Genomic DNA, 55491 nt, shown 5'->3' with positions numbered 1-55491 from the left:
AGCTGCCTTTCTTGATGGGCAGCACCTTGCCCTGTTCGCCGCCGGCGGACACGCGGGCACCGGTCACGAAGTAGGCGTGCAGGTCGTGGGCAAAGCTGTTGAGGCCGCCCAGGATGGACTTGTTGCCACGTACCAGGGCGTTGTAGCCGAGCACGGCGGGGATGGCCACGGCCAGGCCCAGGGCGGTCATGATCAGCGCTTCGCCGATGGGACCGGCCACCTTGTCGATGGTCGACTGGCCCGAGGTGCCGATGGCCAGCAGCGCGTGGTAGATGCCCCAGACGGTGCCGAACAGGCCGATGAAGGGGGCCGTGGAGCCGACCGAGGCCAGGATGGCCAGGCCCGATTGCAGGCGCGCGGTGAACTCGTCGATGCAGTTGCGCAGGCAGCGCGTGACCCAGTCGCTCACGTCCAGGCTGTCGTGCAGGTGGGCCTTGGTGTTGCGGTGGTGGGCCGTTGCTTCGCGGCCTTCCAGGGCCAGGTGGCGAAAGGGGTTGGTGTTGTCGTTGCCCAGCTTGGAGAGGCCGGCGGCGAAGTCCTCGCTGTGCCAGAAATCCTGCGCGGCACGGGTGTGCTTCTTGAACTTCACGATGTCCAGGGCCTTGATGATGATGACGATCCACGAGGCCAGGGACATGGCCAGCAGGATGACGGCCACTGCGCGGGTGACAAAGTCGCCCTGGATCCATACGTTGGCGATGCCGAATTGCGATTCCATGAGAACTCCTGATGATTATTCGAGAACAAAATTGACGGGCACCAGGTTCCACATGGTCTCCGGCACGCCATTGCGCTTTCCGGGCACGAAGCGCCAGCGCATGACGGCTTCCTGGGCCTGGCGGTCCAGGCGTTCGAAGCCGCTGGACTTGTTGATTTCGACCTTCTGCGGCGCGCCGTCGGTACCGATCAGCACGCGCAGGATGACCTTGCCCTGCTCGCCCTTGCGCTGGCTGGTGGGGGGGTCGCGGGGATGGGGGTTGGTCGGGAAGGCCGCGTCGGGGTACGGCCGCTCGATCTTGGGGGGGGCAGGTGGGGCGGGCGGAGCCGGGGGCGGCGCCTCCACGGCCACGGGTGCGGCGATGGGTGGGGCCGGGGGCTGCGGCGTGGTGACGCCCGTGGGAGCATTGGGGGCCGGTGTGGGGTCGGGAATGGCCACTGGCATGGGCGCTGGTTTCGGTGCCTTGACCTGGGGGGCCGGCCGTGGTGGCGGCGGCGCCGGCGGCTTGGGCGGCGGCGGTTCGACCTTGGGCGCCGGTGGCGCGATGAATTCGCTGAGCAGCTCGGCCGGCACGATGACTTCCGCCGCGCGGCGCAGCAGGCCCGACTGCAGCGCCCAGATCCCCGCCACATGCAGCAGCACGACGGAACCTACGATCACGGTATTGCGACTGACGCCCCCGGGAGGGGCAAAACGATCAGGGTGAGACATAAGTGTGATGGCGGCTGCCGCCGCTTGCGCAGCGCGACGCAGGCCTGTGAGACCTTGATTATTTGCGGAAGATCCACCAGGCCGAGCCTGCGACGAGGATCAGGCTGCCGGCGAGTGGTGAGAGGAGTTCCATGCCCTGCTTTCCATGATGGAGCTGGCAAGCTGGATCGTCTGGGGCGCTGCCTCGTTGTGCAGGGCGGCGACCGGACCCGTAGCGCTGCATTGGGCCACCACGTCGCGGGCGCAGCTTTCGCAGCATCCGCATTGCGTGGCAACGCCCAGTTCGAACTGGATTTCATCAAAGCTCATGCCCGCACGGGCGTGGCGGGCGATCTCGCGGTCAGAAATCCGGCGGCAAACACAGACGATCATGGCGGCAGGCAGTGGTGGCTGGCTGGTAGAAGATGGGTGATTATAAATGCGAATTTTTCGCATTTGCAATAAATCATTCAGCGTAAGAGGGGAAACCCGACAATTCGGTTCCCATCCATTGCACCGCCGGCATGTGGCAGCGCCGTGTCCCAGCCGGGCGGGAGCGGCAGGAGGACGCAAAATAGCCGGCACAGGGCCGGCTTGATTGCAGGAGCGCGGGCGCGTTCCGTGGGGGCGGTGGCAGGACTGCCTTGGCGCTTACTTGACGTGCTTGCCGATCAGGCCAGCCAGTTCAAACATCGACACCTGGGGCTTGCCGAACAGCTCCTTGAGCTTGGCGTCTGCATTGATGTTGCGCTTGTTGGCAGCATCCTGCAGGTTGTTGGCCTTGATGTAGACCCACAGCTTGCTGATGATCTCCGTGCGTGGCAGCGGTGCCGAGCCGACCACAGCCGCCAGGGCGGGGCTGGGGGTGAGGGCCTTCATGAACGCAGCATTGGGCGTGCGCTTCTTGGCAGGAGCGGCGGCCTTGGTGGCTGGCGCCTTGGCGGCGGGAGCTGTTTTTGCCGGAGCCTTTTTTGCAGTTGCAATGTTGGATTTTCCTTGTTGGAAGTAGATTGTCTGACCAGTGAGAGCCTAGCCTCTCTGCTGGCAGGCCGATGCTACTGGGAAAAAAACGCGTTTCCAAGGGAGAAAACGCTTTTTTTGCCTCGATTTGTTGCTTGGGTGCCCTGGGGAAGGTAAAGCTCCCTGTTTTGGTGCTTTCCCTAGGGGAAGAACGGGCTCCCGCAGTCTATTCGGGTGCGCGCTGCGCGGGGCCCGGCCGGGGCCGTGGGCGGCTGTGCACGACAATGGCAGGTGATCACCGCCCAGGCGGCATTCTTCCCATTTTTCGCACGAAAGGTCCATGCAACATGACAGCCCCATCCTCTCCGGCATTCAGCACCTGCGACTTCTGCGATGCGCACAAGGGCGACGACAGCGGCGCCTTCCGCGTGCTGCCCCCGGTGTTCCAGGACCTGGGCGGCGTGCCGGCCTTTTGCGGGCCGGTGAGCACCGTCAAGTGCTTCGAGGACAACACCCTGGTCAAGGCCGCGGTCGATTCGCCCGGCAACGGCCGCGTGCTGGTGGTGGACGGCGGCGGCTCGCTGCGCAAGGCCCTGGTCGGAGGAAACCTGGCCGCGGCCGCGGCACGCAACGGCTGGGCCGGCGTGGTGGTGGATGGCTGCGTGCGCGACATCGCCGAGCTGCGGGCCGCGGCCGTGGGCATCCGCGCCCTGGCGCTGATGCCGCTGCCCACCGAGAAGCGCGACGAGGGCCAGCGTGACGTGGCGGTGCAGATCCAGGGCGTGTGGGTGCGCCCCGGCGACTGGCTCTATGCCGATGCCGACGGCATCGTGGTCAGCGCGGCGTCACTGTCGGCCTGAGGCGTCTTTTCCGACCCGCCAGGCCAGGCGTGAGGGCAGGGTGGCCAGCAGCACGCTGGCCAGCGCGATGGCAAAGGCCACGAGCTGCAGGCCGCTGAGCGATTCGCCCAGCACCAGCACGCCCACCAGGGCTGCGCTCACCGGCAGCAGCACGGTGAACACGCCGCCCTGCGCGGCAGGCACCGCGCGCAGGCCGGTCATCCACAGCCACACGGTCCAGATGCTCGCGGCCAGCGCATAGAACACCAGCAGCAGCCAGGTGCCCCAGCCCACGGCCGCGAAGTCGAAGTGCCACGCGGCATACAGGCCCAGTGGCGCCGACAGGGCAAAACCCCAGAGGTTGATGATGGAGGTGATGCGCCGGGGGCCCAGCGCACCGGTGAGCTTCTTGCCGATCACGGAGTACGCCGCCTCGCACACCACGGCGCCCAACAGCAGCACCTGGCCGAGCCAGTCCGGGCCGGCCTTGCCGGTGGTCGCGCCAGGTTCGGGCCCATGGCCCCGGCTGGCGATGGCAAACATGGCAATGCCGGCGACGGCCAGGCCCACGGCCACCCAGGTGCGCGGTGACACCTTCTCGCGCAGAAAGGCCCAGCTCATCAGCGCCACGGCGGCTGGCATGCTGGCCATGGTGACCCCGGCCGTGACCGCATTGGTCAGGCTCACGCCGTAGATCATGCAGGCGGTGAACAGGAAGTTGCCGAGGAAGGATTCGAGGAACAGCAGGCGCCGGGTCTGGGCTGTCATCGGCGGCTCGTCGGCCGGCTTCTTCAGCCAGTGCAGCATGGCCAGGCCGCCGATGCCAAAACGCATCCAGGCGAGCAAAAACACCGGCAGCACCGCGGCGAGAGGCTTGGACAGGGCGACATAGCTGCCCACCAGGGACATGCTGAGGCCCAGGCACAGGTAGGCCAGGGGGCGGGAGGGCGGGGCGGAGCGGGACATGGGGGCTGGGGCGCACAGCGGCTTGCGGGCTGCGCAAAAGGAGGGCAGGGCTGCCTACACTGGCGGTCTGCAAAAGAAACGGACCCGCATGATGCCTGACGAAATCCCTTCTCCGAGCCCTGCGCGCTGTGTTTTTGTCTACGGGACGCTGCGCCGGGGCGGCTCCAACGACATCACGCGGCTGCTTCCCGCCCCACGCTTCGTGGGGCCCGCCCAGATCCAGGGCAAGCTGTACCACCTGGGGGGCTATCCGGGGCGGGGGCTGGGGGATGGCGGGGCCGTCGTGGGCGAGGTGTATGCGATCGAGCCCGGGCTCGAGTCGCGCCTGGACGGGATCGAGGAAATCCATGGGCGGCCTGACGACGAGTATTTCAAGCGCAAGGTCCGATTGCTGGTGGATGGAGACCCCGTCGACTGCCTCGTGTACGAGATCAATCCCGACCGGCTGACCGCGGCGCCTCGCATCGACAGCGGAGACTGGATCCTGCAAGCAGGCGGCAGCCCCGCCTGATGCGGCGTGCGCCCCGCGGCTTGCGCAACGGGCGCAAGCACTTGTGTCGGATCAACGTGTGGGTCCCTGGTTCTTCAGGGGTGAGGCACCTTATTTCATATTGCAAAAATTGCTTTTGCCGATGTGGAATGCAAGAATGTTGCGGTGCGGCAATTTCTCTCAATACGAGAAAATGGTTTTCATATTGAGGAATTTGAAGCATAAAGTCTTGTTTTATAAGGGAAAAATTTATCTCTTATATAAGACATAAGAGCTTGTGCAACTCTTATACAAGACTTAAAGTTCTCTCCATGGGCAGCAGACGCAGCCCGGTGTTTTCAACCAACCTCAGGAGTAGACCCCATGCCCCAATCCTTCAACGAACAACTGAGCCGCGAACAGCAGATTGCCGCCCTGGAAAAAGACTGGGCGACCAACCCCCGCTGGAAGGGCATCAAGCGCGGTTACACCGCTGCCGACGTGGTGCGTCTGCGCGGCTCCTTCCAGGTCGAACACACGCTGGCCCGCCGCGGTGCCGAGAAGCTGTGGGACCTGGTGAACAACGAGCCCTACGTGAACTGCCTGGGCGCGCTGACCGGTGGCCAGGCCATGCAGCAGGTGAAGGCCGGCATCAAGGCCATCTACCTGTCGGGCTGGCAGGTCGCTGCCGACAACAACGAATATTCGGCCATGTACCCCGACCAGTCGCTGTACCCCGTCGACTCGGTGCCAAAGGTCGTGGAGCGCATTAACAACTCCTTCACCCGTGCTGATGAAATCCAGTGGTCCAAGGGCATCAACCCCGGTGACAAGGGCTACATCGACTACCACGCCCCCATCGTGGCCGATGCCGAAGCCGGTTTCGGCGGCGTGCTCAACGCCTACGAACTGATGAAGGCCATGATCCGCGCCGGTGCCGGCGGCGTGCACTTCGAAGACCAACTGGCTTCCGTGAAGAAGTGCGGCCACATGGGCGGCAAGGTGCTGGTGCCCACCACCGAAGCGTGCCAGAAGCTGATCGCCGCCCGCATGGCTGCCGACGTGTACGGCGTGCCCACCCTGGTGATCGCCCGTACCGATGCCGAAGCCGCCGACCTTCTGACCAGCGACTACGACGAGAACGACAAGCCCTTCCTGACCGGTGAGCGCACCGCCGAGGGCTTCTACAAGACCAAGAAGGGCATGGACCAGGCCATCTCGCGCGCCGTGGCCTATGCCGAGTACGCCGACCTGGTGTGGTGCGAAACCGGCACGCCGGACCTGGAGTTCGCCCGCAAGTTCGCCGAAGCCGTGCACGCCAAGCACCCCGGCAAGCTGCTGGCCTACAACTGCTCGCCTTCGTTCAACTGGAAGAAGAACCTGGACGACGCCACCATCGCCAAGTTCCAGCGCGAGCTGGGCGCCATGGGCTACAAGTACCAGTTCATCACGCTGGCTGGCATCCACTCCATGTGGTACAACATGTTCGATCTGGCCCAGGACTATGTGGCCCGCGGCATGTCGGCATACGTCGAGAAGGTGCAGGAGCCAGAATTCGCTGCCCGCGACCGTGGCTACAGCTTCGTGTCGCACCAGCAGGAGGTGGGCACGGGTTACTTCGACGAAGTGACCACCGTGATCCAGGGCGGCAAGTCCAGCGTGACCGCGCTGACCGGCTCGACCGAAGAAGAGCAGTTCCACTGATCCGGAATCCCTCGCCAAGAGGGATGAGGAGACTGCAAGAGGCCACCTGCGGGTGGCTTTTTGCATGGCCGGGCCCCGGGGGCTGACGTTGCCACCGTGCGACGCCGGTGCTGCTGCGCTGCAGCAGGGGGGCGAACATGGTTAAAATGGCGCAATCAACTGTTTGATTTCCCACAAGGGCGAGAAAGGCAATCTGGTTATGACACCGCGAACTACCACGGAGTTCTCCACCGGCCACTAGTGGCTGGCCGTTCGCGCCTGCACGAGATTCACCTCTCACCAATCAAAAGCGCGGCCGGTTCCGCGCTTTTTTGTTTTTCGGTTTCGGCTGGCCTGCGCCCCGCAATCGACCCCCGATACCCACAATCCACCGACGATACCCATCATGATTCACATCACGCTCCCCGACGGCTCGCAGCGAGAGTTTCCCGGCCCGGTCACGGTCGCCGAAGTGGCGGCTTCCATCGGCACCGGCCTGGCCAAGGCCGCTCTGGCCGGCAAGATTGGCGACAAGGTGGTGGACACCAGCTACCAGATCACGGCCGACAGCCCTCTGTCCATCGTGACGGCCAAGGATGCCGATGGCCTGGACGTGATCCGCCACTCCACGGCCCACTTGCTGGCCTATGCCGTCAAGGAGTTGTTCCCCGAAGCGCAGGTGACCATCGGCCCGGTGATCGAGAACGGTTTCTTCTACGACTTTGCGTACAAGCGCCCCTTCACGCCCGAAGACCTGGTGGCCATCGAAAAGCGCATGGCCGAGCTGGCTGCCAGGGACGAGCCCGTGGTGCGCCGCGTGCTGCCGCGCGACGAGGCTGTGGCCTACTTCAAGGGCCTGGGCGAGCATTACAAGGCCGAGATCATTGCCAGCATCCCGAGCAACGAGGACGTGAGCCTGTACCGCGAAGGAGCGTTCGAGGACCTGTGCCGCGGCCCCCACGTGCCCAGCACGGGCAAGCTCAAATTCTTCAAGCTCATGAAGGTGGCCGGCGCATACTGGCGCGGCGACCACCGCAATGAGATGCTGCAGCGCATCTACGGCACGGCCTGGTCCACCAAGGACGAGCTGCAGCAGTACCTCACCATGCTGGAAGAGGCGGAAAAGCGCGACCACCGCAAGCTCGGCCGCGAGCTCGACCTGTTCCACATGGACGAGCACTCGCCCGGCACCGTGTTCTGGCACCCCAAGGGCTGGGCCCTGTGGCAGGAGGTGGAGCAGTACATGCGGCGTGTGTACCGCAACAACGGCTACCAGGAGGTCAAGGGCCCGCAGATCCTGGACAAGCAGCTGTGGGAGAAGACCGGCCACTGGGACAAGTACCACGAGAACCTGTTCACGACCGAGTCGGAAAAGCGCGAGTACGCGCTCAAGCCGATGAACTGCCCGGGCCACATCCTGATCTATAAGCAGGGCATCAAGAGCTACCGCGACCTGCCGCTGCGCTACGGCGAATTCGGTGCCTGCCACCGCAACGAGCCGACGGGCGGCCTGCACGGCATCATGCGCGTGCGCGGCTTCACGCAGGACGATGGCCACATCTTCTGCACCGAAGAGCAGGTGCTGGAGGAGTGCGCCAATTACACGGCGCTGGTGCAGAAGGTCTACAAGGACTTCGGTTTCACCAACATCATCTACAAGGTGGCGACGCGGCCCGAGGCGCGCATCGGCACCGATGAGTCGTGGGACCGCGCCGAGCAGGCGCTGATGGCCGGCCTGCGCCATTCGGGCTGCGAGTTCGAGATCGCCGAAGGCGAGGGCGCCTTCTACGGCCCCAAGATCGAGTACACGCTCAAGGACGCGCTGGGTCGCCAGTGGCAGTGCGGCACGATGCAGATCGACCCGAACCTGCCCGAGCGCCTGGACGCCGAATACGTGGCCGAGGACGGCAGCCGCAAGCGCCCGCTGATGCTGCACCGCGCCACGGTGGGCAGCATGGAACGTTTCATCGGCATGCTGATCGAACACTACGCCGGTGCCTTCCCCGTGTGGCTGGCCCCAGTGCAGGTCTCGGTGCTCAATATCACCGACGCGCAGGCCGACTACTGTCGCGAAATTGTTGAACGGCTGCAAAAAGCACTGCCGAATCAAGACCTTAGGGTGGCCCTGGATCTGCGCAACGAGAAGATTACGTATAAAATACGCGAGCATTCGTTGCAAAAGCTGCCGTACATCCTTGTCGCGGGCGACAAGGAGAAGGCGGCCGGCGCCGTTGCAGTGCGCGGCCGGGGCAATCGTGACCTCGGAGTGATGTCCATCGAAGCGTTCGCTGAGCTGATCGCGAAGGACATCGCCACCAAAGCCTGATGTTTGAGTCAAAACCTGCTTTGTTGCACGCCAGCTGTGCGGCTGTTGCTACACATTTTGTAGTATTTTGATTGAAGGAAAATAGCCATCGCTACTGAATTTCGTGATCGTCGCCACCGTGAAGAGCGCAAGCACCGCCTGAACCGTGAAATCATGGCCCCCGAAGTCCGCCTGTCCGGCCCGGACAACGAGCCTTTGGGCGTGGTCAGCCTCATGGAAGCCCTGCGCATGGCGGGCGAGCTGGACGTGGACCTGGTGGAAATTGCCGCCACGGCCAATCCTCCGGTGTGTCGCCTGATGGACTACGGCAAGTTCAAGTACCAGGAGCAAAAGCGTGCTGCCGAGGCGAAAGCCAAGCAGACGGTGATCGAGATCAAGGAAGTCAAATTCCGTCCGGGTACGGACGATGGTGACTACAACATCAAGATGCGCAACATTCGCCGCTTCCTGGCCGAAGGTGACAAGTGCAAGATCACGCTGCGGTTCCGCGGCCGTGAAATCACCCACCAGGAGCTGGGGCTGGCGCTGCTCAACCGCATTCGCGACGAGCTGGCCGACTCCATCATCATCGAGCAGTTTCCCAAGCTGGAAGGCCGCCAGATGATCATGATGATTGCGCCGGGCAAGAAGAAGCCTGCCGCAGCCAAGCCGGCCGCCACCGAAGGCACGCCTTCGGGCAGCGCCGCCTGAGACGGCAGCAGTACAGAGACAGGATTTGCCAGGCGATCCCCGCAAGGGATTGCCGGGCGATAGGCAGCGCGAAAGCACTGCCGCACAGCCGGTGAAAACAGGCTGAAAAAGTGGCTCGGGGCCAACAAGTTTGCAGATCGGTTTCTGCAAACGCCTCACGAGCACAAAGAAAAGGAGCATTCACATGCCCAAAATGAAGACCAAGAGCAGCGCGAAAAAGCGTTTCCGCGTCCGTCCAGGTGGTACCGTCAAGCGCGGTCAAGCCTTCAAGCGTCACATCTTGACCAAGAAGACCACCAAGAACAAGCGCCACCTGCGTGGTGCAGTGAATGTGCATGAGACCAACATGGGCTCGATCGCACAAATGCTGCCCAGCGCTGGCCTGTAAATAACGACGAACAAGGAGTACTCACATGCCTCGCGTCAAACGTGGTGTAACGGCCCGTGCCCGTCACAAGAAAGTTCTCGCCCTCGCAAAGGGCTTCCGTGGTCGCCGCGGTAACGTCTTCCGCATCGCCAAACAGGCGGTGATGAAGGCTGGGCAATATGCCTACCGTGACCGCCGCACCAAGAAGCGCGTGTTCCGCCAGTTGTGGATCGCCCGTATCAACGCCGCTGCGCGTGAACTGGGCCTGACCTACAGCCAGTTCGCCAACGGCCTGAAGAAGGCATCCATCGAGATCGACCGCAAGATGCTGGCCGACCTCGCAGTGCACGACAAGGCTGCCTTTGGCAGCATCGTGGAGCAAGTCAAGGCCAAGCTGGCTGCTTGAGTTCACGACAGGCGGCCGTCTCTCACCGGACGGCTGCTTGCGCAATAACAGCAAGGGCTAGGGCTTGTGAAGGCACTAGCCCTTGTTCATTTTCAAGAGTCGATATGAACGAGTTGGATACCCTGGTCGAGAGCGCGACGCAACTGTTTGCCCAAAGCGCCACCCCTGCTGATCTGGAAAACGCCAAGGCGCAGTTCCTGGGCAAGTCGGGCCGCGTGACCGAGCTCATGAAGGGCATGGCCCAGCTGTCGGTGGACGAGAAGAAGTCCCGCGGCGCCGCCATCAACGTCGCCAAGCAGGCCATCGAGGCCGCGCTGACCGCGCGCCGCCAGGCGCTGGCCGATGCCGAACTGCAGGTCCAGCTCAAGGCCGAGGCCCTGGACGTGAGCCTGCCAGGGCGCCAGCGCGGCAATGGCGGCCTGCACCCGGTGTCGCTCACGCTCGAGCGCATCGAGGGCATCTTCGGCTCCATGGGTTTCGACGTGGCCCAGGGCCCCGAGATCGAGACCGACTGGTTCAACTTCACCGCGCTGAACACGCCGGAAGACCATCCCGCGCGTTCCATGCACGACACCTTCTACGTCGAAGGCGGCACGCCCGAGGCGCCCAACCTGCTGCGCACGCACACCAGCCCGATGCAGATCCGCCACGCGGTGCAGCATGTGAAGCAGCACCGCGCCGCGCTCGATGCCGGCCTGCCCATGCCCGAGATCCGCGTCATCGCGCCGGGCCGCACCTACCGCGTGGACAGCGATGCCACGCACTCACCCATGTTCCACCAGTGCGAAGGCCTGTGGATCGGCGAGAACGTGAGCTTCAAGGACCTGAAGGTGGTCTTCACGGCCTTCTGCCGCACCTTCTTCGAAAGCGATGATCTGGTGCTGCGCTTTCGCCCGAGCTTCTTTCCGTTCACCGAGCCCAGCGCCGAGATCGACATCCAGTTCCAGACCGGCCCGCTGGCCGGCCGCTGGCTGGAGGTGGCGGGCTCCGGCCAGGTGCACCCCAACGTGGTGCGTAACATGGGCCTGGACCCCGAAAAGTACATCGGCTTTGCCTTTGGCATGGGCCCCGACCGCCTGACCATGCTGCGCTATGGCGTGAACGACCTGCGCCTGTTCTTCGACGGCGACATCCGCTTTTTGTCGCAGTTCCAGTAAAGGCTGGCCGCAAGGCTGGGCCGCCGAGCCGTTTTCGCCCTGGCGCGCGCTGCATTGAGGCTGCGCAGGGCACCTTCCGTACAAGAGTTCGACTATGCAATTCCCTGAATCCTGGTTGCGTGAGTTCTGCAACCCACCCCTTTCGACCGGCGAGCTGGCCGAGACGCTGACCATGGCCGGCCTGGAGGTGGAAGAGCTGCGCCCTGTGGCGCCGCCGTTCTCCAAGATCGTCGTGGGCGAGATCAAGGAAGCCGTGCAGCACCCCGATGCCGACCGCCTGCGCGTGTGCCAGGTGGATGTGGGCCAGGGGGCCCTGCTCAACATCGTCTGCGGTGCGCCCAATGCGCGCGTGGGCATCAAGGTGCCCTGCGCCCTGGTGGGCGCCGAGCTGCCGCCCGGCGACGACGGCAAGCCCTTTCTCATCAAGGTGGGCAAGCTGCGCGGCGTGGAAAGCCAGGGCATGCTGTGCTCGGCACGCGAACTCAAGCTGTCGGAAGACCATGGCGGCCTGCTCGAGCTGGATGCCAGCGCCCCCGTGGGCCAGGACATCCGCGAGCACCTGAACCTGGACGACACGCTGTTCACGCTCAAGCTCACGCCCAACCTGGCGCACTGCCTGAGCGTGTACGGCATCGCCCGCGAAGTCTCGGCGCTGACGGGCGTGCCGCTGTCGCAGCCGGCCTTCCCGGCCGTGGCGGCCAAGGCCGCCGACAAGCTGGCCGTGAAGATCAGCGCGCCCGACCTGTGCGGCCGCTTCTCCGGCCGCGTGGTGCGCAACGTGAACACGCGCGCCACCACGCCGCAGTGGATGCTGGACCGCCTGGCGCGCTGCGGTCAGCGTGGCGTGTCGCCGCTGGTGGACATCTCCAACTACGTGATGTTCGAGCTGGGCCGCCCCTCGCATATCTTCGACCTGGACAAGATCCATGGCGGGCTGGATGTGCGCTGGGGCAAGGCGGGCGAGTCGCTCAAGCTGCTCAACGGCAACACCATCACGGTGGACGACAAGGTCGGAGTGATCGCCGACGGCCAGCAGGTCGAGTCGCTGGCCGGCATCATGGGCGGCGATGCCACCGCCGTGTCCGACGACACGAAGCACATCTACATCGAGGCCGCCTTCTGGTGGCCCAAGGCCGTGGCCGGCCGTTCGCGCCGCTACAACTTCTCGACCGATGCCGGCCACCGCTTCGAGCGCGGCGTGGATCCCGAACTGACGGTGGAGCACATCGAGCGCATCACCCAACTGGTGATCGACATCTGCGGCACGCCCGAGACGGCCTGCGGCCCCTTGGACGACCAGCGCGTGAATGTGCCCGTGCCCGCACCCGTCACGCTGCGCGTGGCGCGTGCGGCCAAGGTCATCGGCATGCCGATCACGCAGGCGCAGTGCGCTGACGTGTTCAAGCGCCTGGGCCTGCCGTTCAGCGAAGGCGAAGGCACCGTGACCGTGACCCCGCCGGCCTACCGCTTCGACATCACCATCGAGGAAGACCTGATCGAAGAGGTCGCGCGCATGGTGGGCTACAACAACCTGCCCACCACGCCGCCGCTGGCCCCCATCACGCCCAAGCTGCCGGCCGAAGCCACGCGCAGCCCGTTCGCCGTGCGCCGCACGCTGGCCGGCCTGGGCTACCAGGAGACGATCAACTTCAGCTTCGTGGAAGAGCGCTGGGAGAACGAGCTGGCGGGCAACGCCCAGCCGATCAAGCTGCTCAACCCCATCGCCAGCCAGATGAGCGTGATGCGCTCCAGCCTGCTGGGCTCGCTGCTGCAGGTGCTCAAGTTCAACCTGGACCGCCGCGCCGAGCGCGTGCGTGTGTTCGAGCTGGGCCGCGTGTTCCTGCGCGATGCCAGCATGAAGAACACCGACACCACGGTGGAGGGCTTCCACCAGCCCATGCGCGTGGCCGGTGTGGCCTATGGCGCCAACGACATGCTGCAGTGGGGCCGCAAGGAGCAGGGCATCGACTTCTTCGACGTGAAGGGTGATGTCGAGGCCCTGCTGGCACCGCTCAAGGCCACCTTCGAGCCCGGCGAGCACCCGGCCATGCACCCCGGCCGCTGCGCTCGCGTGCTGGTGCAGGGCCAGCCCATCGGTTTCGTGGGCGAGCTGCACCCGCAGTGGCGCCAGTCGTGGGAGCTGCCGCTGGCGCCCGTGATGTTCGAGCTGGAGCTCGATGCCGTGCTGCAGCGTGTGGTGCCGCAGTTCAAGCCGGTGGCCAAGCACCAGGCGGTGGAGCGCGATCTGGCCGTGGTGGTGGCCGAGCGCGTGACGCATGCCGAGGTGGTGGCGGCCGTGCAGGCGGCCATTCCTGGTGGCATGCTGCGCTCTGCCGTGCTGTTCGACGTCTACCGCCCCAAGCCGCTCAAGGCTGGGGAGGAAGCGCCGGCCGGTGGCCTTGCCCCGGGCGAGAAGAGCCTGGCTGTGCGCCTGACCCTGGGCAGCGATGAAGCCACGCTGACCGAGGCCGAGATCGAGTCCGCCGTGCAGGCGGCTGTGACGCAGCTCACACAGCGTGTGGGCGCGCGGCTGCGCGGCTGACCATCGCGGCGACAATAGCCCAAGCGAACGAACACAACAACATGACGATGCTGACGGGGAGAGATGCCGTGATCGAATTTGCAGTCGAAAGCCTGGAAACCCCTGCGCTCACCAAGGCGCAGCTGGCCGATCTCTTGTTCGACCAGATCGGGCTGAACAAGCGCGAGTCCAAGGACATGATCGACGCCTTCTTCGACCTCGTCTCGCAGAGCTTGGTGGAGGGCAACGACGTGAAGTTGTCGGGCTTCGGCAACTTCCAGATCCGCACCAAGGCGCCGCGTCCCGGGCGCAACCCGCGCACCGGCGAGGCCATCCCGATCCAGGCGCGCCGGGTGGTGACCTTCCACGCCAGCAGCAAGCTCAAGGAACAGATCCAGGCCGCAGCCGGATTGTGAATTTTTGCCTGATGGTGGCTGAATCGGGGCTGGCGGTCTGGCGGTTCCTGCCGGCCTGCAGTACCCTTGCAGGCTTTCCCGTTTGATTGCTGAATCACCCATGGGTACTGTGCTTCCCGCCATTCCTGCCAAGCGCTACTTCACCATCGGTGAGGTCGCGGAGCTGTGCGGCGTGAAGCCGCATGTGCTGCGCTATTGGGAACAGGAATTCACCCAGCTGCGCCCGATGAAACGGCGCGGAAACCGGCGCTACTACCAGCACCACGAGGTGCTCATGATCCGCCGTATCCGCGACCTGCTGTATGAACAGGGTTTCACCATCAGCGGTGCCCGCAACAAGCTGCAGGAGCTGGCCCTGCCGGCGCGCAGCGAAGTGGGGCAGGGCGATCCCGATGCGCCGTACATCGAACCGCCGAGCATGCTGATCGATGATGCGATTGCGCTGTCCATCGGTTCGTCGGCCTTTGTTTTCGACTCGAATGCAGTGCGCCAGGAATTATTTGAGATTCGAGCCCTACTTTCTCCGAACTAGCCAAATTTGTGCATATAATCTAAGTCTTGTCGGCGTGTAGCGCAGCCTGGTAGCGCACTTGCATGGGGTGCAAGGGGTCGCGAGTTCGAATCCCGCCACGCCGACCATTTTTTTCCGATGAACAACGGGCTATCGCCACAAGCGGTAGCCCGTTTTTCTTTGTGCGCTCGCCTGCGGCAGCCTGGCGATCGGCACACCGGGTGTTGCCGGCCAGCGGCCTTGCCATCGCGTTCTGGTGGTCATGCTTTCCTTCATCCCGGTACCTGCACGGAGCCCTTGGGCAGCCTTGGCCTCGCATGGGTGCTCGCCGCCGGCAGCGCAACCCATTTTTGTTTATGTATCCATGTGTTTCTGGTAAGTTCTGCGACCGCAAGGTCGAAGACTTCTCTTGGCCAGATCACCGTCAAGGTCAACAAGACCACGGCCTTCCATCCCGCGCCGACACCCGAACTCGTGAACGACAGGCTGCGCGAGAATGCTGCTGCCATGGGTGCTGACGCCGTGGTGCTGGTGCGCTATGGCGACGTGGGCATTTCGATGATGAGCTGGGGTAGCCTGGAGGGCAAGGGCCGTGCAGTCAAGTTCCTACCTTAAGGTGCTGGGCGGCGCGGCCGCATTGGTCCTCGTGGCGGGTTGTGCCACCCGGGCGCCTGCGCTGCCGCTGGGTGCGGCCATTGGTTCGGCCACGGACCGCAGGCCGCAGTCGCGCTACCAGTTCCGCTACACCGTGCGGCTGGGTGATGGCGAGATGCGCTACGTGGACGAATACACAACCACCCCGTTCCGGCACTCGCCGGGCCTGTGTGTGCGCGTGCCTGAGCTCGTGCGGGTGGGGCAGCACGTCTGCAGCCAGACGCCGGACTCGGTGCGCCAGCGCTACCTGGCGATGGAGTGGACGCCGCCCGCCGCCGTGGTGGCGCCGGTTGGCGGCCCGCCTGCCGCATCGACAGCCGATGTAGTGCCCGCGCCGGCGACCCCCGCAGACGCTGCTGTACCCGGTTCTGCCAACAATCCCCCTGCCAAGCCGGTGTTGTAGCCGGCGCTGCAGCCGGTGGTTTCGCCCGCGCACCCGAGGAGCGTGGGGTGCCCTGGAGCGGGCCTTTAGCGCCCCAGCCGGGCCAGCGACTGCTGGATGTTGGCAAAAGCCTGGGTGAGCTTGTGGGTGGCGCGCTGCAGCTGCTCGGGCTGGACCTCACTGGTGCGGCGGCACCGCGGGCAGGTGATGCGCGGGTTCAGCTTGAGCCTGCCCAGCCGTTCCTTGACGGTCTGCTGGCAGTGCGGACAGGGCAGTTCGATGCTGGCGTCGTCCAGAACAGTCATGGTAGCCCCTCTCGAAAGATGGTGGGTGTGAACTGGTGGAGGTTGCAGGGCCATTGTGACCGGTTTGTGGGGTGGCTTCAAATCCCGGTGGACCGCGCTGCCCTGCACCGCGGGGAGCCGCACCCGCCCGGGCCGTGCTGGTCAGCTGTCGCGCCGCCGCCGCACCTGCCCGGCGAAAGCCCCTTGCATCCAGGCCGATGGTTACAATAGGTACAGGCTGTGGGATGGCCGTGGGGGTTGCGCACACAGGTGTCGGCATGCCTGGGTACCGGGTGGTTCGGTGGCATGGTCCAGGCGATGGCAGTCGTGCCCGAGACTGCCTGAAGGACGTTGCGCAGCACCGATGACCTGCCATTGGCAATGAAAGCCCAGTGCCCGTGGTCCTGGGCTTTTTTGTGTGTGCGCATGGCAGGCCTTGGTGCGTGTCCTGTTCAGCCGGGTGGGGTGGGGTGGTGGCCCCGACAACGACAACAAGTGCTCAGTGGGGATTGCATGATCGATGGACTGATTTCGGGCCGCCTGTACGGGGGTCCAGAGCGCCGTCTTGACAAGGTGGGTAAGCCCTACATGGTGGCCAAGGTGCGGGCCCCCAGTGCGGAAGGTGAGATGCTGTTCGTCAACGTCATCGCGTTCGATGACGATGTGTGCATGGCCATGGAGCAATTGCACGACGGGGAGTCCATCTCCGTGGCCGGCTCCATCACGCCCAAGGTCTGGACGGACAAGCAGGGCAACGTGCGCCCGGCGCTTGACATGGTGGCCCACCGGGTGCTGAGTGCGCGCGACGCCTACCAGACGCAGATGAACTGAAGGGGGAGGGCAGGCGCTGGCTCGCCTGCCGGGTTCATTGAACAGGTTCTTACGCCTCAGCCAGGCCGTTGCTGCACTGCGGGCGATGGTGCCCGTCCAAAGCCCAGTGCCAGCATTTCCTCGTGTGAAAGATACAGCTCGCGCACTTCGGGCTGGCGGTGTTCTATGGAGCGGCGGCGTTCGTGCTTGCCGGGCGGGCCGTCTTCCCGCTGGCGGCGGTCCGTGCCGCTTCTGCGCTCGTGCACGCTCCGGTCCATGGCCGGGGTCTGCAAGGTTGGGGCGAAAGATGGGCTCATGTCTGCTGCAATCGTTGACCGCATCCAGTATGCCCGCACGGTCGGGTCGCATGGCCTCGAAAAGGCCGGTAAACGCCACCAACTGACGGTTGTTGACGTTTGCCGGTTCGTCGTGGATGCACCACCGCAGGCGGGCATACCCGTCTTCTGTTCCGGTGCGGCTGCCGGGCTGGCTGTTCAGGCGGCTTTCTCGATGGCCTGCTTGAGCAGGGACAGGCCGAGATCGATCTCCGAGTCGCTGACCGTGAGCGGCGGTGCGATCCGGAAGACGCCGCCCATGCTTGGCAACTGCACGATGTTCATGCTCAGGCCCAGCGCCATGCAGGCGCGGGTGATCGCCGAGCCGAGTTCGGGGGCCACCTGCTTGCCGGTCTTGCTCTTGACGATTTCCACGCCCAGCAGCAGGCCGCGGCCGCGCACGTCGCCGATGCAGTCGAACTCGGCCTGCAGCGAGCGCAGGCCTGCCTCCAGGCGCTGCCCGGCCACCCTGGCGCGCTCCACCAGGCCGTCGCGCGTGACCACCTCCAGCACCTTCAGGCCGACGGCGGCCGGCAGCGGGTCGGAGACATGCGTGGTGTAAAACAGGAAGCCGCGCTCGTGGCAGGTTTCCTCGATCTGGGCAGAGGTCAGCACGGCGGAGAGCGGCAGGCCCGCCCCCAGTGTCTTCGACAGCGTGAGGATGTCCGGGGCCACGCCATCGCGGTTGCAGGCGAACATGAGGCCGGTGCGGCCCACGCCGGTCTGGGCCTCGTCCACGATCAGCAGCATGCCGCGCTCGGTGCATTTCTTTTTCAGGGCTGCCAGGTAGCCGGTCGGCAGATCGATCAGCCCACCGGAGCTGAGGATGGGCTCGGCGATGAAGGCCGCCAGGTTGCCGCTGGACTGCTGGTCGATCAGCTCGAAAGCGTAGTCGAGTTCGGCCTGCCAGTCGAAAGCGCCGTTGCGCTCGAAGCGGGGCCGGTAGGGGTAGGGCGCGGGGATGGCGAAGGAGCCCACGGCCGCCGGACCGTAGCCCCTGCGCCCGGCGCTGTAGGTGGCCGAGGCGGCGGCCCCGGTCATGCCGTGCCATGACTGGGCGAAGCTCACGACCTCGTACTTGCCGGTGTACAGCTTGGCCATCTTGATGGCGGCTTCGTTCGCTTCCGCCCCGGTGCTCAGCAGCATGGAGCGGCTCAGGCCCTCGGGCGCGATCTCCGCCAGCCGCGTGGCCAGGTCCACCACCGGGCGGCTGAGCATGCCGCTGAACAGGTGGTCCAGGTTGCGCGCATGCTCGGCCACCACCTGGGCGATCTCCGGGTGGCCATGGCCCAGCAGCGAACTCATCTGGCCCGAGGTGAAGTCGAGGATGGCACGGCCATCGGCGTCGTAGACGAAGCTGCCCTGGGCGCGCTCGATGATCAGGGGCTCGAAGCTGCCGCCATAGCGGATCAGGTGCTTGCGGGCGTTGTCCCAGAACGTGGGGTTGGTGTTGCGTGACATGGGGCCTCTCTGGCGGGGTGGTTTGTCGTCCTGCCAGCTTAGGGACGCGAACCCGGCCCGGGAAGCGAATAATTCTGATGCGCGGCATCAGGGGCGGTGATGGCCGGCCCTTGCGGGTGACGGGCCTTCAGGCCAGCGGGAGGAACCGGTGCACGTGGGCTGCAAACGCCGCGGTGAGCGCGGAGGGCTGGGTGCGGTCGAAGGCCAGCGTGATGCCCACGCTGGGCAGCTCGGGAAGCCCGTGGGCTGGGGTGAGGATCTCCAGGTCGTCCGGCACTGCGGTGCGCGTGAGCACGGTGACGGCCTGCCCGGAGCGGGCCATGCCGACCAGCCCCATGAGGCTGCTGCTGGCATAGGCGATGCGGTAGCTGCGGCCCGCGGCCTTTAGGGCGCGCAGGGGAAGTTGGTGGTCGAGGGCGTCCGGCGCACCCAGGGCCAGGGGCAGGGGGGCCATGGCCGCCAGTGCCGTACCGCGCCGGGCCACCCACACCAGGGGCTCGCTGCGCACCACTTCATCTTTTTCTCCATCGCCACGGCCCTGTTGCACAGACACCAGCGCCAGGTCGACCGCACGCCTGGCCACCAGCTCCAGCAGCCGGGGCGTCGGGGCGCATGCCACCTCCATCTGCACGCGGGGGTGCAGGCTGGCGAAGCCCTGGAGCAGGTAGGGCAGGAACACGGCGGCATAGTCGTCCGGACAGCCCAAGCGCAGCACGCCGGAGATCTGCGTGCCGCGCAGTTCGGCGAGCGCCTCGTCGTGCTTGCGCAGCAACTCGCCCGCGTGCTGCACCAGCCGCTCGCCCGCCGCGGTCAGCGTCACGCCGCGGGCCGTGCGGTGCAGCAGGGGTTGGCCGGCCACGTCTTCCAGCCGCTGCATCTGCATGCTCAGCGCCGACTGCGTGCGCCCGACGCGCGCTGCGGCCTTGCCCAGCACGCCGGTTTCGGCAACGGCGACAAGGCTGCGCAGAAGATCGAGATCGAGGGATTGGCTCACGGTAGGCTCCTCGTGGCATGGTGCCATGCAAAAAGCCCCTGACTCTTGCGACTCAGGGGCTTTGCGTTTGGTGCCGGAGAGATGAATCGAACACCCGACCTTCTCATTACGAATGAGCTGCTCTACCGACTGAGCTACACCGGCGTAAGACTTAGATTATAGCGTGGAATGATAGCTTGTCACGCGTTCCACTTCATTTTTTGATCCGAGGATCACGCTGACGCGTTCATGCAACTGCGTGGGCACTATATCCATGATGCGCTCTTTGCCGTTGGTGGCCGCGCCGCCGGCCTGCTCGATCAGCCAGGACATGGGGTTGGCCTCGTACATCAGGCGCAGCTTGCCGGGCTTGTTGGGCTCGCGCTTGTCCCAGGGGTACATGAAGATGCCGCCGCGCGTGAGGATGCGGTGCACATCGGCCACCATGCTGGCGATCCAGCGCATGTTGAAGTCCTTGCCGCGCGGCCCGTCCTTGCCCTGCAGGCATTCGTCGATGTAGCGCTTCACGGGCTCGTCCCAGTGGCGCATGTTGCTCATGTTGATGGCGAATTCCTTGGTGTCGTCCGGAATGCGCACGTTCTCTTCGGTGAGCACGAAGGAGCCTTGCTCGCGGTCCAGCGTGAACATGGCCACGCCGTCGCCCACGGTCAGCACCAGCGTGGTCTGCGGGCCGTAAATGCAGTAGCCCGCGGCCACCTGGGCGGTGCCGGGCTGCAGGAAGTCGCCGGCCTCGACGCCGCGGTCGTCGTCGGGCTTCTTGAGCACGCTGAAGATGGTGCCGATGCTCACGTTGACGTCGATGTTGCTCGAGCCATCGAGGGGATCGAACAGCAGCAGGTATTCGCCCTGCGGGTAGCGGTTGGGCACCAGGTAGATGCCGTCCATTTCTTCCGAGGCCATGGCCGCCAGGTGGCCGCCCCATTCGTTGGCTTCGATCAGCACCTCGTTGGCGATGATGTCCAGCTTCTTCTGGATCTCGCCCTGCACGTTTTCGCTCGATGCCGAGCCGAGCACGCCGCCCAGGGCGCCCTTGTTGACGGCCTGGCTGATGCTCTTGCACGAGCGCGCCACCACTTCGAGCAGCAGGCGCAGTTGGGAAGGGATGTGCCCGTCGATGCGCTGCTGTTCGACGAGGTAGCGGGTGAGGGATATGCGGGAACTCATCGTTGAATCGTCCTTGGCGGGTTTTGGATTATTTGGATTGCTGCTCGCGCTCGGACAGCTCGGCCAGCGTGGCCTCTGCTTCTTCCAGCAGGTCTTCGTCGCCGCTGGCGCGGGCGATGGCCACCCGCTGCTGGAGCAGGCTGTGCGCCAGGGCGCTGTCGCCGGTCTCATGGGCCAGCACGCCTTGCTGGAACAGGGTGTCCAGCACGATGCCATCGTCCTTGAGGGCCTGGCCCAGGGCCAGCCGCTGCTGCAGGTAGTGCTGTGCCTGGGTAGGGTCACCCAGTTCGTAGGCGTTCTGCGCCAGGTTGTTCACCAGGCCTGCCAGGCGCTGGTCGGTGTCGGAGCCGAATACCTGCCGTGCGTCGGCCAGCAACTGCTGGTTGTGTGCCAGGGCCTCGGCAAAGCGGCCGGCCTCGTGCAGGGCATAGCCGATCTCTTCGCGGATGCCCAGCTTCTGGTCTGCGCTCAGCGTGGCACCCTCCTGCTCGGCCCAGTGGGCCGACTGGCGCAGGTGCTCGATGGCGGTGTCGTACTCTTCGGACTGCAGCGCCGATTCGCCGATGGCGTAGTGCTTCTGGCAGCGGTCCGCCGTGGTGAGGTCGCCCAGCGCCGAGCGGATGGCCAGCGAGCGCAGCCCCAGGGGCAGGCCCTCGTCGTCCATCTGGCGCTTGGAATACACCACGAACTGCAGCCACAGCAGTTGGGCCAGCTCGGGCGACTCTGCGCCCAGGCCTTCGGCCAGAGGCCGCAGGGCGGCCAGGTCGGCCGACATGGCCGAGCCGCTGAACATGGCGTCGGCGTCGTACACCGTGTCGAGCAACTGGTTGAAGCGCCGCGCGAACTCCTGCGCGGAATCGGTGAATGCCATGGTGTGTCGCTTGTCGTCAGTCTGCCAGCGCGCGGGTGACCACCTCGCGCACGTCGTTGCTCAGGTCCGGGCGTGTGGCCACGCGGGCAATCGCCTCGCGGGCGGCCGTGCGCCAGGGTTCGGCCAGCTTCTTCCAGCGGTCGAGCGCGCGCGCCAGGCGGGCGGCGACCTGCGGGTTGATGGCGTCGAGCTCGATCACGCGGTCGCTCCAGAACACATAGCCGGCCGCGTCGGTGCGGTGGAAGGCGCCGGGGTTGGCGCTGCAGTAGCTGAAGATCACGCTGCGCGCGCGGTTCGGGTTCTTCAGGCTGAAGTCCGGGTGCTGCATCAGCTGGCGCACGGCGGGCAGCACATTGCCACCCTTGTCGGGCGCGCCGGCCTGCAGGGCGAACCACTTGTCGATGACCAGGGGTTCGTCCTTGAACAGGGCGTGGAAGCGCGCCAGCGCCGGGGCCGCGTGCACGCTGCCGCTGGCCACCAGGGCCGTGAGCGCGTTGAAGCGGTCGGTCATGTTGCTGGCCACCTTGAAGCGCTGGTAGGCCTTGCCGGGCCAGACCTCGTCGCCCGTGCGCTGGGCGGCGATGCACAGCATGTGCAATGCCATGCCGCTGAGCGAGCGGCGGCCCGAGGAGACCGGGTCGGGGCTGTAGCCGCCGGTGTCCTGGTTCTGGTCCCACGCCCATTCCCAGTCGGCCTTGAGGGCCAGGGCGAGCTGTTCGCGCATGGCTTCGCGCACGGCGTGGATGCGCTGCGGGTCCACCACGTCGAGCTGCTCGGCGATGTAGGTCTCGGACGGCAGGGTGAGCACCAGTTCCTTGAAGGCCGCATCGAGCACCGGGTTGCGCAGCACGCCGCGCAATGCATCGACCACGGCCGCGGGCAGGATGTCGCCGCTGCTCGGGCCGCTGCCGGTGATTGCGTGGATGGAGGTGCGCAGCGCCAGGCGCTGGCCGGCTTCCCAGCGGTTGAAGGCGTCGGGGTCGTTGGCCAGCAGGGTAAGCAACTGCTCGTCGCTGTAGTCGATGTCCAGCACCACGGGGGCGCTGAAGTCGCGCAGCAGCGAGGGCACGGGCGCGGCATCGAGGCCGGTGAACACCAGGGTTTGGGAGGCCTCGGTCAGCACCACGGTGCGCGATGGCGCGCTGGCGGCGTCCTCGCCCTGCAGTTGCAAGGGCAGGGCGGCGCCGTCGAGCGTGAGCAGGCCCAGGTTGACCGGGATCACGAAGGGCAGCTTTTCGGCCTGGCCCGGGGTGGGCGCGCAGCTTTGCGACAGGGTCAGCGTGTAGCTGCGCGCGGCGGCATCGTAGCTGCCCGTGGCCTTCACGCGCGGCGTGCCGGCCTGGCTGTACCAGCGCTTGAACTGGGGCAGCAGGCGCGCCAGGTCGCTTTGCGGGTTGGCGTCGGCAATGGCCTGGGCGAAGTCGTCGCAGGTCACGGCTTGGCCGTCGTGGCGCTCGAAATACAGCTTCATGCCCTGGGCGAATCCTTCGCGGCCCACCAGGGTGTGCATCATGCGCACCACCTCGGCACCTTTTTCGTAGATGGTGACGGTGTAGAAGTTGTTGATCTCGATGTAGCTGTCGGGCCGCACCGGGTGGGCCATGGGGCCGGCATCCTCGGGGAACTGGGCGGTGCGCAGCACGCGCACGTCCTCGATGCGCTTGACGGCGCGGGCCGAGGGGCTGCCCGCCAGGTCCTGGCTGAACTCCTGGTCACGGAAGACGGTGAGGCCTTCCTTCAGGCTCTGCTGGAACCAGTAGCGGCTGGTCACGCGGTTGCCGGTCCAGTTGTGGAAGTACTCGTGGCCGACCACGCTCTCGATGTTGGCGAAGTCCACGTCGGTGGCGGTCGATTCGCTGGCCAGAACGTACTTCGTGTTGAAGATGTTCAGGCCCTTGTTCTCCATGGCGCCCATGTTGAAGTCGCTGGTGGCGACGATCATGAAGCGCTCCAGGTCCAGCGGCAGGCCGAAGCGCGCCTCGTCCCAGGCCACGCTGGCCATCAGCGAGTTCATGGCGTGCTCGGTCTTGCCCAGGTCGCCCGGGCGCACGTAGACCTGCAGCAGGTGGTCCGTGCCAGCACGGGCGCGGATCTTCTGCTCGCGCGCCACCAGCTTGCCCGCCACCAGGGCGAACAGGTAGCAGGGCTTCTTGTGCGGGTCCACCCACTTGGCGAAGTGGCGGCCTTCATCGAGGTCGCCGCTTTCAACCAGGTTGCCGTTGGACAGCAGCACCGGGTACTGGGCCTTGTTGGCGCGCAGGGTGACGGTGTAGCTGGCCATCACGTCGGGGCGGTCCAGGAAGTAGGTGATGCGGCGGAAGCCCTCGGCCTCGCACTGCGTGAAGAAAGTGCCCTGGCTCACGTACAGGCCCATCAGGTGCGTGTTCTTGGCGGGGCAGCAGGTGGTGAAGATTTCGAGCGCGAAGGCATCGGTGCCGGTGGGCAGGTTCTCCAGCACCAGGCGGGTGCCTTCCATCTTGAACGAAGTGCCCTGGCCGTTGACCAGCACGCGCGCGAGGTTCAGGTCCTCGCCGTCGAGCTTGAGCGGCTGCTCGGCCACGTCGGGGTTGCGGCGCAGCGTCATGCGGTTGAGCACGCGCGTCTTGGCCGGGTCCAGGTCGAAGGTCAGCTCGACGCTGTCGATCCAGTAGGCGGGGGCGGTGTAGTCCTCGCGGCGGATGGCGGTGGCCGGGCCCGCTCCGCTGGCGTCGGCGTTATGCGATGGCAACATGGATGCGCTCCAGAAAGTCGGTGTTCATGAGTTCGTTGTAGTCGCGCACGGCAGCCAGCACGTGCGGGCCGGCGAGTTCCTGCGCGCTGTGGGTGCTGAACACCGCCACGGCATGCATGCCCGCGCGGCGCGCGGCCTCGATGCCGAAGGGCGCGTCCTCGAAGACGACGCAGCGCTCGGGCGCCACGCCGATGCGGCGTGCCGCTTAGAGGAAGATGGCCGGCTGCGGCTTGCCCGGCAGGCCCTCGTCGCCGCGCACGATGGTCAGCGGCTCGGGCTCCATGGACAGGCGCGCCATGGCGAAGGCCACGTTGTGGATGTCGCCCGCCGTGCCCACCGCCAGCTTGTAGCCCTGCACCGCGGCATGGGCCGCAAAGCTGCGAAAGCCCGCCACCTCGGTGAACGAGGGGCCGAACAGCTCGCGGTAGATGTCTTCCTTCTCGCGCGTGAGGGCATCGGCCTCGGCCTGCTCCACCTCGCGCTGCAGCAGCTCGCGGATGCACTCGGTGCCGTTGCGGCCCGTGGTGCGGGCCATCAGGTCGGGCACATCAATGGCCATGCCGCGGCGGCGCGCGAACTCCACCCAGGCCTTGGCGTGCCAGGGCATGGAGTCGATCATGGTGCCGTCCATGTCGAAGATGAAGGCTTCGACGGGCATCGCGCTGCGGCCTGGGGCCGTGGTTTCGACAGTGGTGGCGGCTGCTGCGTCGCGCTGCATCACACGCCCTGCTTGAGCGAGGCTTCGATGAAGGCGTCCAGGTCGCCGTCCAGCACCTTCTGCGTGGCCGAGATTTCCACGCCGGTGCGCAGGTCCTTGATGCGGCTGTTGTCCAGCACATAGCTGCGGATCTGGTGGCCCCAGCCCACGTCGGTCTTGGTGTCCTCGAGCTTTTGCTGCTCTTCCATGCGCTTGCGCATCTCGAAGTCGTACAGCCGGCTGCGCAGGCGCTGCCATGCCACGTCGCGGTTGCTGTGCTGGCTGCGGCCGTCCTGGCACTGCACCACGATGCCGGTCGGGATGTGCGTCAGGCGCACGGCCGAGTCGGTCTTGTTGATGTGCTGGCCACCCGCGCCTGATGCGCGGAAGGTGTCGGTGCGCACGTCGGCCGGGTTGATGTTGATCTCGATGGAGTCATCGATCTCGGGGTAGACGAAGAGCGAGGCGAACGAGGTGTGGCGGCCGCCCGAGCTGTCGAACGGGCTCTTGCGCACCAGGCGGTGCACGCCGGTCTCGGTGCGCAGCAGGCCGAAGGCGTACTCGCCCTCGATCTTGATCGTGGCGCTCTTGATGCCGGCCACGTCGCCCGGGGTTTCGTCTTCCACCGTGGTCTTGAAGCCCTTGCGCTCGGCGTACTTGAGGTACTGGCGCAGCAGCATGCTGGCCCAGTCGCAGGCCTCGGTGCCGCCGGCGCCGGCCTGGATGTCGACAAAGCAGTTGAGCGGGTCGGCCTCGTTGCTGAACATGCGGCGGAACTCCAGTTCCTCGATCAGCGGGCGCAGCTTGGCGGTCTCGGCCTCGATGGTCATCAGGCCGGGCTCGTCGCCTTCCTCCTTGCTCATCTCGTACAGCTCGGCGTTGTCGGCCAGCTCGCGGGTAAGCTTGTCCAGCGTGACGACCACGCTGGACAGGGACTTCTGCTCCTTGCCCAGCTCCTGGGCCTTCTTCGGGTCGTTCCAGACCGCAGGGTCTTCCAGCGAGGCGTTGACGGTTCTCAGGCGTTCGAATTTGGCATCGAAGTCAAAGATACCTCCGTAACTCTGCCGTGCGCAGAGCCAGGTCGTCGAGGGTGGTGCCGATGAGGTTGATGCGTTCTGCGTCCATGATGGTGTCCTGTCGTATGGTTGTTCGGTTCTGTAGGGTGGTCGATGCACCATGGGTGCCCCGCGCATGGCGGTGGCAAGGCCCTGGCAGCCTGGCTGGCGGCGCTGCCTGTCCCGCCCGCACAAGGCCGCATGGGGCGGCGCGAACGCGGGTTCGGCATCTTCCGAATCAACCATTTTCTCACGGACCGGGGGCGGGCCTGGCAAAGCCCCTTGCACCGGTGGAAACCCGACGTTACAGGCCGCTTCAGGACAGGTGTTCTTCGATCAGCCGGGCCACCGCTGCCGGCTGGTCATGGTGCAGCATGTGGGCGGCATCCTGCACCACGGCCGTGCGGCAGTCGCGCACATGGGTCAGGCGCTGGTGGTATTCGGGCAGGGCATAGCGGCCCTTCCACCACTGGCCCAGGCTGTCGTCGCTGGCCTCCACGGCCAGCACCGGGGCCTCGATCTGCGCATACAGGGCCAGGGCCTCGTCCAGCCGGTACAGCTGCGAGCTGGTGATCTTGTGCGCCGGGTCGCCCAGGATCTCCCAGCGGCCCAGTGCATTGGGCTCGGCCCAGTGCTGGGCCAGCCAGTCGGCCTTGTCCTGCGACAGGCGCGGGTTGGTCTTCATGAGGCGCTGGGCCACCCCTTCAACGCCGTCATAGGCCTTGAGGGCCATCTCGCCCTGCTGCAGCTTCTTGATCTCGTCGATCCACTGGGCGTAGCGTTTGGGCGCCTGCTCGGGTTTCGTGGCCGGCATGCCGAAGCCCTCCAGGTTGACCAGCCGGCGGATGCGCCCGGGCCGCACCCCCGCATACATCATGGCGATGTTGCCGCCCATGCTGTGGCCCACCAGGTCCACGGGGCGGTCGCCGACGTAGTGGTCCAGGAGCATGTCCAGGTCGGCCAGGTAGTCGGGAAAGGTGTAGTGGTCGCATGGGGCCGGCAGCTTGCTCAGGCCGAAGCCCCGCCAGTCGGGCGCGATGATGTGCCGGCCCTCGGCAAACGCGGCCGAGAAGGCATCCACCACGAACTGGTAGGAGGCGCCCACGTCCATCCAGCCGTGCACCAGGACCAGCGGGGGCCTGGCCGGGTCCTGGGAGGCCTCGCCCCAGTGGCGGACGTGGTACTTGAGGGTGCGGATGGGGACGAACTCGCTGCGCGAGGGGCGGACGGTGGAGTACATGGAACGCGAAGGGGAGGGATGGACGGGTCTGGCTCCGATGGTACGTCGGCAGCCCGCCTGGCATGGCCGTGGGGGTGTCGCATGGGCGCCTGCCGGCACATGGGTATGGAAATTGCTGCGGTTGATGCACATCAAAGCGGTGCGCCCCGATGCGAGCTGCGTCCCTTCCCACGCGAGGTCTCTGTCCGATGGTTCCCATGTCCGCCCTGTCCCTGGATCTGTCGGCGCTGCAGCAGCGCCCGGTCTTCACGTCGGACCTGCGGGTGGACTCCCACGACCTGGTGGCGCGCGAGTTCTCGGACCATGGGCTGAAATGGTGCGGTGGGCCCGTGGCCACGGCGCTGTCCAAGGTGCGCGTGCGCCAGTTGCAGCTGTTCATGCTGCAATACGGTGCGGAGGTGGAGATCCGCCCGCGCCCGTTCGACGATTTCGTGCTGGTGCACCTCTCGCTCTCGGGCACGGCGCAGTTGGTGTCCGATGGCGTGCCCGTGCGCCTGCCCGCCGGTGCCGCTGCGCTGATCGCGCCGCGCCACAACCTGCACATGCACTGGCAGCAGGGCGCGCGCCAGCTCATCCTCAAGGTGCCGTGCAGCCTGCTGCGCGCCTGGGCGCCCGAGTCGCTGGCGGGCGACTCGACCTTCGTGCACCCGCTGCTGCCGCTGAGCGCGGGGCAAGGCCAGCAGTGGCACTTCCTCATGCAATCGCTGCTGCACGTGAGCCAGCAGGCGGTGGAAAGCACGGCGCATGCGCGCTGGGTGGACCACATGGAGAGCAATGTGGCGCTGTTCCTGGCCTCCTGCGCGCAGAGCGTGCCGGTGCCGGCTGCGCCGCTGCTGTCGCTGGGGGCGATGGACATTGACGCCGCGAGCCCCGTTCCGCCAAGCGACATGGGCCGGCTGGACCGGCTCGACGCCTACATGCGCAGCCGCCTGTGCGCACCCGTGGCGCTGGAGGACCTGGCGCGCGCCGCTGGTGTCAGCGTGCGCGGGCTGAATGCACTGTGCCAGCGCCACCACGGCGAATCGCCCATGGCGCTGCTGCGCAACATGCGGCTCGATGCCGTGCGTGCGCGCCTGATGGAGCGCCCCGGCCACTGCGTGACGGATGCGGCGCTGGAGTTCGGCTTTGGCCACCTGGGGCGTTTTTCCAGCTACTACCGCGAGCGCTTTGGCGAGCTGCCGAGCCAGACCGCCGTCAACTGAGCGGGCCACCACCGCACATTTGCAAGAACCGGACAGGCCCGCAGCGCCGCGTGCCGATAGTGGATAGCGGGGCAGGGCGTTGATTTCTAGCATGGAGGCAACCCAATCGAAGAGGTCGCTCCCATGTCTGAAATCCCCGTCGTCGAAGTTGCGCCACCCGCCTCGCTCAAGGCCCAGCGCCAGGTCTTCTTTCCGCAGCCCGATGGCTCCAACGTGCCCTACCGGGTGTTCAGCTCGCAGGAGGTCTATGACCGCGAGCAGGAGCGCATCTTCCGTGGCCCGGTGTGGAGCTTTATGGGGCTGGAAGCCGAGATCCCGAATGTGGGCGACTTCAAGTCCACCTTTGTCGGCGATACCCCTGTGGTGGTCACGCGCACGGCCGAGGGCCTGGCCTGCTGGGTCAACCGCTGTGCCCACCGCGGCGCCATGGTGTGCCGCGAAAAGCGCGGCAACGCCGCCAGCCACACCTGCGTGTACCACCAGTGGAGCTTTGCCGCCAACGGCGACCTGCAGGGCGTGCCGTTCCGCCGTGGGCAGAAGGGCATGGTCGGCATGCCCAAGGACTTCAAGACCGAAGAGCACGGCCTGCAGAAGCTGCGGGTGGACAGCTACAAGGGCCTGCTGTTCGCCACCTTCAGCGACGAGACGCCGCCGCTGCCCGAGTACCTGGGCGAGCAGATGCGCCCGTGGATCGACCGCATCTTCCACAAGCCCATCGTCTACCTGGGCTGCACGCGCCAGTACTCCAAGTCGAACTGGAAGCTGTACTTCGAGAACGTGAAGGACCCCTACCACGCCAGCCTGCTGCACCTGTTCCACACCACCTTCAACATCTTCCGCGTGGGGATGAAGGCGCGCTCCATTCCCGATGCGACGCACGGCCTGCACAGCATCATCACCGTCACCAAGCCCGAGGTGGAGACAGACACCGCCGCCGCCTACAGCGCGCAGAACATCCGCTCCATGGACGAGGGCTTCACGCTCGAAGAGCCCACCTTGCTCGGCCAGATCAAGGAGTTCGACGAGATGACCACCAACCACATCCAACCGATCTTTCCGCAACTGGTGGTGCAGCAGATCCACAACACGCTGGTGGCGCGCCAACTGCTGCCCAAGGGGCCGGGCAACTTCGAGCTGGTGTTCCATTTCTTCGGCTATGCCGACGACACGCCCGAGCTGCGCGAGCTGCGCCTGCTGCAGGCCAACCTGGTGGGGCCGGCGGGCTACATCTCCATGGAGGACACCGAGGCCACCGAGCTGGTGCAGCGCGGCACCGTGCGCGATGGCGACAAGCATTCCTACATCGCCATGGCGCGCGAGGCGCCCGAGCAGATGGACACCGTGATCACCGAGAACCTGATCCGCCGCTTCTGGGTGGGTTACCAGGGACTGATGGGCTACTGAAGGACCGCACGCCATGACCACGATGACCACCCCCACCGCCCCCATCGGCATCAGCCGCCAGGAGCGCCTGCAGCTGTGGACCGAACTGCTGGAGCTGCAGCACCGCTACGTGAGCGCGCTCGACAACAACCGCCTCGAAGAGTGGCCCGGCTTCTTCGTCGAAGAGGGACGCTACGAGATCATCCCCAAGGAGAACTTCGATGCGGGCTTTCCCGCGCCCATCATGTACTGCCGCAATGCCGGCATGCTGCGCGACCGCGTGCTCTCGCTGCGCCACGCCAACATCTACGAGGACCATGTCTATCGCCACGGCACCTCGGGCCTGGTGATCACCGCGGTGAAGGATGGCGTGGTGCACACCCAGTCGAGCTACGTGGTGGTGATCACCGGCGCGGCCGGCGAATCCAGCGTCTACCAGGCCGGCACCTACCTCGACGAGGTGGTGCAGCACCAGGGCGAGTGGCGCTACCGCAGCAAGCGCGTGGTGTACGACACCTCGCGCGTGGCCACCCTGCTCGCCACCCCCATCTGAGGACCCGCACCATGCAGACAACGACCGACAAGGCACTGGAGCAGGGCGCGGTAGCCGCCTGGCACGACGTGGGCGAGCCCGAGGATTTCCCGGACGGCGCCGTGTGGCCCGTGGTGGTGCAGGGGCTGCCCGTGGCGGTGTTCCGCGACGGGGAGGGGCTGTTCGCCCTGTACGACCTGTGCACCCATGGCGCCGCCAAATTGTCCGATGGCTGGGTGGAAGACGGCTGTGTGGAATGCCCCTTGCATCAGGGCACCTTCGACATCCGCACGGGGGCGCCCTGCAAGGCGCCGGTCACCGAAGCGGTGCGCACGTTCCCGGTGCGCGTGGTGGCGGGGCGCGTCGAGGTCGGTCTCTGACGCCCCGACTGCCCAGCCCCCTGGCTCTCTTTTTTGTTGATGGATAAGGATCGAAGATGGCACAACTCTCCCGCACCTCGCTTCGCAACCGCCTGGGCGCAGCCGCCCTGGCCACCCTGGCCGCCTGCGCCAGCTTCACGGCCATGGCGCAGCAGGGCCCCATCAAGGTCGGCATGGCGCTCGACATCTCGGGTCCGTTCTCCGGCCCCGGTGCCGATGCGCGCGACGGCTTCAACCTGGCCATCAAGCAGCTCGCGGGCAAGCTCGGTGGCCAGCCGGTGGAGTTCTTGCAGACCGACATGGCCGGCAGCCCTGACCAGGCCAAGCAACTGGTGGACCGCTTCGTGCAGCGCGAGAAGATCGACCTGTTCACCGGCCCCATCGCCTCCAACGTGGCGCTGGCCGTGGCGCCCACGCTGTTCGCGGCCAAGGTGCCTTACCTGTCGAACAACGCGGGCCCGAGCCAGCTGGCCGGCGCGCAGTGCAACGCCTACTTTTTCGGCACGGCCTACCAGAACGACCAGTACCACGAGGCCGCCGGCCAGTTCGCGGCCGACCGCGGCTTTGGCCGCATGGTGCTGATCGCCCCCAACTACCCCGCGGGCAAGGATGGCCTGACCGGCTTCAAGCGCAAGTTCAAGGGCACGGTGCTCGACGAGATCTACACCAAGGTCGGCCAGCTCGACTACGCGACCGAGCTGGCGCAGCTGCGTGCCGCCAAGCCCGAGGCGGTGTACTTCTTCCTGCCCGGCGCCATGGGCATCAACTTCATCAAGCAGTTCGTGGGGGCTGGCCTGTCCAAGGACATCATGCTGGTGACCAGCGGCTTCTCGGCCGACGAGGACATCATCGGCGCGGTGGGCGAGCCCATGCTGGGCCTGTTCAACACCTCGCACTGGGCGCATGACCTGGACAATGCACCGAACAAGGCCTTCGTGGCCGCCTTCCGCAAGGAGTACGGCGGGCGTTACCCGTCCATCTACGCCGCACAGGCCTTCGACGTCATCAGCGCCATGGACGCGGCCGTGAAGGCCGTGGGCGGCAAGGTGGCCGACCGCGAGGCGCTGGCCAAGGCCCTGGCCAAGGCGCAGTTCCCCTCGGTGCGTGGCAGCTTCCGCTATGCCAACAACCACTACCCGGTGCAGAACTTCTACCTGCGCACCATCGGCAAGAACGCCGAGGGCCGCGTGACCAACAAGACCATCAAGACGGTGCTGGAGAACTACGGCGACGCTTTCTCCGCACAGTGTCCTCTCAAGTGACATCCCCCTGAGGCGCTTTGCGCCTTCCACCTTCTCTCGAATGGCTGTGCCATTCGGGAAGGGGGACGCCGCCAGCGCGGCTGGGCGGCCCTTGCGCGGCGGCCCTGGCATAGGCCGCGCTATTCAAAGGACTGAGGACATGCAGACGCTTTCGATAACTGACGCGATGCGGAAACGATGCTCGTGGAGCCATTGACCCCATGAACTGGATCCTCGTCATCGAGCAATTGCTCAACGGAGCGGGCTACGGGCTCATGCTCTTCCTGATCGCGGCCGGCCTCACTCTGGTCTTCGGGATCATGGACGTGATGAACCTCTCGCACGGCTCGCTGTTCATGGTGGGCGCCTATGTGGCGGCCACGGTGCATGTGCACAGCGGCTCGTTCGCGGGGGCGGTGCTGGTGGCGATCGCCGCCACCGTGTTCGTGGCCGCGCTGCTGGAGGTAACGCTGATGCGCCGCCTCTACGGCCGCGACCACCTGGCCCAGGTGCTGGCGACCTTCGGCGTGATCCTGGTGGCCGACGACGCGGTGAAGATGGCCTGGGGCCCTTCGCCCGTGATGGCACCCACGCCGGCCCTGCTCGCGGGCCCAGTGGAGCTGTTCGCGGGCCTGCCATACCCCTCGTACCGGCTGGTGGTGCTGGTGGCCGGCGTGGCGGTGGCGGGGCTGTTGTACCTGCTGGTCAACCACAGCCGCGTGGGCATGCTGGTGCGGGCCGGTGCCTCGGACCGGTGGATGGCCGAACTGATGGGCGTGCGCGTCAAGCGCGTGTTCTGCGGCATCTTCGTGCTGGGCGCTGCGCTGGCGGCCCTGGCCGGCGCGCTCATGGGGCCCATCATGGCCGTTCAGGTGGGCATGGGCGAATCCATCCTGATCCCGGCGCTGGTGGTCATCGTCATCGGCGGCATCGGCTCGGTGCGCGGCGCCTTCGTGGCGGCCTTGCTGGTGGGGCTGGTGGACACCATTGGCCGGGCCTTCCTGCCGATCTTGCTGCGCGCCACGCTGCCGCCTTCCGTGGCGGCCGACCTGGGGCCCTTGTTTGCCGAGGTCGCCATGTACGCCCTGATGGCTGCCGTACTGAGCTTTCGCCCTGCGGGGCTGTTTTCTGCCAAGGCCTGAGCATGTCCGCTTCCCTGACTTCGTATATGCCCGTGGGCACTGCCGTGCCGCGTTGGCGCGGCGCACTGCTGCCGCTGGTGCTGCTGGCTGCGCTGGCGGCTTTTCCCCTGGTCGCACCGGCCCTGGGCCTGGATTTCTATGTCGGCTTTGTGCGCCGGGTGCTGGTGGTGGCGCTGGCCGCCGCCAGCCTGAACCTCATCATGGGCTTTGGCGGCATGGTGGCGCTGGGGCATGCGGGCTTCGTGGGCGTGGGCGCCTATGCCGTCGTGGTGCTCAGCGATGCGGGCACCACATCGGCCTGGGTCGTGTGGGGGGCAGCCGTGGTGGCCGCAGCCCTGGTGGCTGCGCTGGTAGGGGCCATTTCGCTGCGCACCCAGGGCGTGTACTTCATCATGATCACGCTGGCCTTCGCGCAGATGCTGTACTTCGTGTTCGTCTCGCTGCGCAGCTACGGCGGCGATGACGGCTACACCCTGCCCATGCGGCCCGCGCTGGGGCTGGGCCTGGATGCGATGCACGAGCCCACACTGTACTGGGTGGTGCTGGCCCTGGTGGCGCTGGTGCTGTGGTGGCTGGACCGGGCCACGGCTTCGCGCTTCGGCGCGGCGCTGGCGGGCATCCGCGACAACGAAACGCGCATGCGTGCCCTGGGCTACCCGGTGTATCTGCTGCAGCTGGCGGCCTTCACGCTGGCCGGCGCCATGGCCGGCCTGGCCGGGGCGCTGCTGGCCACGGGCAACAGTTTCGTGAGCCCGTCGATGATGCACTGGACGCAGTCTGCCACCTTGATCGTGATGGTCGTCATCGGCGGCCTGGGCCGGCGCTGGGGCGGCCCGCTGGGCGCGGCCGTGTGGCTGGCGCTGGAAGAGGCGCTCAAGCTGCACACCGACTACTGGCACATGCCACTGGGCGTGCTGCTGATCGCCACCGCGCTGTACGCGCCCAAGGGCCTGGCCGCGCTGGCGGACCTGCGCGCAAGGAGCAAGCCATGAGCCTTTTTCAAGTGCAGGGCCTGGTCAAGCGCTTCGGCGGCCTGCTGGCCACGGACCATGTGAGCCTGTCGGTGGCGCATGGCGAGGTGCATGCCCTGATCGGCCCCAACGGTGCGGGCAAGACCACGCTGGTCAACCAGATCTCGGGCCTGCTGGCACCGGATGAAGGGCGCGTGCTGCTGGGCGGCACCGATATCACCGCGCTGCCCATGCACCGCCGCGTGGCCAAGGGCCTGTCGCGCTGCTTCCAGGTCACGCGCATCTTTCCCAAACAGAGCGTGCGCGACAACCTGCTGCTGGCCGTGCAGGCGCACAGCGGGTCGAGCTTTCGGTTCATGAAACCCCGTGCGCACGAGCGCGGGCTTTACGAGGCAGCCGGCCGCCTGGCCGAGCGGGTGGGGCTGCAGGGCCAGCTCGAAGAGGTCGCGGGTGCCTTGCCGCATGGCGCGCAGCGCACGCTGGATGTGGCGCTGGCGCTTGCGTCGGCGCCGAAGCTGCTGCTGCTCGACGAGCCCATGGCCGGCATGGGGCCCGATGAGTCGCAGCAGATGGTGCAGCTCATCGATCCCCTGCGCAAGGACATGGCGGTGCTGCTGATAGAGCACGACATGGAGGCCGTGTTCCGCCTGGCCGACCGCATCTCGGTGCTGGTCTATGGCCGCGTGCTCACGGCCGGTACGCCCGACGAGATCCGCAACAACGCCGAGGTGCAGGCTGTGTACCTGGGCACCGAAATCCTGGAGACCACCCCATGAGCGCGCCCGAGCCATTGCTGAGCTGCCAGGGCCTGGAGGCTGGTTACGGCGTGAGCCAGGTGCTGTTCGGCATCGATCTGCAGATCGGGGCCGGTGAGGTGGTGTCCCTGCTCGGCCGCAACGGCATGGGCAAGAGCACCACCATCAAGACCCTGGTGGGGGCGTTGCGCCCCACGGCCGGCGGCATCCGCTTTGCCGGCCAGGCGACCGACAAACTCAAGAGCGATGCCATCGCCCGCCTGGGCCTGGCCATCGTGCCCGAGGGGCGCCACGTGTTTCCCAACCTCACGGTGCGCGAGCACCTGCAGGCCTTTGCCGACCACCGCAACGGCCTGCGCGACGCCTGGGATATCGAGCGCATCTACGGCGTTTTTCCGCGCCTCAGGGAGCGGCAGAACAACCTCGGTAACCAGCTCTCGGGCGGGGAGCAGCAGATGCTGGCCATCGGCAGGGCGCTGTCCACCAACCCGCGCCTGCTCATCCTGGACGAGGCCACCGAGGGCCTGGCCCCGGTGATCCGCGAAGAGATCTGGCGCTGCCTGGCCACGCTCAAGGCCGCAGGCCAGACCATCCTGGTGGTGGACAAGTACGTGCACCGCCTGGTGGGCCTGGCCGACCGCCACGTGATCCTGGAGCGCGGGCGCGTGGTCTGGCAGGGCGATTCCGCCGCGCTCAATGCCGACCGCAGCCTGTGGTCGCGCTACCTCACCGTGTAGACCGTTCAAGGTTTTCCCCATGCAGATGACCGAAGAGGCCGGCGCAGCCGTGGCCGAAGCGCCCGCGTGCGCCATCACCCTGTTGCCGTCCGGCAAGTCCTTCACCAGCCAGGCGGGCGAAAGCGTGCTCGATGCCGCGCTGCGCCAGGGCATCCTGCTGCCCCACCAGTGCAAGACTGGTACCTGCGGCGCCTGCCGTGCCCGGGTCGTCGATGGCGCGGCCGCCTGCTTGCCGGGCGCCCAGCCTGTTGCGCTGTCGCCGCAGGAGGCAGGGCAGGGCATGCACCTGCTGTGCTGCACGCAGGCGGCCAGCGACCTGCGCATCGAATGCGCGGAGATCCCGCACATCCCCGGCATCGCCGTGCGCAAGCTGCCGGTGCGCGTGGCCGCGCTGGAGCGCCTGGCGCCCGACGTGGTGCGCGTGCTGCTGCAACCCCCGCCGGGCCAGCACCTGCAATACGCAGCCGGCCAGTACGTGGATGTGCTGCTGCCCGGCAACCGCCGGCGCAGCTATTCGCTGGCCACGCCGGCCCGCGAAGGGCAGGAACAGCTGGAGCTGCACATCCGCCACCTGCCCGGCGGGCTGTTCACTGACCAGGTGTTCGGCAAGCTCAAGGCGCGCGACGTGCTGCGCATCGAAGGGCCGTTCGGCACCTTCGGCATGCACGACCGTGAATCGCAGGCGCCTGCCATCCTGCTGGCCAGCGGCACCGGCTTCGCACCGGTGAAGGCGCGGATCGAACAACTGCTGGCCACCGGCAGCAGGCGCCGCATGCACCTGTACTGGGGTGGACGTACGCGGGCCGACCTGTATCTGCACAGCCTGTGCGGTGAATGGGAGTGTGCGCTTCAGGGCCGCCTGACCTACGTGCCCGTGCTCTCCGATGCACCGGCATCGGACGGCTGGACCGGCCGCACCGGCTGGGTGCACCAGGCCGTGCTGCAGGACCATGCGGACCTGTCGCAGCACGAGGTGTATGCCTGCGGCGCACCGGCCATGGTGGATGCTGCGCGGCGCGACCTGGCTGTCCAGGCGGGCATGCGGCCCACGGCGTTCTTTGCGGACGCCTTTGTGGCGCAGCCGGGCTGACCTGTCCATGGCTGCTGCTGCATGCTTGCGCGGGGCGCTTCTTCTCCTGCCTCTGCCCCTCAACTGGCCTGTGTGGTCACGAAGGTGACGGATCCTACCGGGGCGATCTGCTGCGGGCCGATGCCGTCGCTGGTAGCCGCCTGGGCATAGCGGGAATCCAGCACGCCCAGGGTCAGTGCCTTTTCGAACTTGTCCTCTGGAATCACGTAGTTGGCCGTCACCGTGATCTGGCTGCCCGCAGGCGGTACCTTGCCGGAGGTGTTCCAGTACTGGATGGCGATGGATGCGTTGAAGCCGGGGTCCACATTCACCTGGATGCCTGCCACATAGCCGTTGCCATTGGTTTTCGTGGGGAGCAGGGCGATGGATGTCATCTCCGGCGTGTAGCAGTCGGTGATCAGGCCGATGGTGTCTCCGGCCGGAATGCCCTGGACGGAAACACCGATCTGCAATGTGGCGGACTCTCCCACGCTCATGGGAATGTCGAAGCCCAGCCGGTAGAGCATGGCCCCCTCCACCGGATCGAACGACACCATGTTGCGAAAGCCGAACCCGAGTTGCTGCGTGAGCAACTGCGACATCTCCAGCCAGCTGCTGACGGTCGGGATGGCGCTGGCCGTGTTCTGGGAGACGAAGGCGTAGAACGATTCTGTGCTTGGCAGGCGCTCTGATCCGGTGTTCAGCAGGAAGGGCTGGGCGCCCACGCCGATGTGCCCCGCATCGGCCTGGACGCTGGCGTCCTCCAGGCCTTTCTGCGTGGTCAGCGGGTTGTTCTTCCAGCTGGACGGAAAGAGGATGAGCTGCGAGGGGGCCCAGTACAGCCGCACGCTGCCGTCGAATGCTTCCAGCGATCCATTGAGGCCGCGCAGGTAGTAGTAGTTCTGCCCCGGCGTGGGTTCGGTGGGGTAGGCCTGCTTCCAGCTGTCGATGGTGCTGAAGGCTACTGTCGGATTGGGCACCGGCACGCTGCTCTGGATGATGTCGGGGCTCTGGTTGAACGGGCTGACGGCCGGGATGGTGCCGGTGGATGCGAGGTTGTCCCGGAAATAGAAGCCGTCGTAGGTCGAGGCAGTGCTGGCCTGGGCGGGCGCTGGCTGGTTGGCAAATCCTGTGGTCATGAGGGTTCTCCTGATGGGTGTTGAAGGAAAGAGCGGGGTGCCGGGGGCTATCTGCTCACCGTCTCCCAGTTGTAGGTGCCCTGGATGATCCAGGCCTGGGGGCCGATATCGAAAACCTCAGGGCAGTGGCGGCGCAGGCGAAACATGAACTCCGCGTCGATCAGGTTGCGGGCGACGGCCTCCCGCAGTTGCGCAGGAGCTGAGGCCACGTAGTTCACCGACATCGGCACGCGCGCGCCTGCGGGCGGCTTGCTGCCGTTGGGGCTGTACATGTTGACGGTCATGAGCGCCTGGTAGCCCGGCTCCAGCACGGCACTGCTCACGCCCAGCAACACGCCGTCCTGCGTCACCTTGGTGCGGCCGAGCCTGATGGGATTGTCTGCCGAGTCGGGGCGGCTGGCATAGAACTCCGCATCCCAGCCGACATAGCCGGTGGGCGAGATGAAGATGGAGTAGGCGTTGGTGGTGGGGTAGTCCACCGGAATGGACAGTGGCTCGGTGTACTGCCACGTGGGTGTGGCGGCGATCATCGATGTGTTGCGCCAGCCCCAGCCCAGGTTGTTCATGATCAGCGAGCCCATGTCCAGCGCGGTGTCCACGCTGGGGAAGGGATTGCTGTTGTTGGCGTCGTTGAACTGCGCGAACAGGCAGTAATGGTCGCTGCCTGGCGGCGGAGGCGTCACATTGGTCCACACGAAGGTGGCGTCGCAGACGCCCACGGTGTTCGTTGCCAGGTTGTTGATGTGGCCCTGCGTCTGGCCCAGGTCTGTCTTGATGACGTTGCTCTGCCATTGAGAGGGCGAGTTGATGATGCCCGAGGGTGCGTAATACAGCTGCACGGTGTTGGTCTTGTTGACGGTTGCACCGTTCTTGCCGCGAACATAGATCAGGTTGGTCTGGCCCGAGTAGATGTTGTTGCTGGACGAGGTGGCGTAGCTGCTGTCCGTGGCCAGGACCTGCTGGAAGTTGGCAATGGGGGTGGTGCCCGCAAACCAGATGTCGGGCGATGCCGAATACGGCCCGGATGCGGGAACGCTTTCGCTGTTGCCGGAGTTCGGGCGCAGATAGACCCCATTGAACTGGCTGACGGCCTGGGCGGCGCGCATGGTGGGCAGCCCCACGGGGCCGCGGCTGACGATGGTCTGGGTTTTGGGAACGCGGATCAGCATGATGAACTCCTTGAGGGGAGAGGGTTGGGGAATCGGGCGGTGCGGATGTGCTGGGCGATCAACCCAGCAGGGCTGGAACCGCTCCGGCAATGGGGCTTGGAGATGCGTTGGAGGATGCGAGCAGGTCGGCGAAAGAGATCACGCCGGCGGCGGTGATGCACAGCGCGTCTGCTGCGGCAACCACGACCAGCGAGATGCCCGATGTGGCGGTCTCGATGGGCGGCAGCTTGAGCAGCTTGCACACCTCGGGAACGCACTGGACGATGTTGGCGGCCCGCGAGAGGCCGCTCAGTTCGCTGAAGGTGATGCCGGTGACGATGACATGCCCGGCACCGTACAGGGTGGCCACTACCAGGCCGGGGACGGTGTCGTCGTTCTCAGGGAAGGCCCCTTCGTACACCGCAAAGCCGCAATCGAGCACCACCCCCAGGCAGGTGTAGATCCAGACCCACTTGCCGGCGCCATCGGCCGTGGAGCAGTTGGGGCCGCCTGCGCTGTAGATCCATGGGCAGTACGCTGCCTGGGCGTAGATCTCCGTGCCCAGCGCGAACTTGGTCAGCACCTTGACCAGCGGGTCGACGGCGCCGGCACCGGTGGTGGGTTTGAGGTCCATGCCGGCCGACAGGAAACCATAGGCGAAGCTCGATACGGTGGCGGACACCCCGAGCAGTACCTGCGCCGCATTCAGCGCCCCGGCTGACAGGGGGACGGCAGGGGCCGGGGCCTCGATGGCGGCTTTCTTCTTTCCGGCCGGTGTGCCCTGGGCCAGGCCGGAATTGGCCAGCATGGTCTGCGCGCTGAACGAGGCCTTGAACTGGTCCACGCTTCCCTGGTCGGGGAAGGGCGCCGCGCCGTACATGGCCTTGTAGATGATGGTCGATGGAATCGCCAGGATCAGGGAGGACAGGTCGGCCAGCGAGAGGGCAGAGCCATTCGTCAGCCAGGCATAGAACTGGGTGACGAAGGGAATGTTCCACTCGGCTGTGAATTCCTGCTGCAGGGTGGTCAGGAAGCTTTGCACCAGCTGCAGCAGCCCGTCGACGATGGCCTGGACTCCGGCGAGCATGGCATTGGCCAGGCCCTGCACCACGCGCAGCAGCGCTGACAGCAGCTGCGAGAAGATCTGGTCGGGGTTGCCGCCCAGGTTCTGCATGTAGCCCAGGGCCGCGGTGAAGGCAGGGTCGTCCTGGACGGAGGTGGTCCACGCCTGTATCTGCTGGGTGAGGATGTCCCAGGGGCTGGCGTTGGGCGGCAGCACGGTATTGACCTGGCTCGATGCCGACGAGTTCTCCAGCGTAGCGTTGAGCACGAGGTTGTTGGCATTGCCCGACGAGTAGACCGGTTCGGACGGCGTCTGGCTGTTGGTGTAGCCCCCGAGCGATGCCGTGCCCCCCACGCTGGCCACCAACTGGTCGAATACTGCGGCCAACTCGCTGCGTGCCGTGGCGATGCCTTCGTCGAACAGGCTCTGGATGCCGGCCACGGCACCCGGCAGGAAGCCCAGGAACTGGGCCATGGTGTACGACAGCGCTTCATGCGTGCGCAGGATGTCGGACCAGGAGAAGATGAACCCGAGCCACTCGAAGATTTGGGTGAAGACCACCTTCACCTGGGCGAAGAACACCTCGACCAGGTCGAAGGCCTGCTCGATGAACTCGACCACCGTCTCGAACAGGTAGGTGACCCCATTCACCACGAACGAGATGGCTGCATTGACGGCATTGCCGATGGTGGTGATGACCGTGTCGACCACGGTGATGATGCCGTCCACCACACCGCTCACGAAGTCGCCGATGCTGCCGATCCAGTCGAAGAAACCGCCCACCGACTGGCCTGCCGCCACGTGGGACGCCCGCTTTTCCAGCAGCAACTGGTGGGCCTCGGTGGCGCTCAGTTCGCGGTACTGCGGCTGGCCGCTGCGAAAGTCCAGTTGCCAGTGGGTGCCTTGCGCGGGTGCCGTGATGCGGTTGAGCAGGTGTGTCGCGTCGCTGGCGACGCAGCCGACACCGCGCTTGGGGGCTGGACCCAGCATGGCGTGGCCCGTGGTGCGTGCCACTTGCGGGTTGCCGGCCAGGGCCATGCACTGGTTGAATGCGGTGGCCAGGCTGTCCGTCTGCTCGGCGGTCCGGTACTGCTCCTGCAGCAGGTAGCTGCCGTCGGCCGTTCTGGCGTTCATCAGCTCGGTGCCGGTGACGTCCTCCAGGCGCTGCTGGACGCCGGCATACTGCTCCAGCGCAATGCCTTGGCCGGCGGGCATCTGGCTGACGATGTTGATCTGCAGGGCTGGAATGCCCAGGATGCCGGTGCCCTGGGTGATGCTCAGCGTTCCCGAGCTGGCGCAGGTGAGATTGGCAGGTGTGCTGGCGTCGATGGTGTAGGAGGCGCCGTTGACGACGATCTGCGTCTGCGTCGCGGCCCACACCTGGATCGGGGCGTTGGGCATGGGCGCGCCCACGGCGTCGTACACCATGATGTCGGTCGAATACGAGATGAACTCTTCCACCTGCCCTGACGTCGGCACCTCCAGGGGGGTGATCTGCCAGTTGCCGCTTTGCTGCTGGTTGATCAGGTGGCGCAGGGTGGCCTGTGCCGTGCCCACGGTAAAGACTTCGAGGTTGCCCTGGTTCTGCTGCGCCACGCCCATCAGGGCCACGCCCGAGTCGATGACCATGGGGTCTGTCCAGCCCCTGCCGGTGGACTGGCTGGGCTGGAAGTGGAACAGGCGCCCGCCGGTGTCCAGCGTGAACAGCTGGACCTCATGCGTGTTCGACAGTGCGCTTTGCACGTCCCGGTAGCCCATGCCCTGCGTGACCTGGGCCCAGCTGAAGGTGGTGGAGCCCACCATCTGGTACAGGTTGCCATCGGCAAGAATGGCGAAATACTGGTTGTTGCCGGTGCCGTCCAGGCTGGTTGTCACCGCCAGGGACTTGAACGTGGCGGCAAACGGATAGCGCCGTATGGTCTGCGTCGCCACGTTGAATCCGAGGTACACCGTATCGAGCACGGTGAATTCGGCGGTCGATGCCGCCGAGCCGGACCATACGCAGTTCAGCGTGGACAGGTTGACCGTGGTGGAGGTGAAGGCGCCAGGCTGGTCGTCCCAGAGGGCATAGGCCAGCGCATACGCATTGCCCGGACTGGCGCTCTTGAACCTGGTGAGCGCGGCCACGTACAGGCGCCCGCCGATCTGCTGCGCGTACAGGCCGGAGATGGCGATGGCGGTCGATGGCTGTGCCAGCTGTGCCGTCATCACGCGGCCCCATCGGGCCGCACCCGCCTGGCCGGTTTCGACCACATAGTTCAGCACCAGGTTGTTGGCGGCGAACAGCACGATCTTGCCGGCGGCATTGAGCCCTGCCACCACCCACCTGGCCGCCAGGCCGGTGCTGACGCTGCTGTAGCCCGTGTCGCTGTTGGTGTCGGGGTAGAAATTCCAGACGGTGCCGTCGGTCCCTACGGTGAACGTCTCGACCTGGCCACGGCCATTGCGCAGCGCAACGATGTCGCCGCCGCCGTGCGCGGCAGCGGCGATGCGGTACTGCTGCATGAACTTGGTCTCGGTATTCAGCTGTGGCCCACCCTGTCCGCCGGACTGGGTGGCGAAGGAGGGGAAGCTGGCTGCGATGGCGGGGGTCAGCGGTTTCGGGGTTTCGGACATGGTGCGTGCTCCTGGTGGTGCGGTGGTGGGCAGGCCGGCCTGTCTCTGGATGCGGCGGTTTCGGCCTGCAGTGCGAGGGGAGGGGGGAGCGCGCGCTTCGCGCTCGGTGGCGTACGCAAGAGGGCTGCCGGGCGTGGCCTGCCGTGCCCTGGTTTAGCGGCTCAGGACAGCGCGGGTGATGGTTGCCTGGCGAGCGGGCGTTCGACGTTGACGGCCTGCAGCGTGGTGTCATCCACCTCGACGACGCATGCGACCGTCATCGCGATGCCGATGCGCACCGGTGGTCCGAGGCGGTGGATGTGCACCCCCTGCCGCTTGAGCAGGCGCTCGATGGCCAGGGTGGTCACGGTCACATAGCGGCTGATGCCGTATGCCATCGCAAACCGCGCAGCCTCGGCCATCAGCGAGACGGAAAGCGGCCCGAACCCTTCTGCGCTGGTAGCAACCCGCTCCGTTGCAAGGGCGAACCGGCTCATTTCCCAGACATCGAGTGCCTGGGGCGCCGGCTGGCCGTGCAGGAGCTCGGGAAAGGTGTCCTTGAGCATGTAGGGGCCCACGGTGGGCAGCAGGCGCCAGCATGCGTCCACCCGGTGGTCCGGCGTCTTGCCCAGGATGTAGACGGCCGACGTGGCATCGAAGGCATCGCGCTCCATGCCATCGTCGGTGGAGACATCCCAGCCCAGGCGGGTGTGGAAGGTGTCGTAGCGCAGCCTGAACATGCCCTCTGCATCTGCGGGCGACATGCTTTGCAGTCGGTGGGTCTGAACGAAATGCACGATTTCCCCTCGTCGTTGGCGTGGGGGGATTTCACCAACACCAGGCGCTGGACGGTACTATCAAAAATCGGAGGGGCAGCGCATGTTGCAGGGGCGGCAGGCCCTTGCCAGGTTCAAGGCGCCGGGTGCCACGGGATCCGGGAAATGGCGCCCAGCAGGTGCCTTTGCGAAGCGGGCAGGGGCAGGTCGTAGCCTTGCCGGTCCCTGATCTGGATATTGGTCCGGATCCCGGCGGGGAGATCGATGCAGGCTCCCTGGCTTCCCACCTGGAACCAGTCCCATCCCAGCGAGAGCACCTGGCCGTCCTTGACGGAACTCCATTCGGCAGCGCCGCAGCGCATCCAGTCCATGCGCGTGTCTTCGATGAAATGTGCCAACACCCAATCGAGCGATGCCAGTTCGCTCGCACACAGCCGCAGGTAGCCGTCCCTGGAGTGGACCTGGGGCGCTTGCGGCGGGAGAAGGGGCTCTCGCCGCAGATGCCAAAAATTTCTTGAGCCCGACGAATGGTTGGTCATAGCATCCTCTTTCGCTTGGAGCTTCTATGTCAACAACGCCATCCCTGGAAGACGTCGCGGCCGTCATGGCTGCAGACTCGGAGCAGTCGCTTCTGGACGTGGTCCGCAAGTCGGCCACTGCGCTGGGTTTTGACCATTTCATGCTGGGCATCGAGGTGTCTCGCCCCTTGCTCAAGCCCGTGCAGCACGTGAGCAGCGGCTATCCGCTGGCTTGGCGGCGTATCTACGCGGACAAGGAGTACGCATGGAAGGATCCGACGGTAAGCCACTGCAAGAGGCTGGCCACGCCCCTGGTCTGGTCCGAAGCCATGTACCCGGCGCAGAGCCGCGACCTCTGGGAGGATTCCAGGGCCCATGGAATAGGCTTTGGCATGAGCATCCCGGTGCATGACTTCGCGGGGAACAAGAGCATGTTCAGCCTCGCGCGCGACCAGCCGATGGACCCGGACACCGGGGTGCTCGAGCATGTCATGGCCTGTGCCCTGGTGCTGGCAAGCTGCGCCCATTTCGTCATGAACCGGCTCATCGTTCCCGGACTGCTGAGCAAGGTCGACCCGATGCTCACGGCCCGCGAACGGGAGTGCCTGGCCTGGACGGCCAAGGGCAAGACAGCGGCCGAAGTGGGGATGATCCTGCAGATCTCTGAAGCAACAGCGGTGTTTCATCTGAACAATATGGTGCGCAAGTTCAACGTGGCCAACAAGACCCAGGCCATTGCGGTGGGGGTCGCGATGGGGCTGGTGAACTGAACTTCCCCGGGGCCCGCCCTGGCGGTGAAGTGCCGGTTCGCCCGGCCATTGTGGGCAGGTTCCCGCGGGGTATGCACTCCCAAGAGTGATAGGACGCCTCGCGGCCCGGGCCTGATAGGCTGGGAAGGTTTGCGGGTGCTTTGGGGGGCATCAGTGGCGGGGCAGGCCGCTGCCCTGCCGGGTCTCGGACGGGGTTTCGCCAAAGCGCTTGCGATAGCTCTCGGCAAAGTGCCCCAGGTGAAAGAACCCATAGCGCGCCGCAATGTCCGAGACCTGCGGGGCGCGTTCTGACGGGGCGGGCTGCAGCAGCGCCGCGTGCACCGCATCGAGCCGCAACTCGCGCAGGAAGGCCATGGGGCTCCTGCCCGTGCACTGGGCAAACGTCTGCTGCAGCGACCGGGCGCTGACGCCTACGTGCGCGCACACATCGGCCAGGGTGAGGGGCAACTCCAGCTGGCTGTGCATGAACTCCTGCGCCCGTTTGACCACGCGCGGCAGCACCACGGGGGCGGAGCCGGGCGCGGCCATGCCCGCCGCCAGTGCCGCCGAGTAATTGTGCTGCGTGGACAGCAGCAGGCTGGTGAGCAGGTGGCTTTCGGCCTGCTCGGCCAGCACCGGGTGGCCCAGCAGGAAGGCCTTGGTCTCGACCGCCGAGCGCAGATAGGCAATGAAGCTGGCCATGCCCATGAGCGTGGGGTTGGCCAGGTCCACCCCCAGCCCGAACACCAGCTGCTTGTGCACCGGCTCATGCAGCAGGGCCGACAGGCGCGCCTGAAGGGCCTCGCGCTCGATCTTGACGATGAACTGCGGGCTGTCCTCGTGCCAGCGCATGGACAGCGGCTCGGGGGGCGAGGGCAGCGTGGCCCGGAGCGCATGCGATTCCAGCGCCTGGCCGCCGCAGCGCACGCTGGCGCCCCCGCGCAGCGGTATCTGCAGCAGGTAGAAGCCCGCGAGGTGGCCGGGCTCGATGCGCACCGCCGGGCCGTACTGCACGTAGTTCAGGCTGGCGTCGCGGTGCAGGGGCACGCTGTGGTGGCAGGCATCGAGCTGTGCGCCCGGGTGCAGCGTGGCCAGCTCGTGCGGGCAGAACACCCGGCCCACGAACTCGCGCGCCTCGTCCAGGTCATGGCTGTCGAACAGGCGGTAGTGCGCCAGCGGTAGCGGGTGCGCGGTGCTGCTGCTCTGCTGGGCGGTGGGCATGCGGTTCGGCCGGTGGGGTGTAGTTTCTTCTGGAGCAAGCACGAAGCACGCCACGGCAGGGGCGCGAAAACATGCGTTTGCGGGATACGCCCTGCGCTTTCGGGATGCGTATGCGCGGGCTGCTTTCCTATTCTTGTGCATGCCCCGGATGCTTTGCAAGAGCGTTAGCACCCGGGCGCACCGGGGCGGGTGTGACGGTGTGTTACCGCTGCTGCGCCGCAACATGTTTCAGTCAGCACAGGAGTCAGCATGGTCCAGGGATTCGAAGGCATGCGCGGCAAGAGCGCGATCGTGACCGGGGACGCCACCCTCATCGGCGCCGGGGTGGTGCGTGCACTGCACCAGGCTGGGGTACGGGTGGTGGTGGCCGACATCAACGCCAAGGCCGGGCAGGCGCTGGCGGACGCGCTGGGGGATGGGGTGCTGTTCAGCCGCACCGACATCACCGATGACGCCCAGGTGGCCGCCTGCGTGGACCTGGCCGCCGAACGCCATGGCGGGGTGAACTACCTGGTGAACCTGGCCTGCTCGTACCTCGACGACGGGATCGCCTCGTCGCGGGAGGATTGGCTGGCATCGCTCAACGTCAACCTGGTCAGCGCGGTGATGGTGCTCAAGGCCGTGCGCCCGCACTTCCAGCGTGCGGGTGGCGGGGCCGTGGTCAATTTCACCAGCATCTCCTCGGGCGTGGCGCAGACGGGGCGCTGGCTCTACCCGGTGGGCAAGGCGGCCATGGTGCAGCTCACGCGCAGCATGGCCATGGACCTGGCGGGCGAGGGCGTGCGTGTGAACAGCGTCTCGCCCGGCTGGACCTGGTCGGCCATCATGGACCAGCTCACCGGCGGCGACCGTGCCAAGACCGACCGCGTGGCCGCGCCCTTCCACCTGCTGCGCCGCGTGGGCGACCCGGCCGAGGTGGCCAATGTGGTGCTGTTCCTGTGCTCGGACCTGGCCAGCTTCGTGACCGGTGCCGACTATGCCTGCGACGGCGGCTACTCGGCCATGGGCCCCGAGTCCCACACCCCCGCCATCCCCCAGCTCATGTCGTAAAGGAGCTACCATGACCATCCGATCCGTAGGCATCATCGGTGCCGGCTTTGCCGGCCTGTCCACGGCCAAGGTGCTGCGCGCCTTCGGCTTCGAGGTGACGGTGTTCGAGAAGGAGCCCGACGTGGGCGGTGTCTGGGCCGCCTCGCGCCGCTACCCGGGCCTGACCACGCAGAACCCGCGCACCACCTATGCGCTGTCGGACTTTCCCATGCCGGCGCATTACCCCGAGTGGCCATCGGGCCAGCAGGTGCAGGCCTACCTGCATGCGTACGCCGAGCATTTCGGGCTGATTCCGCACCTGCGCATGTCCACCACGGTGGAGAGCGCGGTGCAGGACGAAGAGGCCGGGGTGTGGACCGTGAAAGCCCGGCGGGCGACAGCCGGGCTGCCGGCCGAGGTGCACCGCTTCGACTACCTGGTGGTGTGCAACGGCATCTTCAGCGAACCGGCCGTGCCGCAGTACCCGGGTGCCGATGCCTTCGAGGCGGCGGGCGGGCGCGTGTGCCACACCAGCCAGTTCACCGACGCGAATCAAGCGCGCGGCAAGCATGTGCTGGTGGTGGGCTACGGCAAGTCCTCGTGCGACGTGGCCAATGCCATTGCGGCCGACAGTGCCAGCACCACGGTGCTGGCACGCCAGCTGATCTGGAAGATCCCCAAGAAGTTCATGAACGTGCTGAACTTCAAGTTCCTGCTGCTCACGCGCATGGGCGAGGCGCTGTTCAAGTACATCGAGCCCAAGGGCTTCGAGAAATTCCTGCACGGTGCGGGCCTGCCGGTGCGCAACTCCATGCTGGGCAGCGTGGAGTCGGTGGTCACGCGCCAGCTCAAGCTGCGCGAGATCGGCCTGCACCCGGGCACCCCGCTGGAGACCATTGCCCGCAGCACCGTGAGCCTGGTGACCGACGGCTTCTACGAGAAGGTGGCGGCCGGCCAGTTGGGCGTGCGCAAGGGCGTGAGCATTCGCGCACTGCAGCCCCGCCAGGCGGTGCTGAGCAATGGCGAGACGGTGCCCGCCGACCTGGTGGTCTGCGGCACGGGCTGGCAGCAGCAGGTGCCGTTCTTCGACGCCAGCGTGCTGCAGCGCGTGACCGATGCGCGCGGCAACTTCCGGCTGTACCGCTCCATCCTGCCGGTGGCCATGCCGCGCCTGGCGTTCAACGGCTACAACTCCTCGTTCTTCAGCCAGCTCAACTGCGAGATCGGCGCGCTGTGGCTGGCCAACCTGCTGCGCGGCGGGCTGCAGCTGCCGCCGCAGGAGGCCATGAACGCGCTGATCGACCGGCGCCTGGCCTGGATGGAGGAGCGCACCGACGGCAAGCACTCCAAGGGCACCAACATCATCCCGTTCTCGGTGCACAACATCGACGAGCTGCTGCAGGACATGGAACTGCCGCTGGGCGTGCTCACGCGCCTCAAGCAATGGCTGGGGCCGGTGGACCCGGCCGACTATGCCGTGGTCACACGCCAGTTGCTGGCGCGGCATGCGGCCGTGCCCGACATGGCGGCCACGCCCCAGGCCACCTCCGGTGCCGCTGCCTCCTGAACCCACTCTCCTACAACACACAAGGACCCCCACCATGCCAGGACAATGGACCACGCTCGATGCCGCCGATGGCGGCGGCCGCTTTCGCGCCTACCTCGCCACCCCTGCAAGCGGCAGCGGGCCGGGGCTGGTGCTTGCGCAGGAAATCTTCGGCGTCAACGCCACCATGCGCGGTGTGGCCGACTACTACGCCGAAGAGGGCTATGTGGTGCTGGTGCCCGACCTGTTCTGGCGCCAGCAGCCCGAGGTCGAACTCGATGCCGCCAACGACATGCCGCGCGCCTTTGCGCTCTACCAGGGCTTTGACGAGGCCAAGGGAGTGGACGATCTGCAAGCCGCGATAACGGCTCTGCGCGGGTGGCCCGAAGTCCGGGGACAGGGCGGCAAGGTGGGGGTGCTGGGCTTTTGCCTGGGCGGCAAGCTGGCCTACCTGGTGGCCTGCCGCACCGATGCCGACGTGGCCGTGGGCTACTACGGCGTGGGCATCGAGGCCGCGCTGGCCGAGGCCGCAGACATCCAGTGCCGCCTGGTGCTGCACATCGCCGAGCTCGACGGCTTCTGCCCACCGCCCGCGCGCGAAGCCATCGTGCAGGCGCTTTCGGGCCGGCAGAACGTGGAGCTGTACGTCTACCCCGGCACCGACCATGCGTTTGCACGCGCGGGCGGCGACCATTTCCACAAGCCCTCGGCCCTGATGGCGCACCAGCGCAGCGTGGCCGCGCTGCGGCGCGCCATGGGCCCGCACTACGACCTGTCGGCCCTGTGGGACAAGCACTGCGAGTACGAGTTCGCCACGCGCGATGTGGACGCCACCATGTCCACCATGGTGGCCGAGCCCTATGTGAACCACATCCCCACCATGACGGGCGGGGTGGGCTACAAGCACCTGCATGACTTCTACACGCGCCATTTCGTCAACAGCAACCCGCCCGACACCAGCCTCACGCCAATCTCGCGCACGGTGGGCGCCACGCAGGTGGTCGACGAGATGCTGTTCAGTTTCACCCACACCACCGAGATCCCCTGGATGCTGCCCGGCGTGGCGCCTACGGGCCGGCGCGTGGAGATACCGCTGCTGGCGGTGGTCAAGTTCCGCGGCGACAAGCTCTATCACGAGCACATCTACTGGGACCAGGCCAGCGTGCTGGTGCAGGTGGGGCTGCTCGACCCCAAGGGCCTGCCGGTGGCGGGGGTGGAGACGGCGCGCAAGCTGCTCGACGAGACGCTGCCGTCGAACGGGCTGATGACACAGTGACGCCTGCAGACTTGGCCGGCAACCCGTAAACTGCGCGGCTTGCCAACGGAGTCCGCATGAAAACCATCCAGCTCGGTCAGAGCGATCTGCACGTCACCCCCATTTGCCTGGGCACCATGACCTTTGGTGAACAGGTCAATGCATCCGATTCCCACGACATCCTGAGCCGGTCCCTGGCCCGGGGCGTGAACTTCATCGATACCGCCGAGATGTACGCCGTGCCCGCCAAGGCCGAGACCTTCGGCGCCACCGAGACCATCATCGGCAACTGGTTCGCCAAGAACCCCGGTGCGCGCGAGAAGCTGGTGCTGGCCACCAAGGTGGCAGGCCCGTCGCGCGGCATGCCCTGGGTGCGCGAAAGCAAGGGCATGACCCCTGCCGACATCGTGGCGTCGTGCGAGGGCAGCCTGCGCCGCCTGCAGACCGATGTGATCGACCTCTACCAGATCCACTGGCCCGAGCGCCATGTGCCGGCCTTCGGCGGCATGTACTACGACCCGGCCAAGGAGACCTCGGAGACGCCCATCCACGCGCAGCTGGAGGCGCTCTCCGGCCTGGTCAAGGCCGGCAAGGTGCGCTATATCGGCCTGTCGAACGAGACGCCCTATGGCGTGCACGAATTCGTGCGCCTGGCCGAGCAGCATGGCCTGCCGCGCGTGGCCACGGTGCAGAACCCCTACTGCCTGGTCAACCGCACCTGGGAAAACGGGCTGGACGAGACCTGCCACCGCCTGAACGTGTCGTTGCTGGCCTATTCCCCCCTGGCCTTCGGTCTGCTGACCGGCAAGTACGACGAGAGCGGCACCACCGGGCCCGACGCCCCCAAGGGCGCGCGCATCTCGTCCTACGAATCGGTGCGCAAGCAGCGCTGGGGCCGCCCCGAGGCGCTGCAGGCCGCGCGCCGCTACAACGCGCTGGCGCGTGCCAACGGGCTCACCCCTGCGCAACTGGCCTTGGCCTTCTGCTACACCAAGTGGCAGGTGGCCAGCACCATCATCGGCGTGACCTCGGTGGCGCAGCTCGAAGAAGACCTGAACGCCTGGGGAACGACGCTGTCCCCTGAAGTGCTGAAGGCCATCGACGCGATCCGCCAGGACCTGCGCGACCCGGCGCTGTGACGGCCAGGTGACGGCCCGGCCGTCACCACATCTTCAGGCGGCGCTGGCCTCGGCGGCCAGCGCGCCTTCCTTCCACGGCACGCCCGCGGGCTCGCCCAGGTCCCAGAACAGGCCGGCCATCACGGCCAGGCCTTCGCGGGCCACGCTGGCCAGCAGATGCTCGTTGGGCGCGTGCTGGGCGCAGGCCGGGTAGGAGTGGGGCACCCACAGTGTGGGCAGGTGCAGGTCGTCGGCAAAGATGTCGTTGGGCAGCGAGCCGGCCAGGGTGGGCAGCAAGGGGGCGGGCGCGCCCGCGCGGTGCTGCATGGAGGCCAGCGCCCAGTCCACCCAGGGGTTGTGCAGGTCCAGGCGCGTGGCGCCGCACTGCATGCCCAGCTCGATCTCCACCTCGGCAAAGCCGTGGGCGTCGAGGTGGGCGCGCACGATGTCCTTCAGGTTGCGCCAGTCCGTGCCGACCACGAAGCGCAACTGGCAGTGCGCCACGGCGCCCGACGGGATGGCGTTGACGGGCCGCGCGGGTGAGCCAGCGCCCAGGGCCAGCACCTCCAGCGTGTTCCAGCCCACCAGTTGCTCGCCCGGTGTCAGGCCGGGCTCGCCCCAGCCCGGGGTCAGGGCCGGGTCGTCGGCGCCGCCGCCGATCACCACGTCCTTCATGGCCGTGCGCAGCTTGTCGGGCAGGGGCGGGGGCAGCAGGCCGGGCACCCGCATCCGGCCATGCGCGTCGACCATGCTGGCCACCGCATGGGCCAGCACCGTGGCCGGGTTGGACAGCACGCCGCCCCAGTTGCCCGAGTGGTAGGCCCGAGGCCGGCTGTTCACCTTGAGCGAGAAATTGATGGCGCCGCGCGAGCCCAAAAACAGCGTGGGCCGCGCCGCATTCACGCGCGGGCCGTCGCTGGCGATGAAGCGGTCGGCGCGCAGGGCCTCGCGCTGCTGCTGGCAGAATGCGGCCAGGCCCGGCGAGCCGGCTTCCTCGCCCATCTCCATGAGCAGGGTCACGTTGTAGCCCAGGCGCCCCTGGCGCGCGGCGATGGTCTGCGCCAGGGCCGTGAGCACCACCGTGTGCTGGCCCTTGTTGTCGGCCGTGCCGCGGCCGTACCAGCGGTCACCCTCGATCTTCAATTCCCAGGGCGAGAGGCCTTCGCGCCAGTTGGCGTCCTGGCCGTTGACCACGTCGCCGTGGCCGTAGGTCAGCACCGTGGGCAGCTCGGGCGATTCCACACGGCGCGCCAGCAGCACCGGGCCGCCGCGCGCGTCGGGGTTGTCCAGCACCTCGCAGGCAAAGCCCAGGGGTTCGAGGCCGGGCACGATCTCGTTGGCCAGGTACTGGCGCAGGGCGGGCGCGCCGGGCTGGCCGGTGTCGCTCTCGGTGCGCCAGGCCACGCGGCGCCGCAGGTCGGCCTCGAAGCGGCCGGCATCGAAGTGCTGGTGCACGCTGGCGAGCAGTTGCTCTCGGTTCATCGTCGTCGCTGTCATGTCGTTGTCACTCCACAATGATCTTGGCGCGGTGGGCCAGGGCGCGGTAGCGCACGATTTCCTCGTCGATCACGGCCCGCGTGGCCACGGGGCCCAGGTGCACGGGTTCCATGCCCTGGGCGCGCATCTGCTCCTGGATCGCGGGGTCGCGCGTGATGGCCTCGACCTCGGTCACCAGCCGGCGGATCACGGGCTGCGGTGTGCGCGCCGGTGCGGCAATCGCATACCAGGCGTCGAAGGCGGCGGCGGGCAGCTTGAGCTCCTCGACCGTGGGCACGCCGGGCAGCATGGTCGAACGCGCCTTGCCCGCGATGGCCAGTGCGCGCAGCTTGCCGGCGCGGATCTGCGGGGCGGCTGCCGCCACGGTGTCGATGCCCAGCTGGATCTCGCCGCCGATCAGCGCCATCAGCGACTGGCTGCTGCCCCGGTACGGCACGTCCTGCAGCTGGATGCCGGCGGCCTGCTCCAGCAGCGCACCGGCCAGGTGCGGGCCCGAGCCCGAGCCGAAGGTCGCGTAGTGGATGGTCTTGGGCGCGGCCTTGGCGGCGGCGATCAGGGTGTTGAGGTCCTTGTACGGCGCATTGGCACTGACCACCATGACCAGCGGCGCACGCGCCACGGTGGCCATGGGCACCAGGTCGGTGGCCGGGTCGTAGGGCAGCTTGGCGCGCAGTGCGGGGTTGACCGAGTAGCTGGTGGAGCCCGAGACCAGCAGCGTGTAGCCGTCGGCCTTGGCGCGCACCACGGCCTCGGTGCCGATGATGGTGGAGGCGCCGGGCTTGTTGTCCACCACCACGGGCGTGCCCAGGCGGGTACCGAGCTTCTGGCCCAGGGCGCGGGCCACGGCGTCGGTACCGCCGCCGGGCGGGAAGGGTACGACCAGGCGCACGCTCTGGCCGGGGTCGGGCCAGGCGTCCTTGGCGGCGGTGGCGCTCTGCGCATGGGCCAGGCCGCAGGCGGTGGCAAGGGTAGCCATCAGCAGGGGGACTCGAAGACGTTGTTTCATTGGGGGCTCCAGGCTAGGGCGCCGGGCTGCGCAGCACAAGGTGGCTGCGGCAGGGCGATGGGTTGATTGGAGCCTCGATGCACGCAAGATCGATGCTGGTTTACCATTGCTATCGATAGAGAATAAGCACCAAGGTATTGCCTGAAAGGCAATATGAAAGCCGACCCATGCCCCTGTCCCTGCTGAGCCTGCCCCTGCGCTACTTCCTGGAGGTGGCGCGCACCGGTTCGGTCAACCAGGCCGCGCAGCGCCTGCATGTGGCGGCGTCGGCGGTCAGCCGCCAGTTGGCCAAGCTGGAGGACTCGCTGGGCGTGGCGCTGTTCGAACGGCAGACGCGCGGCATGCGCCTGACGACGGCGGGTGAACGCCTGCTCGCCCATGCGGGTGCGCATGCGCAGGAGTCCGCGCAACTGGTGGAGCAACTGCAGGGCCTGGCCGAGCAGGAGGCGCGGCGCGTGCGGCTGGCCTGCACGGAAGGGTTTGCAGCCGGCTTCATGCCCCTGGTGATGGCGCAGTTCCGCGAAATGCACCCCGAGGTGGAGCTGCAATTGCACGTGGGCGTGCCCGAGGAGGTGTCGGCGCAGGTCCAGCGTGGCGATGCGGACCTGGCCCTCAAGTACAGCGTGGCGCCCGAGAAGGGCCTTGCGGTGCTGCACTCGGCCATCGCCCCGGTGTTCGCGATCACCGTGGCCGGCCATCCGCTGGCACAGCAGCGCATGGTGAGCGTGGCCGACGTGGTGCGCTACCCGTTGCTGCTGGGCACGGCCGGCATCACCGGGCGCCAGTTGTTCGACCTGTCGTGCACGCTGCAGGGCCTGCGCTACACGCCTGCGGTGGTGAGCAATTTTTCCTCGGCCCTGCTCCCGCTGCTGGGCCCGCGTGATGTGGCGCTGGCCAGCTACCTCACGGCCGCGCGCTGGGTCGAAGAGGGTGTGCTTGCAGCCCGCCCGTTTGAGGACGTGCAGCTGCAGCAGCGCCGCCTGCAGGTGCTGGCGCTCGATGGGCGCCTGCAACCGCCGCTGGTGCAGGAATTCACCGGGGTGATGGTGGCCGCCATCGAACAGTACGGCAAGCGCAAGGTGGGGCGGCGCAAGCATGCGAGCCTGTGAATGGGTACCATCGCTGCGCCATGGCCAAGAAAGAACACGTCTCCGAAACCCCTGCCACCCAGCTTCTCAAGGCGCGCAAGGTGGCCTTCACCGAGCACCCGTATGAGTACCTGGAGCATGGCGGCGCCCTGCACAGCGCCGAGGTGCTGGGGCTGGACCCCTTCACGGTGGTCAAGACCCTGGTGATGCAGGACCAGAATGCCAAGCCCCTGATCGTGCTGATGCACGGCAACCGCAAGGTCTCCACCAAGAACCTGGCGCGCCAGATCGGTGCCAAGTCGGTGGAGCCCTGCGCGCCCGAGGTCGCCAACCGCCACAGCGGCTACCTGGTGGGCGGCACCTCGCCCTTCGGCACGCGGCGCGAGATGCCGGTGTACATCGAGGGCAGCATCCTCGAGTTGCCGCGCATCGCCATCAACGGTGGGCGGCGCGGCTTTCTGGTGCAGATCGACCCGCAGGTGTGTGTGCAGCTGCTGGGTGCCCAGACGGTGCACTGCGCGCTGGCAGAATAGCGGGCCTGGGTACCTGCAAGTACCCGACCCATCCAAAGGAACTGTTTTGAACGCCGTGTTGTACCCCCTGATTGCCACCGTGGCTGCGTATCTGCTCGGCTCACTGTCGTTTGCCGTGATCGTGACGCGCGCCATGGGCATGCGCGACCCGCGCACCTACGGCAGCAAGAACCCGGGGGCCACCAATGTGCTGCGCTCGGGCAGCAAGGTGGCGGCCATCGTCACGCTGCTGCTCGATGCCGTGAAGGGCTGGCTGCCCGTGGCGCTGGTGGCCTGGTTCGGCAAGCCCTATGGCCTGGAGGAGGGCACCATGGCCCTGGTGGGGCTGGCGGCCTTCCTGGGGCACCTGTGGCCGGTGTTCTTCCGCTTCGAGGGCGGCAAGGGCGTGGCCACGGCGCTGG

54 protein-coding genes, 2 tRNA genes and 1 pseudogene (1 of these 57 only partly in view) are annotated in these 55491 nt (G+C 66.7%); 33 read left to right on the top strand and 24 right to left on the bottom strand.

The window, feature by feature from the left end:
- The 4 genes from ACK59X_RS32055 to ACK59X_RS32040 all read right to left on the bottom strand — a co-directional run.
- Positions 1 to 718, bottom strand: the 5' portion of a protein-coding gene (locus ACK59X_RS32055; protein ID WP_409963081.1) for a MotA/TolQ/ExbB proton channel family protein. 2 nt of this gene lie to the left of the window's left edge; only the first 718 of its 720 coding nucleotides appear in the window; it begins with the start codon at positions 716 to 718; its stop codon straddles the left edge of the window (only 1 of its three bases is visible, at position 1).
- 15 nt (positions 719 to 733) lie between these two features.
- Positions 734 to 1429 carry an energy transducer TonB gene (locus ACK59X_RS32050; protein WP_409963079.1) on the bottom strand — a complete coding sequence of 232 codons (696 nt, stop codon included), beginning with the start codon at positions 1427 to 1429 and terminating at the stop codon, positions 734 to 736.
- A gap of 99 nt (positions 1430 to 1528) precedes the next feature.
- The gene (locus ACK59X_RS32045; protein ID WP_409963103.1) at positions 1529 to 1801 is read right to left on the bottom strand and encodes a bacterioferritin-associated ferredoxin; all 273 of its coding nucleotides are present in this window, start codon (positions 1799 to 1801) and stop codon (positions 1529 to 1531) included.
- Positions 1802 to 2059: 258 nt separating this feature from the next.
- Positions 2060 to 2392, bottom strand: coding sequence for an SWIB/MDM2 domain-containing protein (locus ACK59X_RS32040; RefSeq protein ID WP_409963101.1), 333 nt, complete (start codon positions 2390 to 2392; stop codon positions 2060 to 2062).
- 323 nt (positions 2393 to 2715) lie between these two features.
- On the opposite strand from ACK59X_RS32040, the gene rraA reads away from it, so the two are divergent.
- Positions 2716 to 3228, top strand: a complete 513-nt coding sequence (rraA, locus tag ACK59X_RS32035) for a ribonuclease E activity regulator RraA (protein WP_409963077.1) — start codon at positions 2716 to 2718, stop codon at positions 3226 to 3228.
- On the opposite strand, the gene ACK59X_RS32030 is transcribed toward rraA, so the two are convergent.
- Complete coding sequence (locus tag ACK59X_RS32030) at positions 3214 to 4173, bottom strand: DMT family transporter (RefSeq protein WP_409963075.1); 960 nt, start codon at positions 4171 to 4173, stop codon at positions 3214 to 3216. The two genes, rraA and ACK59X_RS32030, sit on opposite strands and share 15 nt — an antisense overlap.
- Before the next feature lie 91 nt (positions 4174 to 4264).
- Between ACK59X_RS32030 and ACK59X_RS32025 the strand changes: the two genes are divergently transcribed.
- The 13 genes from ACK59X_RS32025 to ACK59X_RS31965 all read left to right on the top strand — a co-directional run bounded on the left by ACK59X_RS32025 (position 4265) and on the right by ACK59X_RS31965 (position 15776).
- The gene (locus tag ACK59X_RS32025; RefSeq protein WP_409963073.1) at positions 4265 to 4684 is read left to right on the top strand and encodes a gamma-glutamylcyclotransferase; all 420 of its coding nucleotides are present in this window, start codon (positions 4265 to 4267) and stop codon (positions 4682 to 4684) included.
- Positions 4685 to 5026: 342 nt separating this feature from the next.
- On the top strand, positions 5027 to 6346 hold the full coding sequence (aceA, locus tag ACK59X_RS32020; RefSeq protein WP_409963071.1) for an isocitrate lyase: 1320 nt from the start codon (positions 5027 to 5029) through the stop codon (positions 6344 to 6346).
- Between the two features lie 385 nt (positions 6347 to 6731).
- Complete coding sequence (gene thrS, locus ACK59X_RS32015) at positions 6732 to 8651, top strand: threonine--tRNA ligase (protein WP_409963069.1); 1920 nt, start codon at positions 6732 to 6734, stop codon at positions 8649 to 8651.
- An 81-nt stretch (positions 8652 to 8732) separates the two neighbouring features.
- Entirely contained in the window at positions 8733 to 9341 is a 609-nt protein-coding gene (gene infC, locus ACK59X_RS32010) for a translation initiation factor IF-3 (RefSeq protein WP_409963099.1), read from the top strand.
- A 184-nt stretch (positions 9342 to 9525) separates the two neighbouring features.
- Complete coding sequence (rpmI, locus tag ACK59X_RS32005) at positions 9526 to 9729, top strand: 50S ribosomal protein L35 (RefSeq protein WP_005795135.1); 204 nt, start codon at positions 9526 to 9528, stop codon at positions 9727 to 9729.
- Between the two features lie 25 nt (positions 9730 to 9754).
- Positions 9755 to 10114 (top strand): 50S ribosomal protein L20, encoded by a 360-nt coding sequence (gene rplT / locus ACK59X_RS32000; RefSeq protein WP_005795139.1) that lies wholly within the window; start codon positions 9755 to 9757, stop codon positions 10112 to 10114.
- A gap of 104 nt (positions 10115 to 10218) precedes the next feature.
- Positions 10219 to 11271, top strand: coding sequence for a phenylalanine--tRNA ligase subunit alpha (locus ACK59X_RS31995; protein ID WP_409963067.1), 1053 nt, complete (start codon positions 10219 to 10221; stop codon positions 11269 to 11271).
- 94 nt (positions 11272 to 11365) lie between these two features.
- Positions 11366 to 13813 (top strand): phenylalanine--tRNA ligase subunit beta, encoded by a 2448-nt coding sequence (pheT, locus tag ACK59X_RS31990; protein ID WP_409963065.1) that lies wholly within the window; start codon positions 11366 to 11368, stop codon positions 13811 to 13813.
- A 41-nt stretch (positions 13814 to 13854) separates the two neighbouring features.
- The gene (locus ACK59X_RS31985; RefSeq protein ID WP_322596515.1) at positions 13855 to 14208 is read left to right on the top strand and encodes an integration host factor subunit alpha; all 354 of its coding nucleotides are present in this window, start codon (positions 13855 to 13857) and stop codon (positions 14206 to 14208) included.
- Positions 14209 to 14308: 100 nt separating this feature from the next.
- Positions 14309 to 14740, top strand: coding sequence for a MerR family transcriptional regulator (locus tag ACK59X_RS31980; RefSeq protein WP_409963097.1), 432 nt, complete (start codon positions 14309 to 14311; stop codon positions 14738 to 14740).
- 30 nt (positions 14741 to 14770) lie between these two features.
- Positions 14771 to 14847, top strand: a tRNA-Pro gene (locus tag ACK59X_RS31975).
- A gap of 169 nt (positions 14848 to 15016) precedes the next feature.
- On the top strand, positions 15017 to 15334 hold the full coding sequence (locus ACK59X_RS31970; protein ID WP_409963062.1) for a hypothetical protein: 318 nt from the start codon (positions 15017 to 15019) through the stop codon (positions 15332 to 15334).
- Complete coding sequence (locus ACK59X_RS31965; protein ID WP_409963060.1) at positions 15312 to 15776, top strand: hypothetical protein; 465 nt, start codon at positions 15312 to 15314, stop codon at positions 15774 to 15776. Before ACK59X_RS31970 ends, ACK59X_RS31965 begins: the two co-directional genes overlap by 23 nt.
- A gap of 65 nt (positions 15777 to 15841) precedes the next feature.
- Here the strand turns inward: ACK59X_RS31965 and ACK59X_RS31960 are convergent, their stop codons facing one another.
- Positions 15842 to 16060: a hypothetical protein gene (locus ACK59X_RS31960; protein WP_409963058.1), complete on the bottom strand. Its 219-nt coding sequence runs from the start codon at positions 16058 to 16060 to the stop codon at positions 15842 to 15844.
- A gap of 492 nt (positions 16061 to 16552) precedes the next feature.
- On the opposite strand from ACK59X_RS31960, the gene ACK59X_RS31955 reads away from it, so the two are divergent.
- Positions 16553 to 16870 carry a single-stranded DNA-binding protein gene (locus ACK59X_RS31955; RefSeq protein WP_409963056.1) on the top strand — a complete coding sequence of 106 codons (318 nt, stop codon included), beginning with the start codon at positions 16553 to 16555 and terminating at the stop codon, positions 16868 to 16870.
- A gap of 56 nt (positions 16871 to 16926) precedes the next feature.
- On the opposite strand, the gene ACK59X_RS31950 is transcribed toward ACK59X_RS31955, so the two are convergent.
- The 10 genes and pseudogenes from ACK59X_RS31950 to ACK59X_RS31905 form a co-directional block, all read right to left on the bottom strand.
- Positions 16927 to 17166, bottom strand: a complete 240-nt coding sequence (locus tag ACK59X_RS31950) for a hypothetical protein (RefSeq protein ID WP_409963054.1) — start codon at positions 17164 to 17166, stop codon at positions 16927 to 16929.
- Between the two features lie 177 nt (positions 17167 to 17343).
- The gene (locus tag ACK59X_RS31945; RefSeq protein ID WP_409963052.1) at positions 17344 to 18645 is read right to left on the bottom strand and encodes an aspartate aminotransferase family protein; all 1302 of its coding nucleotides are present in this window, start codon (positions 18643 to 18645) and stop codon (positions 17344 to 17346) included.
- Positions 18646 to 18772: 127 nt separating this feature from the next.
- Positions 18773 to 19639 carry a LysR family transcriptional regulator gene (locus ACK59X_RS31940; protein ID WP_409963050.1) on the bottom strand — a complete coding sequence of 289 codons (867 nt, stop codon included), beginning with the start codon at positions 19637 to 19639 and terminating at the stop codon, positions 18773 to 18775.
- A gap of 68 nt (positions 19640 to 19707) precedes the next feature.
- A tRNA-Thr gene (locus ACK59X_RS31935) sits at positions 19708 to 19783 on the bottom strand.
- 12 nt (positions 19784 to 19795) lie between these two features.
- Positions 19796 to 20803, bottom strand: a complete 1008-nt coding sequence (locus ACK59X_RS31930) for a class 1 fructose-bisphosphatase (protein WP_409963048.1) — start codon at positions 20801 to 20803, stop codon at positions 19796 to 19798.
- 28 nt (positions 20804 to 20831) lie between these two features.
- The gene (locus ACK59X_RS31925; protein ID WP_409963046.1) at positions 20832 to 21674 is read right to left on the bottom strand and encodes a tetratricopeptide repeat protein; all 843 of its coding nucleotides are present in this window, start codon (positions 21672 to 21674) and stop codon (positions 20832 to 20834) included.
- A 16-nt stretch (positions 21675 to 21690) separates the two neighbouring features.
- Positions 21691 to 24405 (bottom strand): aminopeptidase N, encoded by a 2715-nt coding sequence (gene pepN, locus ACK59X_RS31920; RefSeq protein WP_409963044.1) that lies wholly within the window; start codon positions 24403 to 24405, stop codon positions 21691 to 21693.
- Positions 24389 to 25063, bottom strand: a pseudogene (locus ACK59X_RS31915) (HAD family hydrolase). Before ACK59X_RS31915 ends, pepN begins: the two are co-directional and overlap by 17 nt.
- Positions 25064 to 25122: 59 nt before the next feature.
- A protein-coding gene (prfB, locus tag ACK59X_RS31910) for a peptide chain release factor 2 (RefSeq protein ID WP_184861001.1) occupies positions 25123 to 26227 on the bottom strand; the annotation gives its coding sequence in 2 pieces (ribosomal slippage) (positions 25123 to 26145 and positions 26147 to 26227; 1104 coding nt in all).
- Between the two features lie 246 nt (positions 26228 to 26473).
- Complete coding sequence (locus ACK59X_RS31905) at positions 26474 to 27397, bottom strand: alpha/beta fold hydrolase (protein WP_409963042.1); 924 nt, start codon at positions 27395 to 27397, stop codon at positions 26474 to 26476.
- Between the two features lie 197 nt (positions 27398 to 27594).
- Between ACK59X_RS31905 and ACK59X_RS31900 the strand changes: the two genes are divergently transcribed.
- The 10 genes from ACK59X_RS31900 to ACK59X_RS31855 all read left to right on the top strand — a co-directional run bounded on the left by ACK59X_RS31900 (position 27595) and on the right by ACK59X_RS31855 (position 36830).
- On the top strand, positions 27595 to 28599 hold the full coding sequence (locus ACK59X_RS31900) for an AraC family transcriptional regulator (RefSeq protein ID WP_409963040.1): 1005 nt from the start codon (positions 27595 to 27597) through the stop codon (positions 28597 to 28599).
- A gap of 123 nt (positions 28600 to 28722) precedes the next feature.
- Positions 28723 to 30003 carry an anthranilate 1,2-dioxygenase large subunit AndAc gene (gene andAc, locus ACK59X_RS31895; protein WP_409963038.1) on the top strand — a complete coding sequence of 427 codons (1281 nt, stop codon included), beginning with the start codon at positions 28723 to 28725 and terminating at the stop codon, positions 30001 to 30003.
- Between the two features lie 13 nt (positions 30004 to 30016).
- On the top strand, positions 30017 to 30535 hold the full coding sequence (gene andAd, locus ACK59X_RS31890; RefSeq protein WP_409963036.1) for an anthranilate 1,2-dioxygenase small subunit AndAd: 519 nt from the start codon (positions 30017 to 30019) through the stop codon (positions 30533 to 30535).
- 11 nt (positions 30536 to 30546) lie between these two features.
- Positions 30547 to 30894 (top strand): anthranilate 1,2-dioxygenase ferredoxin subunit AndAb, encoded by a 348-nt coding sequence (gene andAb, locus ACK59X_RS31885; RefSeq protein WP_007857444.1) that lies wholly within the window; start codon positions 30547 to 30549, stop codon positions 30892 to 30894.
- A 56-nt stretch (positions 30895 to 30950) separates the two neighbouring features.
- Positions 30951 to 32156, top strand: a complete 1206-nt coding sequence (locus tag ACK59X_RS31880; RefSeq protein WP_409963034.1) for an ABC transporter substrate-binding protein — start codon at positions 30951 to 30953, stop codon at positions 32154 to 32156.
- 200 nt (positions 32157 to 32356) lie between these two features.
- The gene (locus tag ACK59X_RS31875; protein ID WP_409963032.1) at positions 32357 to 33277 is read left to right on the top strand and encodes a branched-chain amino acid ABC transporter permease; all 921 of its coding nucleotides are present in this window, start codon (positions 32357 to 32359) and stop codon (positions 33275 to 33277) included.
- 26 nt (positions 33278 to 33303) lie between these two features.
- Positions 33304 to 34269, top strand: coding sequence for a branched-chain amino acid ABC transporter permease (locus tag ACK59X_RS31870; protein ID WP_409963095.1), 966 nt, complete (start codon positions 33304 to 33306; stop codon positions 34267 to 34269).
- On the top strand, positions 34266 to 35024 hold the full coding sequence (locus tag ACK59X_RS31865; RefSeq protein ID WP_409963030.1) for an ABC transporter ATP-binding protein: 759 nt from the start codon (positions 34266 to 34268) through the stop codon (positions 35022 to 35024). The genes ACK59X_RS31870 and ACK59X_RS31865 overlap by 4 nt, the downstream gene beginning before the upstream one ends.
- Positions 35021 to 35740, top strand: coding sequence for an ABC transporter ATP-binding protein (locus ACK59X_RS31860; RefSeq protein WP_409963028.1), 720 nt, complete (start codon positions 35021 to 35023; stop codon positions 35738 to 35740). Before ACK59X_RS31865 ends, ACK59X_RS31860 begins: the two co-directional genes overlap by 4 nt.
- Positions 35741 to 35759: 19 nt before the next feature.
- Positions 35760 to 36830 carry a CDP-6-deoxy-delta-3,4-glucoseen reductase gene (locus tag ACK59X_RS31855; RefSeq protein ID WP_409963026.1) on the top strand — a complete coding sequence of 357 codons (1071 nt, stop codon included), beginning with the start codon at positions 35760 to 35762 and terminating at the stop codon, positions 36828 to 36830.
- 59 nt (positions 36831 to 36889) lie between these two features.
- Here the strand turns inward: ACK59X_RS31855 and ACK59X_RS31850 are convergent, their stop codons facing one another.
- From ACK59X_RS31850 to ACK59X_RS31830, 5 genes are all read right to left on the bottom strand, one after another.
- Positions 36890 to 37948 (bottom strand): hypothetical protein, encoded by a 1059-nt coding sequence (locus tag ACK59X_RS31850; RefSeq protein WP_409963024.1) that lies wholly within the window; start codon positions 37946 to 37948, stop codon positions 36890 to 36892.
- 47 nt (positions 37949 to 37995) lie between these two features.
- Positions 37996 to 39117, bottom strand: coding sequence for a hypothetical protein (locus tag ACK59X_RS31845; protein ID WP_409963022.1), 1122 nt, complete (start codon positions 39115 to 39117; stop codon positions 37996 to 37998).
- A gap of 58 nt (positions 39118 to 39175) precedes the next feature.
- On the bottom strand, positions 39176 to 42775 hold the full coding sequence (locus ACK59X_RS31840) for a hypothetical protein (RefSeq protein ID WP_409963020.1): 3600 nt from the start codon (positions 42773 to 42775) through the stop codon (positions 39176 to 39178).
- Between the two features lie 161 nt (positions 42776 to 42936).
- Complete coding sequence (locus ACK59X_RS31835; protein ID WP_409963018.1) at positions 42937 to 43518, bottom strand: acyl-homoserine-lactone synthase; 582 nt, start codon at positions 43516 to 43518, stop codon at positions 42937 to 42939.
- Positions 43519 to 43664: 146 nt separating this feature from the next.
- The gene (locus ACK59X_RS31830) at positions 43665 to 44069 is read right to left on the bottom strand and encodes a DUF4902 domain-containing protein (RefSeq protein WP_409963016.1); all 405 of its coding nucleotides are present in this window, start codon (positions 44067 to 44069) and stop codon (positions 43665 to 43667) included.
- A gap of 26 nt (positions 44070 to 44095) precedes the next feature.
- Here ACK59X_RS31830 and ACK59X_RS31825 point away from each other — a divergent pair, with 26 nt between their 5' ends.
- Positions 44096 to 44818, top strand: a complete 723-nt coding sequence (locus ACK59X_RS31825; protein WP_409963014.1) for a LuxR family transcriptional regulator — start codon at positions 44096 to 44098, stop codon at positions 44816 to 44818.
- A gap of 150 nt (positions 44819 to 44968) precedes the next feature.
- On the opposite strand, the gene ACK59X_RS31820 is transcribed toward ACK59X_RS31825, so the two are convergent.
- Entirely contained in the window at positions 44969 to 46018 is a 1050-nt protein-coding gene (locus tag ACK59X_RS31820; protein ID WP_409963012.1) for an AraC family transcriptional regulator, read from the bottom strand.
- Positions 46019 to 46267: 249 nt separating this feature from the next.
- Between ACK59X_RS31820 and ACK59X_RS31815 the strand changes: the two genes are divergently transcribed.
- From ACK59X_RS31815 to ACK59X_RS31800, 4 genes are read left to right on the top strand one after another with little or no spacing between them, the layout of a single operon-like run.
- A complete protein-coding gene (locus tag ACK59X_RS31815) occupies positions 46268 to 47068 on the top strand; it encodes an SDR family oxidoreductase (protein WP_409963010.1) in 801 nt (266 codons plus the stop codon).
- Between the two features lie 10 nt (positions 47069 to 47078).
- Positions 47079 to 48614 (top strand): flavin-containing monooxygenase, encoded by a 1536-nt coding sequence (locus ACK59X_RS31810; RefSeq protein WP_409963008.1) that lies wholly within the window; start codon positions 47079 to 47081, stop codon positions 48612 to 48614.
- Positions 48615 to 48648: 34 nt separating this feature from the next.
- Entirely contained in the window at positions 48649 to 49869 is a 1221-nt protein-coding gene (locus ACK59X_RS31805; protein ID WP_409963006.1) for a dienelactone hydrolase family protein, read from the top strand.
- A gap of 56 nt (positions 49870 to 49925) precedes the next feature.
- Entirely contained in the window at positions 49926 to 50987 is a 1062-nt protein-coding gene (locus tag ACK59X_RS31800) for an aldo/keto reductase (RefSeq protein WP_409963004.1), read from the top strand.
- A 33-nt stretch (positions 50988 to 51020) separates the two neighbouring features.
- Here ACK59X_RS31800 and ACK59X_RS31795 read toward each other — a convergent pair whose 3' ends face one another.
- Both ACK59X_RS31795 and ACK59X_RS31790 read right to left on the bottom strand, forming a co-directional pair.
- Entirely contained in the window at positions 51021 to 52448 is a 1428-nt protein-coding gene (locus ACK59X_RS31795; protein WP_409963093.1) for a M20 family metallopeptidase, read from the bottom strand.
- A 22-nt stretch (positions 52449 to 52470) separates the two neighbouring features.
- Positions 52471 to 53439: a Bug family tripartite tricarboxylate transporter substrate binding protein gene (locus ACK59X_RS31790; RefSeq protein ID WP_409963002.1), complete on the bottom strand. Its 969-nt coding sequence runs from the start codon at positions 53437 to 53439 to the stop codon at positions 52471 to 52473.
- Between the two features lie 197 nt (positions 53440 to 53636).
- On the opposite strand from ACK59X_RS31790, the gene ACK59X_RS31785 reads away from it, so the two are divergent.
- The 3 genes from ACK59X_RS31785 to ACK59X_RS31775 form a co-directional block, all read left to right on the top strand.
- On the top strand, positions 53637 to 54578 hold the full coding sequence (locus tag ACK59X_RS31785) for a LysR family transcriptional regulator (protein ID WP_409963000.1): 942 nt from the start codon (positions 53637 to 53639) through the stop codon (positions 54576 to 54578).
- A 20-nt stretch (positions 54579 to 54598) separates the two neighbouring features.
- A complete protein-coding gene (locus ACK59X_RS31780; protein ID WP_184860942.1) occupies positions 54599 to 55090 on the top strand; it encodes an aminoacyl-tRNA deacylase in 492 nt (163 codons plus the stop codon).
- Positions 55091 to 55136: 46 nt separating this feature from the next.
- Positions 55137 to 55491 (top strand): glycerol-3-phosphate acyltransferase (locus ACK59X_RS31775; protein ID WP_409962998.1); only part of this gene is annotated, 355 nt, incomplete at its 3' end.

Origin of the sequence: Acidovorax sp. (assembly GCF_046339755.1) — a bacterium.
Taxonomy (GTDB): domain Bacteria; phylum Pseudomonadota; class Gammaproteobacteria; order Burkholderiales; family Burkholderiaceae_C; genus Acidovorax.
This window is presented reverse-complemented; position numbering and strand designations above follow the sequence as displayed.

Bases quoted from the DNA above. Each gene is read 5' to 3' on its own strand.
- ACK59X_RS32050 (WP_409963079.1), bottom strand. From the start codon at position 1,429: ATGTCTCACCCTGATCGTTTTGCCCCTCCCGGGGGCGTCAGTCGCAAT.
- ACK59X_RS31900 (WP_409963040.1), top strand. From the start codon at position 27,595: ATGTCCGCCCTGTCCCTGGATCTGTCGGCGCTGCAGCAGCGCCCGGTC.
- ACK59X_RS31860 (WP_409963028.1), top strand. From the start codon at position 35,021: ATGAGCGCGCCCGAGCCATTGCTGAGCTGCCAGGGCCTGGAGGCTGGT.
- ACK59X_RS31870 (WP_409963095.1), top strand. From the start codon at position 33,304: ATGCCCGTGGGCACTGCCGTGCCGCGTTGGCGCGGCGCACTGCTGCCG.
- ACK59X_RS31830 (WP_409963016.1), bottom strand. From the start codon at position 44,069: ATGACCAACCATTCGTCGGGCTCAAGAAATTTTTGGCATCTGCGGCGA.
- ACK59X_RS31880 (WP_409963034.1), top strand. From the start codon at position 30,951: ATGGCACAACTCTCCCGCACCTCGCTTCGCAACCGCCTGGGCGCAGCC.
- rplT (WP_005795139.1), top strand. From the start codon at position 9,755: ATGCCTCGCGTCAAACGTGGTGTAACGGCCCGTGCCCGTCACAAGAAA.
- ACK59X_RS31780 (WP_184860942.1), top strand. From the start codon at position 54,599: ATGGCCAAGAAAGAACACGTCTCCGAAACCCCTGCCACCCAGCTTCTC.
- ACK59X_RS31950 (WP_409963054.1), bottom strand. From the start codon at position 17,166: ATGAGCCCATCTTTCGCCCCAACCTTGCAGACCCCGGCCATGGACCGG.
- ACK59X_RS31790 (WP_409963002.1), bottom strand. From the start codon at position 53,439: ATGGCTACCCTTGCCACCGCCTGCGGCCTGGCCCATGCGCAGAGCGCC.
- pepN (WP_409963044.1), bottom strand. From the start codon at position 24,405: ATGTTGCCATCGCATAACGCCGACGCCAGCGGAGCGGGCCCGGCCACC.
- ACK59X_RS31800 (WP_409963004.1), top strand. From the start codon at position 49,926: ATGAAAACCATCCAGCTCGGTCAGAGCGATCTGCACGTCACCCCCATT.
- andAc (WP_409963038.1), top strand. From the start codon at position 28,723: ATGTCTGAAATCCCCGTCGTCGAAGTTGCGCCACCCGCCTCGCTCAAG.
- ACK59X_RS31875 (WP_409963032.1), top strand. From the start codon at position 32,357: ATGAACTGGATCCTCGTCATCGAGCAATTGCTCAACGGAGCGGGCTAC.
- ACK59X_RS31825 (WP_409963014.1), top strand. From the start codon at position 44,096: ATGTCAACAACGCCATCCCTGGAAGACGTCGCGGCCGTCATGGCTGCA.
- ACK59X_RS32030 (WP_409963075.1), bottom strand. From the start codon at position 4,173: ATGTCCCGCTCCGCCCCGCCCTCCCGCCCCCTGGCCTACCTGTGCCTG.
- ACK59X_RS31945 (WP_409963052.1), bottom strand. From the start codon at position 18,645: ATGTCACGCAACACCAACCCCACGTTCTGGGACAACGCCCGCAAGCAC.
- ACK59X_RS31930 (WP_409963048.1), bottom strand. From the start codon at position 20,803: ATGAGTTCCCGCATATCCCTCACCCGCTACCTCGTCGAACAGCAGCGC.
- ACK59X_RS31960 (WP_409963058.1), bottom strand. From the start codon at position 16,060: ATGACTGTTCTGGACGACGCCAGCATCGAACTGCCCTGTCCGCACTGC.
- ACK59X_RS32045 (WP_409963103.1), bottom strand. From the start codon at position 1,801: ATGATCGTCTGTGTTTGCCGCCGGATTTCTGACCGCGAGATCGCCCGC.
- ACK59X_RS31815 (WP_409963010.1), top strand. From the start codon at position 46,268: ATGGTCCAGGGATTCGAAGGCATGCGCGGCAAGAGCGCGATCGTGACC.
- ACK59X_RS31820 (WP_409963012.1), bottom strand. From the start codon at position 46,018: ATGCCCACCGCCCAGCAGAGCAGCAGCACCGCGCACCCGCTACCGCTG.
- ACK59X_RS31805 (WP_409963006.1), top strand. From the start codon at position 48,649: ATGCCAGGACAATGGACCACGCTCGATGCCGCCGATGGCGGCGGCCGC.
- ACK59X_RS31985 (WP_322596515.1), top strand. From the start codon at position 13,855: ATGACGATGCTGACGGGGAGAGATGCCGTGATCGAATTTGCAGTCGAA.
- ACK59X_RS31995 (WP_409963067.1), top strand. From the start codon at position 10,219: ATGAACGAGTTGGATACCCTGGTCGAGAGCGCGACGCAACTGTTTGCC.
- ACK59X_RS31810 (WP_409963008.1), top strand. From the start codon at position 47,079: ATGACCATCCGATCCGTAGGCATCATCGGTGCCGGCTTTGCCGGCCTG.
- ACK59X_RS31955 (WP_409963056.1), top strand. From the start codon at position 16,553: ATGATCGATGGACTGATTTCGGGCCGCCTGTACGGGGGTCCAGAGCGC.
- andAd (WP_409963036.1), top strand. From the start codon at position 30,017: ATGACCACGATGACCACCCCCACCGCCCCCATCGGCATCAGCCGCCAG.
- ACK59X_RS31795 (WP_409963093.1), bottom strand. From the start codon at position 52,448: ATGAACCGAGAGCAACTGCTCGCCAGCGTGCACCAGCACTTCGATGCC.
- ACK59X_RS31835 (WP_409963018.1), bottom strand. From the start codon at position 43,518: ATGTCGCCCGCAGATGCAGAGGGCATGTTCAGGCTGCGCTACGACACC.
- thrS (WP_409963069.1), top strand. From the start codon at position 6,732: ATGATTCACATCACGCTCCCCGACGGCTCGCAGCGAGAGTTTCCCGGC.
- ACK59X_RS31855 (WP_409963026.1), top strand. From the start codon at position 35,760: ATGCAGATGACCGAAGAGGCCGGCGCAGCCGTGGCCGAAGCGCCCGCG.
- ACK59X_RS31905 (WP_409963042.1), bottom strand. From the start codon at position 27,397: ATGTACTCCACCGTCCGCCCCTCGCGCAGCGAGTTCGTCCCCATCCGC.
- ACK59X_RS31980 (WP_409963097.1), top strand. From the start codon at position 14,309: ATGGGTACTGTGCTTCCCGCCATTCCTGCCAAGCGCTACTTCACCATC.
- ACK59X_RS31840 (WP_409963020.1), bottom strand. From the start codon at position 42,775: ATGTCCGAAACCCCGAAACCGCTGACCCCCGCCATCGCAGCCAGCTTC.
- ACK59X_RS31865 (WP_409963030.1), top strand. From the start codon at position 34,266: ATGAGCCTTTTTCAAGTGCAGGGCCTGGTCAAGCGCTTCGGCGGCCTG.
- ACK59X_RS31785 (WP_409963000.1), top strand. From the start codon at position 53,637: ATGCCCCTGTCCCTGCTGAGCCTGCCCCTGCGCTACTTCCTGGAGGTG.
- ACK59X_RS31845 (WP_409963022.1), bottom strand. From the start codon at position 39,117: ATGCTGATCCGCGTTCCCAAAACCCAGACCATCGTCAGCCGCGGCCCC.
- aceA (WP_409963071.1), top strand. From the start codon at position 5,027: ATGCCCCAATCCTTCAACGAACAACTGAGCCGCGAACAGCAGATTGCC.
- andAb (WP_007857444.1), top strand. From the start codon at position 30,547: ATGCAGACAACGACCGACAAGGCACTGGAGCAGGGCGCGGTAGCCGCC.
- ACK59X_RS31925 (WP_409963046.1), bottom strand. From the start codon at position 21,674: ATGGCATTCACCGATTCCGCGCAGGAGTTCGCGCGGCGCTTCAACCAG.
- pheT (WP_409963065.1), top strand. From the start codon at position 11,366: ATGCAATTCCCTGAATCCTGGTTGCGTGAGTTCTGCAACCCACCCCTT.
- rraA (WP_409963077.1), top strand. From the start codon at position 2,716: ATGACAGCCCCATCCTCTCCGGCATTCAGCACCTGCGACTTCTGCGAT.
- ACK59X_RS32025 (WP_409963073.1), top strand. From the start codon at position 4,265: ATGCCTGACGAAATCCCTTCTCCGAGCCCTGCGCGCTGTGTTTTTGTC.
- ACK59X_RS31850 (WP_409963024.1), bottom strand. From the start codon at position 37,948: ATGACCACAGGATTTGCCAACCAGCCAGCGCCCGCCCAGGCCAGCACT.
- rpmI (WP_005795135.1), top strand. From the start codon at position 9,526: ATGCCCAAAATGAAGACCAAGAGCAGCGCGAAAAAGCGTTTCCGCGTC.